Annotated in this window: 45 protein-coding genes and 3 pseudogenes (2 of these 48 running past the window's edge); 23 read left to right on the top strand and 25 right to left on the bottom strand. The window is 68.5% G+C overall.

The genetic code is table 11. The features are described 5' to 3' along the window. The 4 genes in view from B1818_RS10930 to B1818_RS10915 are tightly spaced (at most 10 nt apart) and all read left to right on the top strand, a layout consistent with a single transcriptional unit that may run on beyond the window. Positions 1-804, top strand: partial view of an acetyl-CoA C-acetyltransferase gene (locus B1818_RS10930; RefSeq protein ID WP_078112737.1) — the 3' portion only. The gene continues 435 nt to the left of window position 1, outside the view; the window shows 804 of its 1,239 coding nt (coding positions 436-1,239); its start codon lies beyond the left edge, outside the window; the stop codon is at positions 802-804. After that, positions 801-1,568 (top strand): 3-oxoadipate enol-lactonase, encoded by a 768-nt coding sequence (gene pcaD / locus B1818_RS10925; RefSeq protein ID WP_078112736.1) that lies wholly within the window; start codon positions 801-803, stop codon positions 1,566-1,568. Before B1818_RS10930 ends, pcaD begins: the two co-directional genes overlap by 4 nt. Next, on the top strand, positions 1,565-2,398 hold the full coding sequence (locus B1818_RS10920) for a CoA transferase subunit A (RefSeq protein ID WP_078112735.1): 834 nt from the start codon (positions 1,565-1,567) through the stop codon (positions 2,396-2,398). The genes pcaD and B1818_RS10920 overlap by 4 nt, the downstream gene beginning before the upstream one ends. A gap of 10 nt (positions 2,399-2,408) precedes the next feature. Next, positions 2,409-3,068 (top strand): 3-oxoacid CoA-transferase subunit B, encoded by a 660-nt coding sequence (locus B1818_RS10915; RefSeq protein ID WP_078112734.1) that lies wholly within the window; start codon positions 2,409-2,411, stop codon positions 3,066-3,068. A 52-nt stretch (positions 3,069-3,120) separates the two neighbouring features. On the opposite strand, the gene B1818_RS10910 is transcribed toward B1818_RS10915, so the two are convergent. From B1818_RS10910 to benA, 4 genes and pseudogenes are all read right to left on the bottom strand, one after another. After that, a complete protein-coding gene (locus B1818_RS10910; RefSeq protein ID WP_078112733.1) occupies positions 3,121-5,853 on the bottom strand; it encodes a LuxR family transcriptional regulator in 2,733 nt (910 codons plus the stop codon). A 21-nt stretch (positions 5,854-5,874) separates the two neighbouring features. Then, a complete protein-coding gene (gene benC / locus B1818_RS10905; RefSeq protein ID WP_078112732.1) occupies positions 5,875-8,697 on the bottom strand; it encodes a benzoate 1,2-dioxygenase electron transfer component BenC in 2,823 nt (940 codons plus the stop codon). Between the two features lie 9 nt (positions 8,698-8,706). Then, a pseudogene (gene benB, locus B1818_RS10900) lies at positions 8,707-9,213 on the bottom strand (benzoate 1,2-dioxygenase small subunit). 87 nt (positions 9,214-9,300) lie between these two features. Further along, positions 9,301-10,696 (bottom strand): annotated as a pseudogene (gene benA, locus B1818_RS10895) (benzoate 1,2-dioxygenase large subunit). Between the two features lie 216 nt (positions 10,697-10,912). Between benA and B1818_RS10890 the strand changes: the two are divergent. The 4 genes from B1818_RS10890 (at position 10,913) to catC (ending at position 14,214) form a co-directional block, all read left to right on the top strand. Then, positions 10,913-11,893, top strand: coding sequence for a LysR family transcriptional regulator (locus B1818_RS10890; RefSeq protein ID WP_078112762.1), 981 nt, complete (start codon positions 10,913-10,915; stop codon positions 11,891-11,893). Continuing rightward, positions 11,890-12,993 carry a mandelate racemase/muconate lactonizing enzyme family protein gene (locus B1818_RS10885; protein WP_078112731.1) on the top strand — a complete coding sequence of 368 codons (1,104 nt, stop codon included), beginning with the start codon at positions 11,890-11,892 and terminating at the stop codon, positions 12,991-12,993. The genes B1818_RS10890 and B1818_RS10885 overlap by 4 nt, the downstream gene beginning before the upstream one ends. Before the next feature lie 61 nt (positions 12,994-13,054). Next, positions 13,055-13,921 carry a catechol 1,2-dioxygenase gene (gene catA / locus B1818_RS10880; RefSeq protein ID WP_078112730.1) on the top strand — a complete coding sequence of 289 codons (867 nt, stop codon included), beginning with the start codon at positions 13,055-13,057 and terminating at the stop codon, positions 13,919-13,921. Continuing rightward, entirely contained in the window at positions 13,921-14,214 is a 294-nt protein-coding gene (gene catC / locus B1818_RS10875) for a muconolactone Delta-isomerase (RefSeq protein ID WP_065632578.1), read from the top strand. Before catA ends, catC begins: the two co-directional genes overlap by 1 nt. Positions 14,215-14,396: 182 nt before the next feature. On the opposite strand, the gene B1818_RS10870 is transcribed toward catC, so the two are convergent. Beyond that, complete coding sequence (locus tag B1818_RS10870; RefSeq protein WP_078112729.1) at positions 14,397-15,566, bottom strand: metallophosphoesterase; 1,170 nt, start codon at positions 15,564-15,566, stop codon at positions 14,397-14,399. Positions 15,567-15,674: 108 nt separating this feature from the next. Here B1818_RS10870 and B1818_RS10865 point away from each other — a divergent pair, with 108 nt between their 5' ends. Beyond that, a complete protein-coding gene (locus B1818_RS10865) occupies positions 15,675-16,517 on the top strand; it encodes a sulfurtransferase (protein WP_078112728.1) in 843 nt (280 codons plus the stop codon). A gap of 161 nt (positions 16,518-16,678) precedes the next feature. On the opposite strand, the pseudogene B1818_RS10860 reads toward B1818_RS10865, so the two are convergent. After that, positions 16,679-17,608, bottom strand: a pseudogene (locus B1818_RS10860) (TauD/TfdA dioxygenase family protein). Positions 17,609-17,999: 391 nt separating this feature from the next. Here B1818_RS10860 and B1818_RS10855 point away from each other — a divergent pair. Further along, positions 18,000-20,153: an acyl-CoA dehydrogenase gene (locus B1818_RS10855; RefSeq protein WP_058249764.1), complete on the top strand. Its 2,154-nt coding sequence runs from the start codon at positions 18,000-18,002 to the stop codon at positions 20,151-20,153. Between the two features lie 404 nt (positions 20,154-20,557). Here B1818_RS10855 and B1818_RS10850 read toward each other — a convergent pair whose 3' ends face one another. The 3 genes from B1818_RS10850 to B1818_RS10840 form a co-directional block, all read right to left on the bottom strand. Continuing rightward, positions 20,558-20,875, bottom strand: coding sequence for a hypothetical protein (locus B1818_RS10850; RefSeq protein WP_010842754.1), 318 nt, complete (start codon positions 20,873-20,875; stop codon positions 20,558-20,560). 76 nt (positions 20,876-20,951) lie between these two features. Further along, on the bottom strand, positions 20,952-22,853 hold the full coding sequence (locus B1818_RS10845; protein ID WP_078112727.1) for an alkyl/aryl-sulfatase: 1,902 nt from the start codon (positions 22,851-22,853) through the stop codon (positions 20,952-20,954). Positions 22,854-22,964: 111 nt separating this feature from the next. Next, positions 22,965-23,957 carry a TIGR00341 family protein gene (locus B1818_RS10840; RefSeq protein ID WP_078112726.1) on the bottom strand — a complete coding sequence of 331 codons (993 nt, stop codon included), beginning with the start codon at positions 23,955-23,957 and terminating at the stop codon, positions 22,965-22,967. Between the two features lie 119 nt (positions 23,958-24,076). Here B1818_RS10840 and B1818_RS10835 point away from each other — a divergent pair, with 119 nt between their 5' ends. The 4 genes from B1818_RS10835 (at position 24,077) to B1818_RS10820 (ending at position 28,130) form a co-directional block, all read left to right on the top strand. Beyond that, entirely contained in the window at positions 24,077-25,192 is a 1,116-nt protein-coding gene (locus tag B1818_RS10835) for an ADP-ribosylglycohydrolase family protein (protein WP_078112725.1), read from the top strand. 178 nt (positions 25,193-25,370) lie between these two features. Next, positions 25,371-26,636, top strand: coding sequence for an MFS transporter (locus tag B1818_RS10830; protein WP_254859642.1), 1,266 nt, complete (start codon positions 25,371-25,373; stop codon positions 26,634-26,636). A 198-nt stretch (positions 26,637-26,834) separates the two neighbouring features. Next, on the top strand, positions 26,835-27,617 hold the full coding sequence (locus tag B1818_RS10825) for an MFS transporter (RefSeq protein ID WP_078112723.1): 783 nt from the start codon (positions 26,835-26,837) through the stop codon (positions 27,615-27,617). A 27-nt stretch (positions 27,618-27,644) separates the two neighbouring features. Beyond that, the gene (locus tag B1818_RS10820) at positions 27,645-28,130 is read left to right on the top strand and encodes an NAD(P)H-dependent oxidoreductase (RefSeq protein WP_078112722.1); all 486 of its coding nucleotides are present in this window, start codon (positions 27,645-27,647) and stop codon (positions 28,128-28,130) included. Between the two features lie 40 nt (positions 28,131-28,170). On the opposite strand, the gene B1818_RS10815 is transcribed toward B1818_RS10820, so the two are convergent. Beyond that, complete coding sequence (locus tag B1818_RS10815) at positions 28,171-28,923, bottom strand: hypothetical protein (RefSeq protein ID WP_078112721.1); 753 nt, start codon at positions 28,921-28,923, stop codon at positions 28,171-28,173. A 228-nt stretch (positions 28,924-29,151) separates the two neighbouring features. On the opposite strand from B1818_RS10815, the gene B1818_RS10810 reads away from it, so the two are divergent. Next, a complete protein-coding gene (locus B1818_RS10810; protein WP_078112720.1) occupies positions 29,152-29,811 on the top strand; it encodes a TetR/AcrR family transcriptional regulator in 660 nt (219 codons plus the stop codon). Positions 29,812-29,823: 12 nt separating this feature from the next. Here B1818_RS10810 and B1818_RS10805 read toward each other — a convergent pair whose 3' ends face one another. The 9 genes from B1818_RS10805 to B1818_RS10765 all read right to left on the bottom strand — a co-directional run bounded on the left by B1818_RS10805 (position 29,824) and on the right by B1818_RS10765 (position 39,989). Further along, the gene (locus tag B1818_RS10805) at positions 29,824-31,392 is read right to left on the bottom strand and encodes an oxygenase MpaB family protein (protein ID WP_078112719.1); all 1,569 of its coding nucleotides are present in this window, start codon (positions 31,390-31,392) and stop codon (positions 29,824-29,826) included. A gap of 105 nt (positions 31,393-31,497) precedes the next feature. Continuing rightward, positions 31,498-32,883: an amidohydrolase family protein gene (locus B1818_RS10800; protein WP_078112718.1), complete on the bottom strand. Its 1,386-nt coding sequence runs from the start codon at positions 32,881-32,883 to the stop codon at positions 31,498-31,500. Beyond that, positions 32,880-33,491: a pyridoxal 5'-phosphate synthase gene (locus tag B1818_RS10795; protein ID WP_078112717.1), complete on the bottom strand. Its 612-nt coding sequence runs from the start codon at positions 33,489-33,491 to the stop codon at positions 32,880-32,882. Before B1818_RS10795 ends, B1818_RS10800 begins: the two co-directional genes overlap by 4 nt. Continuing rightward, positions 33,488-34,279: a creatininase family protein gene (locus B1818_RS10790; RefSeq protein WP_226514084.1), complete on the bottom strand. Its 792-nt coding sequence runs from the start codon at positions 34,277-34,279 to the stop codon at positions 33,488-33,490. The genes B1818_RS10795 and B1818_RS10790 overlap by 4 nt, the downstream gene beginning before the upstream one ends. A gap of 5 nt (positions 34,280-34,284) precedes the next feature. Continuing rightward, positions 34,285-35,616, bottom strand: a complete 1,332-nt coding sequence (locus tag B1818_RS10785; RefSeq protein WP_078112716.1) for an FAD-binding oxidoreductase — start codon at positions 35,614-35,616, stop codon at positions 34,285-34,287. Next, positions 35,613-36,791, bottom strand: coding sequence for a nitrate ABC transporter substrate-binding protein (locus tag B1818_RS10780; RefSeq protein WP_078112715.1), 1,179 nt, complete (start codon positions 36,789-36,791; stop codon positions 35,613-35,615). The genes B1818_RS10785 and B1818_RS10780 overlap by 4 nt, the downstream gene beginning before the upstream one ends. Positions 36,792-36,982: 191 nt before the next feature. Further along, entirely contained in the window at positions 36,983-37,888 is a 906-nt protein-coding gene (locus B1818_RS10775) for an ABC transporter permease (RefSeq protein WP_078112714.1), read from the bottom strand. Continuing rightward, entirely contained in the window at positions 37,885-38,655 is a 771-nt protein-coding gene (locus B1818_RS10770; protein ID WP_058249775.1) for an ABC transporter ATP-binding protein, read from the bottom strand. The genes B1818_RS10775 and B1818_RS10770 overlap by 4 nt, the downstream gene beginning before the upstream one ends. Continuing rightward, the gene (locus tag B1818_RS10765; RefSeq protein ID WP_078112713.1) at positions 38,655-39,989 is read right to left on the bottom strand and encodes an amidohydrolase family protein; all 1,335 of its coding nucleotides are present in this window, start codon (positions 39,987-39,989) and stop codon (positions 38,655-38,657) included. The genes B1818_RS10770 and B1818_RS10765 overlap by 1 nt, the downstream gene beginning before the upstream one ends. Before the next feature lie 212 nt (positions 39,990-40,201). On the opposite strand from B1818_RS10765, the gene B1818_RS10760 reads away from it, so the two are divergent. From B1818_RS10760 to B1818_RS10750, 3 genes are read left to right on the top strand one after another with little or no spacing between them, the layout of a single operon-like run. Beyond that, the gene (locus tag B1818_RS10760; protein ID WP_065631433.1) at positions 40,202-40,861 is read left to right on the top strand and encodes a helix-turn-helix domain-containing protein; all 660 of its coding nucleotides are present in this window, start codon (positions 40,202-40,204) and stop codon (positions 40,859-40,861) included. Positions 40,862-40,878: 17 nt separating this feature from the next. After that, positions 40,879-41,844 carry a PDR/VanB family oxidoreductase gene (locus B1818_RS10755; RefSeq protein WP_078112712.1) on the top strand — a complete coding sequence of 322 codons (966 nt, stop codon included), beginning with the start codon at positions 40,879-40,881 and terminating at the stop codon, positions 41,842-41,844. Continuing rightward, positions 41,841-43,163, top strand: a complete 1,323-nt coding sequence (locus B1818_RS10750) for an amidohydrolase family protein (protein ID WP_137810394.1) — start codon at positions 41,841-41,843, stop codon at positions 43,161-43,163. The genes B1818_RS10755 and B1818_RS10750 overlap by 4 nt, the downstream gene beginning before the upstream one ends. A gap of 205 nt (positions 43,164-43,368) precedes the next feature. Here B1818_RS10750 and B1818_RS10745 read toward each other — a convergent pair whose 3' ends face one another. Continuing rightward, positions 43,369-43,845 (bottom strand): cupin domain-containing protein, encoded by a 477-nt coding sequence (locus B1818_RS10745; RefSeq protein ID WP_058249779.1) that lies wholly within the window; start codon positions 43,843-43,845, stop codon positions 43,369-43,371. A gap of 164 nt (positions 43,846-44,009) precedes the next feature. Here B1818_RS10745 and B1818_RS10740 point away from each other — a divergent pair, with 164 nt between their 5' ends. From B1818_RS10740 to B1818_RS10730, 3 genes are all read left to right on the top strand, one after another. After that, positions 44,010-45,110, top strand: coding sequence for an alpha/beta hydrolase family protein (locus tag B1818_RS10740; RefSeq protein WP_078112760.1), 1,101 nt, complete (start codon positions 44,010-44,012; stop codon positions 45,108-45,110). 144 nt (positions 45,111-45,254) lie between these two features. After that, positions 45,255-49,538: an AMP-binding protein gene (locus B1818_RS10735; RefSeq protein ID WP_078112710.1), complete on the top strand. Its 4,284-nt coding sequence runs from the start codon at positions 45,255-45,257 to the stop codon at positions 49,536-49,538. After that, positions 49,520-50,956 carry a HAMP domain-containing sensor histidine kinase gene (locus B1818_RS10730; RefSeq protein WP_058249781.1) on the top strand — a complete coding sequence of 479 codons (1,437 nt, stop codon included), beginning with the start codon at positions 49,520-49,522 and terminating at the stop codon, positions 50,954-50,956. The genes B1818_RS10735 and B1818_RS10730 overlap by 19 nt, the downstream gene beginning before the upstream one ends. Here the strand turns inward: B1818_RS10730 and B1818_RS10725 are convergent. The 5 genes from B1818_RS10725 to B1818_RS10705 all read right to left on the bottom strand — a co-directional run bounded on the left by B1818_RS10725 (position 50,917) and on the right by B1818_RS10705 (position 56,102). Continuing rightward, positions 50,917-51,606, bottom strand: coding sequence for a response regulator transcription factor (locus tag B1818_RS10725; protein ID WP_004019147.1), 690 nt, complete (start codon positions 51,604-51,606; stop codon positions 50,917-50,919). The genes B1818_RS10730 and B1818_RS10725 overlap by 40 nt on opposite strands. 57 nt (positions 51,607-51,663) lie before the next feature. Further along, positions 51,664-52,143: a DUF2231 domain-containing protein gene (locus B1818_RS10720; RefSeq protein WP_078112709.1), complete on the bottom strand. Its 480-nt coding sequence runs from the start codon at positions 52,141-52,143 to the stop codon at positions 51,664-51,666. 101 nt (positions 52,144-52,244) lie between these two features. Then, on the bottom strand, positions 52,245-54,470 hold the full coding sequence (gene katG, locus B1818_RS10715) for a catalase/peroxidase HPI (protein WP_078112708.1): 2,226 nt from the start codon (positions 54,468-54,470) through the stop codon (positions 52,245-52,247). Between the two features lie 53 nt (positions 54,471-54,523). Next, entirely contained in the window at positions 54,524-54,955 is a 432-nt protein-coding gene (locus B1818_RS10710; protein ID WP_176455914.1) for a Fur family transcriptional regulator, read from the bottom strand. A gap of 130 nt (positions 54,956-55,085) precedes the next feature. Continuing rightward, complete coding sequence (locus B1818_RS10705; RefSeq protein WP_078112706.1) at positions 55,086-56,102, bottom strand: hypothetical protein; 1,017 nt, start codon at positions 56,100-56,102, stop codon at positions 55,086-55,088. Positions 56,103-56,432: 330 nt separating this feature from the next. Between B1818_RS10705 and B1818_RS24425 the strand changes: the two genes are divergently transcribed. Beyond that, positions 56,433-57,014, top strand: a complete 582-nt coding sequence (locus tag B1818_RS24425) for a Mur ligase domain-containing protein (protein ID WP_254859640.1) — start codon at positions 56,433-56,435, stop codon at positions 57,012-57,014. Next, positions 56,900-57,671 carry the 5' portion of a Mur ligase family protein gene (locus tag B1818_RS24420; protein ID WP_254859639.1) on the top strand. Its footprint extends 17 nt past the window's final position, so only the first 772 of its 789 coding nucleotides appear in the window; it begins with the start codon at positions 56,900-56,902; its stop codon lies beyond the right edge, outside the window. The genes B1818_RS24425 and B1818_RS24420 overlap by 115 nt, the downstream gene beginning before the upstream one ends.

Genomic DNA, 57,671 nt, shown 5'->3' with positions numbered 1-57,671 from the left:
GAACTCCGCGATCGCCTCGACCGCGGGCGTCTGACCGCGGGCGGCGAGTCACACCCGGTTCCGGGCGGGATGATCGAGACCGCCGAGAATCTCCGTGCGCGGTACGGCATCTCGCGGACCGAGCAGGACGAGTTCGCGGCCCGATCCCACGAACGGGCGATCGCGGCGCACGACAGCGGCCGCTTCACCAGCGAGTTGGTGCCCGTCACCATCCCGGGCCGACGCGGCCGTACGGACACCGTTGTCGACCGCGATGAGCACCCGCGAGCGGACGCTACTGCGAAATCGCTTGCAGCGCTGCGTCCCATCAGGCTCAAGATCGACGGCGAGTCGACGGTCACGGCCGGAAACGCCTCGGGCCAGAACGACGGTGCGGCCATGGCTGTGGTCACCACACGCGCCGAGGCGGAGCGCCGCGGACTGGAACCCCTTCTCGCCCTGCGTTCGTGGGCCGTCACCGGTTGCGAGCCCGAGGTCATGGGCATCGGCCCGGTCGGGGCCACCGCCGCCGCCCTCGACCGCGCCGACCTCACGCTCGACGAGATCGACCTCATCGAACTCAACGAAGCCTTCGCCGCCCAGGTGCTCGCCTGCCTGGCGGAGTGGAAGGTCGACCCGACCGATGAACGACTGAACCCCAACGGGTCCGGGATCTCGCTGGGTCATCCCATCGGAGCCACCGGCGCCCGCATCCTCGCCACCGCGGCCTACGAAGCGCGCCGGCGTGACGCCCGATTCGTCCTGGAGACGATGTGCATCGGCGGCGGACAGGGACTCGCCGCTATCTTCGAGGCGACCCGATGAGCGCGCAGGTGCACGCCGTCGTCACCGGACGTCCCGACGGACCGGCGGTCGTACTGTCCAACTCGCTGGGTTCGACGCATCGGATGTGGGATTCGCAGGTCGCCGCGCTCGAAGAGCGATTCCGCGTGGTGCGCTATGACACCCGGGGGCACGGCGATTCGCCGGTGCCACCGGGGCCGTACTCGATCGATGAGTTGGCCGATGACGTCATCGCGCTGCTGGACCGCTTCGACCTCGAACGAGCACACCTCGTCGGGCTGTCGCTCGGCGGGATGACCATGATGCGCGTCGCCGCACGCAATCCCGAACGAGTGGATCGGCTGGCCCTGCTGTGCACGGCGGCGTATCTGCCACCGGCGCAGGGCTGGACGGACCGTGCCGCACTCGTGCGCGCCGACGGCACCTCGGCGGTCGCCGCGGCCGTGGTCCAGCGGTGGTTCACTCCTGGCTACCTCGCCGCGAACACCGAAGCCCGACAGCAGTTCGAGGCCATGGTCGCCGCCACTCCTGCCGAGGGATACGCGGCCTGCTGCGAGGCGATCGCCGCCATGGATCAGCGATCCGACCTGTCGTCGATCATCGCGCCCACACTGGCGATCGCCGGTGCCGATGACCCGGCGACACCGCCGGATCTGTTGCGCGACATCGTCGATGCCGTGCCGAACGGCCGCCTGCTGGTGGTCCCGGACTCGGCCCACCTGGCCAACGCGGAACAAGCCGACACCATCACTCCCGCACTCATCGAACATCTGGAGCAGCAATGAGCACTCGCGACAGTGCCGCCACGGCGACGGTCGTCGGCCGGCCCGGCGGCCCGACCAAACTCGCGGCGTCGGCCGCCGAGGCGGTCGCCGACATCCCCGACGGTGCGAGCATCGCGGTCGGCGGCTTCGGGCTGGCCGGCATCCCCGGCTTCCTGATCGACGCGCTCCTCGAGCAGGGGGCGGCGAACCTGACCATCGTCTCCAACAACTGCGGAGCCGACGGTGCGGGTCTGGGTCTGCTGCTGGAGGCCCGGCGCATCGATCGGGTCGTCGCGTCCTACATCGGTGAGAACAAGGAGTTCGGCCGCCAGTTCCTGTCCGGCGAGGTCACCGTCGAACTCACCCCTCAGGGCACCCTCGCCGAACGCATGCGCGCCGGCGGTAGCGGGATCGGGGGGTTCTTCACCCCCACCGGTGTCGGCACGCTTGTCGCCGAAGGCGGACTGCCCTGGCGCTACCACTCCGACGGCACCATCGCGGAGGCGTCGCCGCCCAAGGAGGTGCGGACCTTTCACGGTCGGGAGATGGTCCTCGAGGAGTCGATCGTCACCGACTACGCACTCATCCGGGCCGCGGTCGTCGACACGGATGGCAACTGCAGATTTCATGCTGCCGCACGCAATTTCAATCCGCCGGCGGCGATGGCCGGGCGCATCACCATCGTCGAGGCGGAGAAGGTGGTCGAGGTCGGCGAGCTCGGACCCGACGAGATCCACCTGCCCGGCATCTTCGTGCAGCGGATCGTCGAACTCGCCCCGGAGCAGGTCGCGCGCAAGGGGATCGAGAAGCGCACCGTCCGTGAACGTCCCACCGCATCGCCGTCAGCCTAGGAGTGCCGACATGACCTGGACCCGTACCGAGATGGCCGCCCGGGCCGCCCGCGAACTCACCCCCGGTGACTACGTCAACCTGGGAATCGGTTTGCCCACCATGATTCCGGACCTCATGCCCGACAACTCCGGCGTCCACCTGCACGCCGAGAACGGCATCCTCGGCGTCGGACCGTTTCCCTACGACGACGAGGTCGACCCCGACCTCATCAACGCCGGCAAACAGACCGTGTCGGTCCTGCCCGGGGCGTCGTACTTCGATTCGGCCACGAGCTTCGCGATGATCCGCGGAGGCCACGTCGACGTCGCGGTCCTCGGCGGCATGCAAGTCGCGATGAACGGCGACCTGGCCAACTGGATGGTGCCGGGTGCCCTCGTCAAGGGCATCGGTGGCGCCATGGACCTCGTCAACGGCGCCGGCCGGGTCATCGTGCTCATGGATCACGTCACCAAGAAGGGTGAGCCCAAGCTGCTCGAGGGCTGCGCGCTCCCGCTGACCGGCCGCGGCGTGGTGAGTCGCGTGATCACCGACCTCGGTGTGTTCGACATCGCCGGAACGGGATTCGACGTCGTCGAGTTCGCCCCGGGCGTGGACCTGGGGATGGTCGAGGACCGGACCGGTGCGCCGGTCACCGACCGCACCGCCGCCTACGCGACGGCCGGAGCATAGATCGCCTGCAGGTACACACGCACGGTCGACGGAGTCTGACGCACGGTCGACGTCACCGGCGGGTGGCTGCGAGTTCGGCGCGGGACCGCACACCGAGCTTCGCGTAGATCCGGGTCAGGTGGTACTGCACCGTCTTCGGTGAGATGTAGAGCTCGGCCGCCACCTCCCGGTTCGACAGGCCGCGCGCGACAAGGGCGGTCACTGCCTCCTCCTGCGGCGTGAGTTCGGCGGCACCCTTTGTGGCGGTGTGGTTCTCACCACGCGACGTCGCGAGACCGCCCGCCTTCAGTTCGCGTTCACAGCGTTCGACGTAGGTGGTCGCGCCGAGTGACAGATACAGGTCGCGGGCAGTCCCGATGACGGCGTCGGCGACCCGGCGCTTGCCCGCACGTCGCAACGTCTGGCCGTAGGCGAAGTTCACCCGCGCCTGGTCGTAGCGCAGGCCGAGACCGTCGAGGAGTTCGATGCCCTCCTCGAAGGTGCGCCGTGCTCCGTGGATGTCACCGGTTGCGCCGAGGTGGCGGCCGCGCGCGTACTTCATCCGGGCTGCCGACGACCGGTGGCCCCGCTCGGCGGACCGGATCTCGTAGCGTCGCAGCAGATCGTCGGCGGCCTCGTGCCGTCCCTCGAGGACCAGTGCGTTGGCGAGGACGTCGACCCACGGCCACAGGCCCGGCTCGGACAGGGCCGGGACGGACTCGGCCATCGCGACGAGCGGCGTCAGTATCCGCCGGACCTTGCCGTAGTCGGCTGCGGCCTCCGCCAGTTGGGCCCGGGCCAGCAGGTCCGGTATCCGCATGATCTCGTAGTCGCCGATGGAGGTGCTGCTCTGTGCGATACTTCCATGCGCGTCCTCCCAGTTCCCGCGCAGCGAATAAATCTGGCTCGCAGTCCAGTTGAGCAGGGGCGTGGTGAGCGCGATGCCGCTGTTGCGGGCGAGCGCGCGGCCGGCCTCGACGCCGCGCAGCGCATCGTCCCAGTCGCCGGTGAGGAACTGGACCCGGGCGAGCCAGGCCAGCGCCCACAACGTGATCCGGGTGGAGCCACCGAGCTGCGCCATCGACACGGCGGTTTCGAGATCGGTACGCGCAGCGTCGATCTCGTCGAGGCCGAGTTCGAGCCAACCGCGACCCATGATCGCACGCTGCGCCTGCGCGCCGTATCGAACCCGTTCCGACACCGTCTGGTACTCGGCGCGTGCGGCATCCGGGTGTCCCGACCAGGCCAGTCCGAGTCCACGGATGACGGCGGCCTCCACTCGGGCGGCCGATCCGGCGTCGGCCATCGCGTCCGCGCGATCGGCCCAGTCCACCAACTCGGTGCCCTGGCATCGGACCAGGTTGTGCAGGACGAAACGTTGCGCGATCAGGGCGGCGACATCGGGCTTGCGCTCGACGTTGACGATCGCCCACGCCCGGTCGAGACGCAGCTGTGCCTCCGCCGACCGGCCCCGCAGGATGGCGAGGTACGCCAGGGTCGCATTGCGCAGTGGTGTCTCGCGCAGGCTCTCCACGGTCGGTACGAGGGCGCCGGCACCGGTGCAGTCGCCAGCGGCGAGGAGCGAATCGACCGCGAGCGTCACCCGTGTGTCGCGCTGCAACGGATCGGGGGTGAGCCGGCCCGCCTGCCCGTACAGCCCGGCGGCCTCGGCCCACGCACCGTCGGCGCCGCGGGCGCGTGCCAGGTCGGTGAGGGCGTCGGCGAGGGCGGCGTCGACCGTCGAGGTGGCCGCGACGCGGTGATGGAGCTGTCGGGCAGGGTCGTCGACGAGGTCCGCAGCCCGACGGTGGGCGTCGCCCACGGTCTTCATGCCGAGGACCTCGAGGACGGCGGCCCGCACCAGGGGACCCGCGAGACGCGGTTGCGCCTCCGCGGGTGTCAATGCCCTGTCGTCCGTCACCAGACCGGTTGCGCGCGCGTCGTCGATCGCGGCCAGGGGGTCGGTGATCCCGGCGAGCGCAATCGCGGTGGCGAGGGGCTCGGCCGGGTCGAGGATCGCGAGCGCTTCGATGAGCGCGCGAGCCGAGGTGCCGTTGTCCGGCAATCGCTTCCGCACCATCGCGACGACATGGGCCGGCGCGGGCAGTCCCACGCCGGTGCGGGACCAGGTGCCTGGCGGGGCCTCGTCGAGCAGGGCCACGATGTCGCGGGGATTCCCGCCGGTTTGCCGGGCCAGTTCCTCCCGCATCGCCGGGTGCAGCACGATGCCGCGCTGCGCGGCGAGGTCGGCAGTACCCGTTGGGTCCAGGCCGTCGAGTCGTAGCTCGTCGAGTGCGTTGCCGACGAGCCGGGCGCCCGGCCGAGACATGGTGAGGACGACCAGGATTCGGCGATCCCGGTGTTCTCGGGTGAGTGAGACCAACGCCTGCAGTGACTCCTCGTCGGCGAGGTCGGCGTCGTCGACGGCTATGAGTCCGGCGGTGTCGCCGGGCACCTCGGTCGATGACTCTGCAGGAGTGGTGACCGCTGCGAGTAGTGCGTCGAGCAGGTCGTCCGGGGTCGGGTCGGCAGCGGTCGCGGGTGTGGCGTCGGGCCGGTCCTGTACCAGCTGCCGGATGAGTGCGCCGGGCGTGTGCGCTCGCCACGGTGAGACCGCGGCCCACAACGTGGAACCGGTTGTCGGAGCGGACAGCCGCCGCCGGACCAGGTGCCTCAGCAGCGTCGACTTGCCGATTCCGGGATCTCCCGTGACGGCCAGAAAACCCGACTCCGACACGGCGTCGAGCCGCGAGAAGAGCAATTCGATCTCGCGGTCGCGGCCGACGCACCCGCCGGTGACCATCATCGGTCCATACTAGTCAGCAGCTCAACCCTGATCGCCGCCGGCGACGGGCAGCACGGTCCCGGTGATGTACGACGCCTCGTCGGAAGCGAGAAAGCAGATGGCGGCCGCCTGCTCGTCGAGCGTGCCGTACCGGTGCATCGACGACGACGCGATCGTCTGGTCGATGTGGGCCTGATACCACTGTGACTCGATCTCGTTGCGCGGCTCCGGTGTACCGCGTGAGATCCGACGCGGCGGTGCCTCGGTGCCTCCCGGCGCCGTGGCGACCACTCGGATCCCGTCGTCGGCGTACTCCATCGCCAGTGACGCGGTCAACGCGTTCACCGCCCCCTTCGCCGCCGAGTACGGGATCCGGTGAATGCCTCGCGTCGCCGCCGAGGAGACGTTGACGATCACCCCGCCCCCGGCGCGTGTCATCGACGGCAGGACCGCCCGGCACGCGTACAGCGTCGTCATCAGCGACCGGTCGATCTCGGCCCGGATCTGCTCCTCGGTGAACTCGACAAACGGTTTGAAGTTGATGGCGCCGCCCACGTTGTTGATCAGCACATCCACCCGACCGTACGTGGACAACGCCTGCCGGATCACCGACTCGGCGCCGCCGAAACCCTCCAGGTCGGCGATGGCGGCTGCCGCGCCGGGACCGTTCGCGTCGAGATCGCGGGACACCTCGGCGACCAGTTTCGACCGGTCGGCGAGGACGACCCTGCCGCCCTCGGCGCTGATTCGCCGGGCGGTCTGCTCGCCGATCCCCTGTGCGGCACCGGTGATGACGACGACCTTGCCGGCGAACCGGCCCGGGGTGACGAAACGCGGTCGACGCGAAACCGATTCGTCGGCCATCGCTCGGCGCATGGTCTGCTTCGACCGGTCGGCATGCGCGGCGATCAATGCCCGTGCCGCGTCGTGGTCCCCGGCCTCGAACGCCGAGACGATATCGATGTGGTCCTGGGCGCACAACGGGTGACACCAGGTCGCGTTCCGTAGCACCTCACTCATGCGGCCCTTGACGCCGAGCGCCTTGTAGGCCTCGAGCAGGTGATCGTTACCGGTCTGGGCGAAGAGATAGTCGTGGAACGCGGCATTGGTCTCGGTGTACTCCGCGGCATCGACGAAGCGATCACCGTCCACGTACGGCACCGTGGCGTCGGCGAGCAGACGGTAACCGGCCAGCTGTTGCGTGGACAAGCGCCCGAACGTCAGCTCGAGGGCGCCCAGTTCCAGTGCGGCCCGGGCCTCGAACAGGGCATCCGACTCGTGGATCGCCGGATGCTCCTCGCCGATCTGGTAGCCCTGCGAACCGACGACTGCCGGTCCCGCGACGGTGTCCCCGACGGTGGGCGTTTCGGTCGGCACCTCGGGCACCGCTGCGTGCAGCGGTTCCAGGCTCGACGACGCGAACACCTCCTGACCGGCGATCGACCGTGCCGGACCCGCCGGATGCGACGCCGTCGGTCGCAGCAACCCCGCATCGGAGTCCAGTCCGCGGTCATCGGATTCGCTGTGCCACACGACCTGTCCAGCGATCCGGACCAGTGAATCGTCGCCGGCGACCGACGGACGTGCACCCGACCAGGCCGCCATGTCTGCGGCCGGGAGAGTCTGCTGTCCGGCGATCGACCGGGCGTTCGCGGCCACGATGATCGGGTCGTCGGCGTCCGGCGCGGACGAGTCGGACGCCGCGGTAGTCACCCGGGCGGTTTCGTCGGTGAGCACCTCGGTCTCGTCGACTGTGCCGTCGTCGGCACCGGCCTCCGGACGCGCCGCGAGCGCGAACTTCTCGTAGTAGAAGCCCGTCGGCGCGATGCCGGCCTGGGCGACGTGCTTGCGGACCGACTCCACCATCGGCGGCGGACCGCACAGGTAGATCGCGACATCCCCGTCGTAGAGATGGGCCGGCTCGATCAGGCTCATCACGTAGCCCTTGTTGACCGCGGAACTCGCCGGGTCCGAGACACAGTGGTCCCACGTCAGACCGGGCAGCTGCTCGGCGAAGAACTCGATCTCGTCGAGGGCGACCAGATCGGTGTCGGTGGACACCCCGTAGATGAGGTGGACCTTGCGACGGCTGTTGTCGGCGTGCAGCTTCCGCAACATCGACAAGATCGGCGCGAGGCCGGTGCCGCCGGCGAGCAGCAGCACGGGGCGGGTGGCCTCGCGCAGGAAGAACGATCCGTGCGGACCGGTGAACGCGATCTCCTCGCCGCGCGCGGCGCGGTCGGTCAGGTAGGTCGACATCGCGCCGCCGGGACTCAGCTTGATGAGGAAGACGAGACGGTCCTCGTGCGGGCCGTTGGCAAACGAGTACGACCGGGACACCGGGGTGCCCTCGCCGTCGTCGCTGCCGGGGATCTCGATGTTGACGTACTGTCCGGGCAGGAACGCCAGCTCCCCGCGGTTCTCGATCCGGACCTCGAGACGCATGGTCGAGTCCGAGAGTCGATCGAGTTCGACGATGGTGCCGGTGAATCGGGACGCCTGGGTCTTGGCGACATCGGAGGTCGCCGGGATCTGCAGCACGAGATCGGACTTTGGTTTCATGCAACAGGGGAGCGCATAGCCCGCGGCGGACTCGTCGTCGGAGAGCGCGTCCTCGATGTACACCCCGCCGTCGAAATCGCCGGACTCGCAGAACGACTTACACGTTCCACAGGCCCCGTCGCGGCAGTCCAGCGGGATGTTGATCCGCTGACGGTAGGAGGCGTCGGCGACGGTCTGGTCCTCGCGGCACGAGATGAACCGCGTGACACCGTCTTCGAAGGACAGCGCCACCTGATGGATGGTGGCCTCGCCGTCGGGGGTTCGCAGGTCGGCGCCGACGCCGTTGTCGGTGGTGACAGTCATGGACGGGTCCTAGAAGTGGTAGATGTCCACCACGTGGTGGATGTAGTCGTTCTTCAGCACTATCGTCTTGCGCCGGATCAACGGCTGCTCGCCGGAGAAGTCGATCGTGTAGAAGGAGGTCCCGTAGTACGGGTCGACCGTGTTGTACCGGAAATACATGGTGTGCCAGTTGAACCGGACGTCGACGAGATCACCGCGCCGTTCGATGACCTCGACGTTGCCGATGTTGTGGCTCGTCCGGGGTTCGGGCAGTGAGGTCGCCGACGACCGCTCGGTGCGGATGCGGAAGACCCGGTCCTCGAGGCCGCCCTTGTTGCCGTAGTAGATCAGCGAGATCTCGCGGTGCGGGTTCTCGGTGAGTCGATCACGGTCGTCTCAGGCCGGCATCCAGTACACGACGTCGTCGGCGTAGCAGTCGAGCCACTTCTCGAATTCGCGGTCGTCGAGGTAGCGGGCCTCGCGGTACAGGAACTGCTCGATCATGTTCTGGGTGATGAGCTTTCCGCCGGTGGACATGCCCGACCCGGCGGGATCGACAGCGGCGGAATTGGTCTCAGCGGTGGTCATGGTGCTCTCCTTCAGGGCGGTGGGCTGGGCGGCGGTCTACTGGGCTGGGGCCGCTGCTTGTTCGGCCGCCGCCTCTTCCTTCGCGGCAGCTGCGCGCATCCGCTCGAGCCAGTAACCGTGCTGGACCGGGTAGAGCCCCTCGTCCTCGTTCTTGACGCCGGCCGAGATGACCCCGGTCATGCCCAGCGATTCGGCGACGGGATCGGGACCGGTGAGCCAGTGCTCGGCACCGCGGCTCATGTCGTTCCACGGCGCGGCCTGCGCCCGGAACGTGAGCTGGCACGACCGGAACTCCTCGAGGTCGTCGGGAGTCGCCATCCCGGACGCGTTGAAGAAGTCCTCGTACTGGCGTATACGGTGAGCCCGCGCGGAGTCGCTTTCACCCTTGGGTGCGATGCAGTAGATGGTGACCTCGGTCTTGTCCGGCGCGATCGGACGGAAGTGGCGGATCTGCGTCGAGAACTGGTCCATCAGATAGACATTCGGGTACAGGCATAGATTGCGCGAACCCTTCACCCATGAACTCGCCCTTGGCGTCGCCGTGGATCTCCTTGAGCTGCTCCATCGAATCCCACAGCGGACGGTCCTGTGGATTGGCCGCCCAGGTCCACAGGCACAGATGACCGTTGGGGTAGGACCAATAGCCGCCGCCGGACTTTCCCCAACCGCCGGCGTCGAGTGCCTTGGTGTCGTTCTTCGACTCCCCGGTACTGCGACGAGACGTGGTGGCCGCGTAGTTCCAGTGGGTTGCGGTCACGTGGTAGCCGTCGGCGCCGTTCTCCGCCTGCACCTTCCAGTTGCCGTCGTAGGTGTAGGTCGACGCGCCGCGGAGCACCTCGAGGCCGTCCGGCGACTGGTCGACCAGCATGTCGATGATTAGTCGGGTGTCGCCGAGATGCTCCCCTAGCGAGGCGACGTCCTCGTTGAGGCTGCCGAACAGGAAGCCGCGGTAACTGTCGAAGCGGGCGACCTTGGTCAGGTTGTGCGAGCCGTCGACGTCGAAGGTGTCGGGGTAACCGGCCCCATCGGGATCCTTGACCTTCAGAAGGGTCCCGTCGTTGCGGAACGTCCAACCGTGGAACGGGCAGGTCAGTGTCATCCGGTTGTCGGTCTTGCGCCGGCAGATCATCGCGCCGCGGTGCGCACAGGCGTTGATCAGGCAGTGCAACTCGCCGTTCTTGTCGCGGGTGATGACGACGGGCTGCCGGCCGATGTAGGTGGTGAAGTAGTCGCCAGGTTCGGGGACCTGGCTCTCGTGTGCGAGATAGATCCAGTTGCCCTCGAAGATGTGCTTCATCTCCAACTCGAAGATGTCCTCATCGGTGAAGATCCGACGGTTGGCGCGGTAGACACCGGCGTCTCGGTCGTCGACGACCGCGTCGTCGAGGACCGAGTTCACATGATTTAAGTGTTCCGATACGGACGCGGTCATGGTCGTATACCTCCGGGAAGTGGGCTGCTCTCTGCACTGTGGCAGCACGTGGTGGCGATCACACCCGGGTAATTGCCAGTCCTGGCCAAGCAGCCTATTGATCAATGGCCTCAATCAATTGCCGCAATTTGTGTCTTTGTCATGGATCGACGCTCTACCGTGAGACGTGTCCGCGGTCACAACCGCGGTGTCGATCAGTACGAGACGAGGCGGGTCATGGAGCTACGGCACTTGCGGTACTTCGCCGCCGTGGCCGACACCTGTCATTTCGGGCAGGCAGCGGAGTCGTTGCACGTGGCACAGCCCGCGCTGTCGTACGCAATCCGCCAGCTCGAGGCCGAGCTCGACGTCACCCTGTTCACGCGGACCACCCGTCAGGTGTCGCTCACCCCGGCCGGGCAGTACCTCAGGGCCCAGGCCGAGCGAATTCTCGCCGGCGTGGACGAAGCCGTGGACGGCGTGCGTCGGATCGCCGCCGGCCGCAGCGGCCTCGTCCGGGTCGGTATCACCGGTATCGCCGCGTTCTCCCATCTGCCGCGCATCGCGCGGGTCGTCAAGCGGGAGTTGCCCGATGTGGATCTTCGTATCCAGTCCGACATGCTCACGCCGGGCCAGTGCGACGCCCTGCGCGCCGGCACCCTCGACCTCGGGATCCTGCGCCCGCCGGCGATCGGGGAGCACATCGACACGACGGTCATCGATGTCGAGCCGATGGTTCTCGCGGTGTCGGTCGATCACCGACTGGCCGCCGAGCCCGTGGTCTCCGTCGCCGACCTCCGCCACGAGCCGTTCGTGCTGTACGACAGCCGGGACTCGGCCGTCAACGACGCCGCGATACGGACATGTCGCGCAGCGGGTTTCGTTCCCCACCGGGCGCACCAGGCGCCGGGTACCGCGGTGCTGCTGGCCCTGGTCGCCGCCGGGCTGGGGGTCGCCCTGCTCCCGGCCTCGGTGCGGTCACTTCCGCTCGACGGTTTGGTGGTGCGCGACCTCGTCGATGCCGACACCGTCGAGGTGGCACTCGCCTGGCGATCGGGTTCCGACGACCCGGTCGTCACCGCGGTCGCCGACGTCATCGCCGCTGCCTTCGCCGATTCCGCCTTCGCCGATTCCGCCGCAGAGTCGCGCGACACCCAGCTTGCCGACCACCGTTCCGTGAGGACCCGACTGGGTGCTCGATCTGGAGAGAAACCGTGAAAATCACCGCTGTGGAGGCGATTCCGTTCGCCATCCCGTACTTGAAGCCGCTGAGGTTCGCCTCCGGCGAGGTGCACGCCGCGACCCACGTGCTGGTCCGGGTGCACACCGACGCCGGCGTGGTCGGCGTCGCCGAGGCGCCGCCCCGCCCGTTCACCTACGGCGAGACCCAGGACGGCATCATCGCCGTGATCAAGGGCATCTTCGCGCCCGCGGTCGTCGGCCTCACCTTGCTCGAGCGTGAGGTGGTCGCCGCCCGGGTGGCTCGCACGGTCGGCAACCCGGCCGCGAAATCCGCTGTGGACATGGCGATCTGGGATGCGCTGGGCAAGGTCCTGGGGTTGCCCGTGGGGGACATGCTCGGCGGTTACACCGACCGGATGCGCGTCAGTCACATGCTCGGTTTCGCAGAGCCGGCCGCGATGGTCGCCGAAGCCGAGAAGATGGTCGACATCTACGGGATCCGCACCTTCAAGGTGAAGGTCGGACGTCACCCGGCATCCCTCGACACCGCGGTCGTCCGCGCGCTCCGCGAGCGGTTCGGCAGCGACGTCGAACTCTACGTCGACGGCAATCGGGGCTGGACCGCAGCCGAGTCGGCGCGAGCCATGCGGGAGATGGCCGACCTCGATCTGCTGTTCGCCGAAGAGCTCTGCGACGCAGCCGATGTGCTCGGTCGCCGGTGGCTGGTCGAACAGCTGCCGGTGCCGTTCATCGCCGACGAATCGGTGCCCACGCCGGCCGACGTCACCCGCGAGATCCTCGGCCGGTCGGCGACCGCCGTCAGCATCAAGACCGCGCGGTCGGGTTTCACCACCTCACGCCGCACGCATCACCTCGCCGAGGGGTTGGGCGTCCCGGTCGTCATGGGCAACCAGATCGACGGACAGATCGGGACGGCGTGCACGCTCGCCTTCGGCAGCGCCTTCGAGCTGACCTCGCGCTACGCGGGTGAGCTGTCGAACTTCCTGGACATGAGCGACGACCTGCTGACCGAGCCGTTGCAGATCCGCGATGGCCACCTGCACCGTTCGACCGCGCCGGGCATCGGTTTCGAGATCGATCCGGACAAGCTCGACCGCTATCGCACCGACAACTAGACCCGCACGCCCACAACACGTCTCGTGGCAGCCCCGCGAACCCAGTAGCAAGGAGAAGAACATGACCACCACCGAGCATCCCCAGGAAGTCGCCACCGCCGCGGCGTCCGGCGCCTCCGCCACCGAGCGGTTCCACGCGGACAAGTCTCCGTTCGAGGCAGTGAAGGACACTGCGCCGGAACGTGTCTCGGCCCTCATCAACGAGGTCCTCGCGGGCGTGCACGAGGTGATCCGGAAGCACAAGGTGACCTACGACGAGTACAACGCGCTCAAGGCGTGGCTCATCAACGTCGGTGAGGACGGCGAGTGGCCGCTGTTCCTCGACGTCTGGGTGGAGCACGTCGTCGAGGACGTCGCGACCTCGCATCGTCAGGGCAACAAGGGCAGCATCGAAGGCCCGTACTACGTCCCGGACGCTCCGGAACTCGGCGCCAAGGGCACTCTGCCCATGCGGGACAACGAGCCCGGCGATCCGTTGGTGTGGACCGGCCAGGTCCGGTCGTGCGACGGCACCCCCCTCGCCGGCGCCACTGTCGAACTCTGGCACGCCGACGACGACGGCTTCTACTCGCAGTTCGCGCCGGGAATTCCGGAGTGGAATCTGCGCGGCACCTTCACCGCCGATGACGAGGGCCGCTTCGAGATCACCACCATCCGGCCCGCGCCGTACATGATCCCGACCGATGGCTCGTGCGGGAAGATGATCTCCGCGGCCGGTTGGCATCCGTGGCGTCCCGCGCACCTGCACCTCAAGGTCTCGGCACCGGGCCACGAGCAGCTGACCGCACAGCTGTACTTCCCGGGCGACCCGCACAACGATGACGACGTCGCCAGCGCCGTCAAGCCCGAACTGGTGCTGGACCCGAAGGACGACGGCAAGGGCGGCTTCACCATCTCCTACGACTTCGTGCTGGATCCGGCGAAGTAATGCTGTTCCACGTGCGGATGGACGTGTCCATCCCCGACGACCTCGACCCCGACGTCCGGGCCGACACGGTCGCCCGGGAGAAGGCGTACTCGCAGGATCTACAACGCGCCGGCAAGTGGCCGCACATCTGGCGGATCGTCGGGGAGTACTCAAACTACTCGATCTTCGACGTCGAGTCGAACGACGAACTGCACACCCTGCTGTCAGGTCTGCCGCTGTTCCCGTACATGCGGATCAAGGTCACCCCACTGGCGACCCATCCTTCCGATATCAACGGGCCTGCTGCTCCCTGAGGAGGGAGCGAGCCCACCCATCTGCTCCCTGAGGAGGGAGCGAGCCCACCCATCTGCTCCCTGAGGTGCGAGCGAAGCGAGCCTCGAAGGGACGGCGAGTCAACTCACCAGCCCTTCGAGGCTCGTCGCTTTCGCTCCTCGCACCTCAGGGGGCAGGGGGTGTTGCTTTCGCTCCTCGCGCCTCAGGAGGCAGGCGGCGCCGATCGCAGCGTGAGGATCGTGATCTCCGGCGGCGTGAGGACACGGACCGGCGGGCCCCAGGCGCCGGCGCCGCGGGTGGTGTAGATCGTGGTGTTCCCGATCTGGTCGAGCCCGGTGATCGTCGGCTGCTGGGCACGGACGAGGTAGCGGATGGGCCAGAGCTGGCCGCCGTGCGTGTGCCCGGACAGCTGGAGGTCGACACCCAGATCCGATGCCTCGACGGCCTGCTTGGGCTGGTGGGCGAGGAGCAGGGTGAAGTCTTCGGGAGACGTTCCCGCCAACGCCGCCGGGAGGTCGGGCTCGTACGGTTCGGGGGCGGTGGCGTCGTGGACGCCGGAGAGTGTGATGGTCGCGCCGTCGACCTCGATGGGCGCTCGTGCGTTGCGCAGCGTGCGCACGCCGAATTCCTCCCAGACGTCGAGCCACCGACCACCGTCGTCGGCGTAGTACTCGTGGTTGCCGCTCACACCGAAGACCCCGAGAGGCGCATCCAGATCCGCGAGGGGTTCGAGGGTATCGCGGACGTTCGGGATGGTGCCGTCGGTGAGGTCGCCGACGAGGACGACGAGATCCGGCTCCTGCCCGTTGACGTCGTCGACGACGCGCTGGGTGAACGACGCGTCACGGGCCGGGCCGACGTGCAGGTCGGAGATCACCGCGATGCGCGTTCCGTCGAACTGCGGCGGCAGGCTCGCGAACGTGGCGTCGATGTCGACGACCTGGGGGCGAGATGCTTCCCACACCCCGTAGCCGGTGACCCCGAGCGCGACCACCACGACCGCGGCCGTGGCGACCCGGAGCTTGCTGAGCCGACGGGCCGCGAACGAGGGGTTGTCCTGCACTCCGGATCGACGTCGCCGGATCCAGCGGACGATGTGTGCGGCGAACGACACTAGGCCCACCACCGCGAGGCCGAGGAACAGGTAGAAGACGGCGGCGAGCCAGATCAGCCCGATCGTGCCGATGGGCCGCGCCCACGACGGGTCGAGCACCCGTCCGGTGGCGAAGCCGATGAGGGCGAGCGCCCACAGGACGACCAGCGCCACGTCGGCGATGATCGACCAGGGGCGCGGCATCGCGGTCGCGCGGACGATGCGCCGATGCAGCCAGAACGTGATGAGTCCGAAGACGACGGCAGGAAACAACGCCACGGGATGGACTCCTGAGGGTGGTGACGGCAGGGCGACGGAGGGCCAGGTGCCCGGTCATGGGCGGATTGCCCCATTCTGCCATCGGTTCGCGTTGGTACCCTCGCCGCCATGGCCGAGGTCCTCATCACCCCGCTCGAGCTGGCCGAGATGCTGCTGGCGACTCCGCCGATCCTGCTGGACGTGCGCTGGCAGCTGGGCGACTTCGATGGTCGGCACGCCTATCGCGAGGGTCACATCCCCGGTGCGGTCTACGTCGACCTCGACTCCGAACTGGCGGCCCCGCCCTCCGGGCCGGTCGGCGGCAGGCATCCGCTGCCCGACGTCGCCGACCTCCAGGAGGCGGCCCGGCGATGGGGGATCGACGACGCCGTCCCGGCGGTGGTCTACGACGACTCCGGCAACCTCGCGGCCGCGCGCGCCTGGTGGCTGCTGCGGTGGGCGGGTGTCGCCGACGTGCGACTTCTCGACGGCGGCCTCGCGGCGTGGCGTGCCGAAGGCCTGCGCACGACGACGGGCGACGGCGGTCGGCCGCGAGCGGGCAACGTGACCCTGAGCCCCGGACACCTGCCGGTCGCGACCATCGACGACGTCGCGGCCGGGCCGGCACACCTGCTCGACGCCCGGGCCGCCGAACGCTATCGCGGCGACGTCGAACCGGTCGATCCGCGCGCCGGCCACATCCCCGGGGCGATCAGTGTCCCGACGGCGGACAACGTCGACACCTCCGGCCGCTTCCGTCCGGCGGAGGAGCTACGACGCCGGTTCGCAGATGTCGGTATCGACGGCGGGGCCGGCTCCGATGTCGTCGTCTACTGCGGTTCCGGGATCAATGCCGCGCACCAGATCGCGGCGCTCGCCGTCACGGGGATCGACGCCACGCTGTTCCCCGGTTCGTTCTCGCAGTGGTCGTCGGACCCGGAACGGCCGGTCGCCGAGGGCGACCGGCCCTGAGGCGAGAGGAGCGCAAGCCGCACTCTCTGCTCCCTGAGGAGCGCCCGGAGCTTGCGGAGGGCGCGTCACGAAGGGTTTGCCACGCACCTCGCCAGGACCCTTCGAGGCTCGTCGCTTGCGCTCCTCGCAACTCAGGGAGCGGGCGGTGACGCGCGCACGGGTCAGGCCGCGAACACCGACAGTCGGGCGGGTTCTTCGACGACCGAGTAGTGCGTCGCGTCGCCCTGGAGAACCTGGCTCGCCTGACCGTGGACGTCGACGGGCACATCGCCGGCGAGGGTGATGCGGTGCAGTTCACGCTGCTGGTTGCCGAAGTCGGCGATGCCGTAGTGCTGCGTGGCGCGATTGTCCCAGATCGCCACGTCGCCCAGTTTCCAGTTCCACCGGAAGGTGTTCTCCAGCTTCGTGATACGCGCCTGGAGGAGCTGGTAGAGGTCGGCGAACTCGGAACTCAGGAGGCCGCGGAACTCCTTGGCGAAGTGTCCGAGCAGCAGGCTGCGTTCGCCGGTCTCGGGATGGACGCGGACGACGGGGTGCAGCGTCTGGTACTCGGAGCTGGTGAACTCCTTGTAGTGCTCGGCCTTGCGACTGACGTCGACACCGCCGGACGGCTCCTTCTGGCCGACGTAGTCGTACAGATTGGTGTGGGTGGCCCACAGCTCTTCGGTCAACGCGCGCAGCGGTTTCGGCAGCTGCTCGTAGGCGGCCACCGTCGACGCCTAGGTCGTCGCGCCGCCGTAGCTCGGCAGCGTCACCGCCCGGAGGATGGACGCCTTCGGGATGCGATCGACGAACGTAACATCGGAGTGCCAGCTGTTCGCGGCGCCTTCGATGGTCAGCAGCTGTTCGCCGCGTGAGGTCACCGTCGGATGAGGTGCGGTGGGATCGCCCAGGAGTTCGGCGAACGCGTACTGGCTGTCGTCGTCGAGCTGGTCCTGGCCCTCGAAGACGATCGTCTTGTTGATCGCCAGCGCCAGGCGGATCGCCTCCACCTGCTCCGGGGCGAGGTCGCCGCCGAGCCGCACCTGGCCGATGCGTGCCCCGATGTGCTCGCCGAGCTTGTCGACGGTGATCCCCGCGTCGCGGTAGATCTACTGAGCTGCCTGCTCGCGCTCGGTCCGGTCCTCGATGTGCGCCAGGGTCATCTCTCGTCCTCTTCTGAATATCGTTTGATGGCAATCGAATTCATCAGACCACCGCGACGGTGGTGCGATCGAGGGAAACGCTCACGGTGATCGGAACGCTTCAGTCCGCCGAGGCCTCCGCCGCGTCGTCGATCTCGCGACGGACATCGGCCGGAACGCGCACCGTCCTCACCGCCCGAGGACCGGTACACCAGGGACCTCGTCGATGCCGTGCCGTTCCCGGACCCGGTCGTGCACCGGGCGCGTCGGGAACGGATTCGATGAGTTTGTCTCAAGCGTCCACCCCGGGCCGGGTGTAGATGGTGTGATCGGGTGACCGACGATCCCGGGAGTCGCCATGAGTATTGCCCTGACCGATGACCACGTCGAACTCGCCTCGGTGGTGCGCGAATTCGCCGTCGACCGAAAGGTGCGGGCGCAGGCGCGCGACCGACTCGACGCGCCCGAGGAGGCCAGACCCACGTTCTGGGCGGAGATCGCCGAACTCGGTTGGCTGGGTCTGCACGTCGCCGAGGAGTACGGCGGTTCCGGTTTCGGGATCGCCGAGTTGGTCGTCGTGACAGAGGAATTGGGCCGCGCGGTGGCGCCGGGTCCGTTCCTGCCCACCGTGATCGCCTCGGCGATCCTGACTCATGCCGACGACGAGACGCCTGCCCGCTGGCTGCGGCCGCTCGTCGACGGCACGGTCACCGCGGGTGTCGCGGTGGTGCCGGGACTGACCGAGGCCGGTGGGACGGTCTCCGGTCAGGTCGACGCGGTACTCGGCGCACCGCTCGCGGATCTGCTGGTACTCATCGGCGACGACGATGTGCTGGTGGTGGAGTCGTCGGACTCCGGTGTCGAGGTGGGCGCGCACGCCGATCTGGACCCGACCCGATTGTCGGCGAGGGTGTCGCTGTCGAGTGCTGCCGCCGTCCGTCTGCCGAGACTGGCGGCCACCGCGCTGGCGCTCACCCGGACGCTGGTCGCGGCCGAAGCCGTCGGCGGGGCGCGGGACGCGCTGGACGCCGCGGTGGCCTACGCGAAGGTCCGCGAACAGTTCGGCCGGACCATCGGTGCGTTCCAGGCCGTCAAGCACCACTGCGCGAACATGCTCGTCGGCGCGGAGGCCGCCACCGCGGTGGTGTGGGACGCGGCGCGAGCGGCCGACGAGAACGCCGACGCGCTCGGGCTGGTCGCGGCATCGGCGGCCGCGCTGGCACTGCCCACGTACACGACGAACGCCGAGCTGAACATCCAGGTGCACGGTGGGATCGGCTTCACCTGGGAACACGACGCGCACCTGCATCTGCGCCGCGCCACCGTGCTGCAGGCGCTGTTCGGCGGACAACAGCCGGCTCGTGACGTGTACGAGTTCTCCGCAGGCGGCGTCACCCGTGCCAACAGCCTCGACCTCCCACCCGAGGCCGAGGAACTGCGCGCGCGCGTTCGAGCCGACATCGCCGAGATCGCCGGCGTCGACGAGTCCGCGCTGCGCGAGAAGCTCATCGACACCGGTTACGTCATGCCGCATTGGCCCAGGCCGTGGGGACGCGCCGCGGATTCCGTCGAACAACTCGTCATCGAGGAGGAGATGGCGACCGCGGGTGTGAAGCGGCCCGAGTACAGCATCACCGGGTGGGTCATCCTCACCCTCATCCAGCAGGGCACGCAGGACCAGATCGACCGGTTCGTCCGGCCGGCGCTGCTCGGGGACGAGGTGTGGTGTCAGCTGTTCTCCGAGCCCGGCGCCGGGTCGGACGCGGCGGCGGTCAGCACGAGGGCCACGCGCGTCGACGGCGGCTGGCGCATCAACGGCCAGAAGGTCTGGACCAGCGGCGCCCACCTGTGCCGGCGAGGGCTGGCAACGGTGCGGACCGACCCGGAAGCCCCCAAACACAAGGGCATCACCGCCGTGTTGATCGACATGTCGGCGCCCGGTGTCGAGGTACGTCCGCTGCGGCAGATCACCGGCGGGTCCGAGTTCAACGAGGTGTTCTTCACCGACGTCTTCGTTCCTGACGAAGACGTGGTGGGCACACCGAACGACGGCTGGGCCGTGGCCCGCGCGACCCTCGGCAACGAGCGGGTCAGCATCGGCGGCGGTGCGCCGGGTAGCGAGGGTGCGGTCCAGCAGATGGTGGCACTCGTCCAGGGCTACGGGGACCGGGTCGAGGGGGCGGCGACGAAGGTCGGTGAGTTCCTCGCCGTCGAAGATGCGCTGCGACTCCTCAATCTGCGTCGCGCCGCCCGATCGGTCGTCGGCGCCGCTCCCGGACCCGAGGGAAATGTGACGAAACTGCTTCTCGCCGAGCATCTCAGCGACCGCGCGCATCTGGCCGCGGAATTGCTCGGACCCGACGTCGCGTTCTCGTCCGGTCCCGGCAAGCTGGCCGGCCTGCTGATCCTCGGGGCCCGCGGGATGTCGATCGCCGGCGGGACGTCGGAGATCACCCGCAACCAGATCGCCGAACGCATCCTCGGCTTGCCGCGCGACCCGCTCATCCGCTGAGCGCCCAGAGCTTGCGGAGGCCACCCCTCTGCTCCCTGCGCAGGGCCCACCTTCTGCTCCCGGCGGAGGGTCACCCCTCTGCTCCCTGAGGAGCGCCCGGAGCTTGCGGAGGGCGCGTCACGAAGGGTCTCGCAACCCGCCTCACCAGGACCCTTCGTGACGCTCGCAAGCTCGCTCCTCAGGGAGCAGGGGGTGACGCTCGCAAGCTCGCTCCTCAGGGAGCAGGGGGTGACGCTCGCAAGCTCGCTCCTCAGGGAGCAGGGGGTGACGCTCGCAAGCTCGCTCCTCAGGGAGCAGGGGGTGACGCTCGCAAGCTCGCTCCTCAGGGAGCAGGGGGTGACGCTCGCAAGCTCGCTCCTCAGGGAGCAGGGGGTGACGCTCGCAAGCTCGTTCCTCGGGGGCGGTCACCGTCGCCCGGGCGGCCGGTCACCGGCCGGGCGCAACGCCCACGACGGCACCCAGTGCGTGACCTTCTCCTGTCGGTCCTTCGAGGTGATCGTGTAGGTGACCTTGCCGTACCAGGCACCCCATTCGTCGCGCCCCCACTCGGTGAGGACGCCGAGGTGCACCGACCGGATCTGCAAACCGTCGGGGTGGTACTCGCCGCTGAAATGCGGTGCGTTGGGGTAGAGCGCGCCCAGGTCGATGAGCACCGCCTTGTGGCCGACCCGCACGAAGGCGGGCCGGTGTGGTTGGCCGTTGTCCCCGCCAATCCACTTCATGCCCACCCGGACAGTTTCGCACGTGTGTTCGAGCGGTGTCACCCTCGGTCGGGTCGGCCGGGCCGCCCGGCGGGAACTAGGGTGTCCCGATCGCGAAATCGGGATCGGGGTCGTCCAGGTAGCCGGCGAGTTCGCCGAACGCACTCGGATCACCGTCGACGCCGACGTCGCCCGCTTCGACGGCCGTGCCGAGATCCACGAGCTCGAGGAGCAGCGTCAGCAGGGTCTGCTTCGTCAGGGTGAACGTGGCTGCGACGGGGTCGCCAGCGCTTGCCTGATCCACGTCGAAATGAACCAGGAGGCCGTTGCGCAGCTCCGATCGGTGGCGTCGGTCGACATCGGTGATGTGCCAGTCGAGGACGATGTGGGCGTCCCAGGCCGCTGGCCCGTCGACTCGTAGGGCGACGGCGTCGAAGAGCTGATCGACCGACAGGGCGGCGACGATGTCCGTGGCCGCCGTCGTGGTCGGCGTCCCGACGGGTCCGTGGCGCAACTCGTACGCCCCCATGAGGTAGAAGTTGCGCCACGTGCCGTTCTCCGAGCCATAGCCGAGCTGTTCGAGCGTGTCCGCTTGGAGACTCCGCGCCTCCTCGTGCGCCGGGTCGGCGAAGACGACGTAGTTCAGGACCTGTGCGACCCAGCGGAAGTCGCCCGCCTCGAACGACCGGCGGGCCTTCCGTACCACCTCGTCCGCGCCGCCCATGAACTCGACGTGCCGCGTCGCGGATTCCACCGGCGGGTGTTCCCAGAGGTGCGCCGGATTCCCGTCGAACCATCCCATGTAACGCTGGTAGATGGCCTTGACGTTGTGGCTCACCGAGCCGTAGTAGCCATGTGTGTGCCAGGCGTTCTCGAGTGCCGGGGGCAATCGGATGTCCTCGGCGATCTCGAGACCGGTCCGGCCCTTGTTGAGCTGCCGAAGGGTCTGATCGTGGAGGTATCCGTAGAGGTCGCGCTGGAGGGACAGGAACTCCGTGAGCTCCGCGGTGCCCCATGTCGGCCAGTGATGCGACGCGAAGAGCACGTCGGAGCGCGCCGCGAAATCGTTGATCGCCTCGGTCAGGTAGCGCGACCACACGTGCGGATCACGGACCAGGGCACCCCGCAACGTGAGCAGATTGTGCAGGGTGTGGGTGGCGTTCTCGGCCATACAGAGCGCGCGCATCTGCGGAAAGTAGAAGTTCATCTCGGCCGGTGCCTCGGTGCCGGGCGTCAGCTGGAATTCGATGGTGACCCCGTCGATGGTCTCGACCTGTCCGGTGGTGGTGATGTCGAGGGTCGGGGCGATCAGGGTCGCCGTGCCGGTGGACGTGGACTGGCCGAGGCCCGCGCCGATCGCACCGCGCGGGCCCCTCGGCAGCGCGGCCCCGTACATGTACGCCGCGCGCCTGCCCATCGCCGTTCCCGCGTAGACGTTCTCGGCGACCGCGTGCTCGACCATGCCTGCGGGCGCGATGATCTGGCACTCGCCGGCGTCGACGGCCTCCTGGGTGGTGACTCCTTTGACGCCGCCGAAATGATCGATGTGCGAGTGCGTGTAGATGACGGCGGTGACCGGACGATCGCCACGATGCTCCCGATAGAGGCGGAGGCCGGCGGCCGCGGTTTCCTGTGAGATCAGTGGGTCGATGACGATGACGCCGGTGTCGCCCTCGACGACGGTCATGTTCGACAGGTCCAGGCCGCGGATCTGGTAGATCCGATCGGTCACCTCGAAGAGGCCTTGTCGGGCAACGAGACCCGACTGCCGCCACAAGCTGGGGTGGGCGGTGGCAGGCGCCTCGTCGGCGAGGAAGGAGAATTCATCGCAATCCCACACCGACTTCCCGTCCTGGCCGGCGATGGCGGGGGGATCGAGTTCGGCGACGAGTCCGCGCGTGGCGGCGTCCAGGTCGCGGGTGTCCTGGAACGGGAGGTGATCGTGGGCGGACGAATTCGCCTGTGCCACAGCAGGGGATGCGTCTCGAGAGAGAGCCATGTGCTTGACCTCGTCGATTCTCGGTTGAGTGCGTACGGTGACGTTCTCGGTGAGCGATGCGTACGTACCACTCTGTCAGAAGCGCGGATGCCTCGCCGGGGTTCGGCACGCTCAGTTGACACCCGACCGCTCGCCGACCGTGTGGACGACGACGACCTCGGGGTCCCAGGGGACCAACTCGTCGACCGTCGTCTGGAGCTCGTCGATCGGCGGCAGGTCCTGCGGGGCCAGCACACCGACGGTGACCGTGCTGCCGGTCCAGCTGACGCCGGTCACCTCGGACGAGTCGTTCCCGCCCGATCCGAGCCACGACTCCGCCGCGGTCGCGATCTGCCGGGACCACAGTGACGAGAGCGAGTTCGCGACCATCGGGACGGTGACGACGACGAGAGCTACGGCCAGTGCCGCGTAGGCCCGGCGTCGAGGGGCCCTCGGATGTTCCGCACCGGCGAGATCGGCGGCCTCTCGGCCATAGCCTGCGATCGTCAACACGACGAGGCTCGTGATGATCATCGCGACCACGTTCGACGCGAACAGCACGAAGGCGCCCAGTGCGAGCGACGGGGCTCCCGACCCGAGGCAGACGCCGACGACCCCGAGTGGCGGCACCAGGGAGATGGCGATGGCCACGCCGGGCAGCACATCACCGACGTCGCGACGGGTGATGGCGATCGCGCCGACGAGGCCGGTGGCGAGGGCGGCCAGGAGGTCGACGAGCGTCGGTGACGTCCGGCCCAGCACCTGTGAGTTGGAGAGCACGTTCGTCGGGTTGGGTAGCAACTGGGCGAACACGACGCCCAGGATCGTCACCAGGATGACCCCGGCGAGCACGTAACCGACACTCGCGAGCACGAGTCGACCACGGCCGGTGGCGATCCCGAGTCCGATGCCGAGGATCGGTGTCGACAGCGGCGCGACGATCATCGCCCCGATGACGGTCGCCGTGCTGTCGGCGACGACTCCCGAGACCGCGATGATGCCGGACAGCGTGAGCATCAACCAGAAGGCGCTGCGTTTGGCGGTGCGGTCCCCGACGGAGAAGTCGAGGCGTTCGACGATCTCGTCCAGGCTGCGACGCTGTGAACCGGGGATGAGGGAGAGCACGATCGGAGCCCCTTCGTCTCGAGGTCCTCTGAAAGTACCCGTTCGCGGTCCGCTGTCCAGCAGAGTCGGCGCAACCGTGTGACCATGGATGAACGCCGGGGAAAGCACAGGGGGCGAACATGGATCGGTTCACCGGATGTCTGCTCGCCGGTGCTGCCGGCGACGCGCTGGGCGGGGCAGTCGAGTTCTCGACTCGGGACGCGATCCTGGAGAGGTTCGGACCCGCGGGCATCACCTCCTACTCCGAGGCGTACGGCGGCCTCGGCACCATCACCGACGACACCCAGATGACGCTGTTCACTGCGGAGGGTCTGCTGCGCGCCTGGGCCCGCGACTGCGCGGGAGGCATCTCCTGCTACGCGGCCACGACGGCCCGCGCATACCTGCGGTGGTTCATCACGCAGGGCGGCCATCCGCGGCACGGCGTGCTGGCGACGACCGAACGGTCCAGCTGGCTGGCAGGGCACCAGCAGTTGCACAGCCGACGGGCACCCGGCACCACCTGTCTCGAGGCGCTCCGGGTGACCACTCGTCCGGGCGTCCCGGCCGACAACGACAGCAAGGGCTGCGGAGGTGTCATGCGGGTGGCGCCGGTCGGTTTGTTCGCGGCCCGCGTGGACTGGTCTGCCGCAGGCACTTTCGACCTCGCGACCACACTCGCGGCGCTCACCCACGGCCATCCCTCCGGTTCGCTTCCCGCCGGCGTTCTCGCGGTCGCGGTTCGCGAGCTGATCGTCGGGGCCGGCCTGCCGGAGGCGCTGGCGACGGCGAAAGGCATCCTCCGGAATCGTTCCGGTCACGAGGAGACCCTCACCGCCCTCGATGCCGCGGAAAGCCTTGCCGGTTCGGGCCTGTCCCACGAGGCGGCGATCACGCGCCTCGGCGAGGGCTGGGTCGGAGAGGAGGCGCTCGCGATCGCCGTCTACTCCGCGCTGGTGGCCGACGACCTCGAGGACGCGGTGATCATCGCGGTCAATCACGACGGCGACTCGGACTCCACCGGCGCGATCGCAGGCAACCTGCTGGGTGCGCGCGACGGGGTCGAGGCCATCCCACCGCGCTGGCTGGAGCCCCTCGAACTGCGCGACGTCATCGCCGAGATGGCGGGCGATCTACACGAGTTCGTGGACTGGGACATCACCGAGACCGATGAACCGGCCGGGTCGGGCAGTTGGGTCGAGAGGTACTGGGGACCCCGCCCGGGGGCGACTCCGGACCTTCGCCCGGTGGGCTGAGTCTCCGGCGCGACCGGCGCCATCGTCGTCACCCGCCAGAACGTGGCAGGTCAGCGCCTCGGCGTCGTGGCGACGAGGTGCGCAACACGACGGCCACGACGGGGTTGCCCGATGGTCACAGACGTCGGTTTGAGTTCTCCCCATGGCAGTCGCTCTGAGATCCGACCGTGGAATCCGTGTGCTCACAGGCGCTTCCGGGGTCGGGTTCATTCTCGCCATCTGCGGCTCGAATGCGATGACGCCACTGCTCCCGGGATACATGGACACCCATGAGTTCGGGCCCGCCGCGGCGTCGGTGCTGTTCGCCACCTACTTCATCGCCCTGATCATCATCCTGTTGATCTCGGCTCGCGGCCCGCTCATCCGGCACAGCCGCACGGTGTTACCGCTCGCTCTCCTCGCGGCGATCGTCGGCGACCTCCTGCAGATCGTCGGCGCGTCGGTCGAGGTGCTGCTGTTCCCGGGACGGTTCCTCACCGGGGCGTCGGCGGGCCTGAGCACGGGCGCCGCCGCGGCGATCATGGTGGCCGCCCGCGGCGAACGGGGTCGTGCGTTCATCGCCTCCGGTTCGCTCATCGGCGCCGGAAGCGGGCTGGTCGCGGCCATCGCGATAGCCGTGTTCCTGCCCTGGCAGCTGGTCACGGTGTACGCGATCCACGCCGCGGCGACCGCGGTATGCCTGATCGTCTTGCTCGTCGGTCTGCGTCTGGCTCCCGGTTTGCTTGCGTATGGCAATGATTCGTCGACGGACGATGGCTCAGCGCCGCAGTCGACACACGCTCACACCGGCGACCTCGACGTCCACAACGGCGACCTCGACGTTGCGGGTACGCGTCGTCGAGATCCCGGTGCCTATCTGGTCGGCACGCTGGCGTGGGCGATCGGTGCGCTCGCGGTGGGCGCGATGCCCGCCGCGATCCTCGCCACCGGAGCGAGCGACTCGCTCCTCGTGGCCCAATGTGTCGGTGGCGCATGTCTGTTGGTCTCGATGGTCGCGAGTCTCGCCGGCGTGGGGGTGCGGCTCGTGACGACGCTACCGGCGGTCGGGGTGCTCCTGGTCGTCGGATGGTCGACGGCGGTGGTGGGTCTCGTCCTCGGCCGGCTCGACGTGATCGTCCTGGGTACGGTCGTCGGCGGGATCGGTCAGGCCGGCGGGTGCCGAGTGGCGCTCGCCGCTGTCACCCGCGGTCTCGGCGCCGTCGAGCAAGGTCGTGTGGCGTCGCGGTTCTCCGCCTTCGCCTACAGCGGTGCGGGTGTGATGGTGGTGCTCGACGGTGTCGCCGGCCAGGCAGTCGGGACCCTCGGTGGCGCCATCGTCACCGGCGTCGTCTACGCCGCGGTCGCGGCCGTCGCCATCGGTCTGGTCGTTCGACGAGCTTCTCCGCTCCCCGATCCGAAAGTCCGCAGTACCGCAGGTGTGATGGCGGCTCCCCGGAATCGATGACTGGGCCGATACGCGCCGGCGACCGGCAGACTTCAACTCGACCGGCAGACTTCGATCGAGGTCTAGGAGTCGAGTTGAAGTCTGGCGGTCCGCAAGCTCCACGCGCACCTCGGGGAGCCGGGGGTGATCGGGGTGCTTCGCTCCCACCCCAAGCACATTCGCGGCGCAAACCGGACACCTGTGCCTACCTTGGATCACATGACACCCACACGCATCTCCGGTCCGATCACCTGGCTTGCCGTGTTCCTGGCGGTCGCGCAGGTGGTCGCGCCCGTGGTCCCGTTCTCCGGTTTCGGCGCCTCGCCCAACGAGTCGACCACAGATCTGTTGATCACCCCGGCGGGCTACACGTTCTCGATCTGGAGTCTCATCTACCTGCTGTCGATCGTCTTCGCCATTGCCGTGGTGCGGAAAGGTGCCACCGGGACCGACGACCCGCGGCGTCTGCTCATCGACCTCGAAGTCGCGTTCGCCGGCGCTGCGCTGTGGATTCTGGTGTCGGCCGCGGAGTGGACGTGGGTGACACCGATCGTGCTGACGGTCATGACGGTGGTCCTGCTCGACGCCGCCCGCATCGCCGCGAGACCGGCCGACGACGCGGCGCCCCGGTGGCTCATCGTCCTGACCCGCATCCTCGTCGGTGTCTATGCGGCCTGGGCCACCGCGGCGGTCTTCCAGAACTGGGCCGCCGCGATCGGTGCCGACGTCGCCGACCCGCAGTCCCTGGGATGGCAGCTGACCATCCTGCTCGCATGCGCCCTGCTCGGCCTCGCCGTGACCGCAGCCGTCGGGTCGGTGCTCGTCGCGTACCCGCTCACGCTGATCTGGGCGCTCGTCGGGATCATCGTGGCCGCCAAGGGCGAGACAACGGCGGTCGTCGGCGTCGCAATCGGGACGATTGTCGCGCTGGTCGTGACCACCGCGGCATCGACGATACTGCGGCATCGGGCGGGTGTGCCCGCTCCTGCTGCGGCACGATAGGCGGGACCGATACTCGAGAGGCGGACCATGACCACCACTGTTGTCGCCGGGAACCCGAAGCCCGGTTCGCGCACGCTCGACGCCGCCCGGCAGTTGGCGCGGGCACTGACCGGGACCGATCCCGACCACGTCGTCGACGTGATCGAACTCGGGCCGGGTCTGCTCGGATGGGGTGACGCCGCGGTCCAGGCCGCGGTCGACGTAGTCGCCTCGTCGGATCTCGTCGTGGTGGCGAGCCCGACTTTCAAAGCGACCTATACCGGCATCCTCAAACTGTTCCTCGACCAGTTCGCCGCGGCCGACGGCCTGCGCGATGTTGTCGCCGTCCCGCTGATGCTCGGGGCGGGCCCCGCACACGCGATGGCACCCGATCTGCTGCTCAAACCGGTCCTGGTGGAGCTCGGAGCGGTGTGCCCGGCACCCGGTCTGTACCTGATCGACTCGACCTACACCACCGATTCACGGATCGCCGACTACACCGACCGCTGGTCGTCGACGCTCCTCGGGTCCTGAGACCGCCCACCGTGGCGATGTCGCGCCGGCACAGTGCGCCTCAGGACGCGCGGCCCAGCTTCACCTGTGCTTGCCGTAGGACCGCTGGGACCTTCGATGCCGCGAACAGGGTGCGGAACTGCCAACTGTCGTCGCGTGGCAGGATTCTCGAACGCTGGAGCGCATCGAGCGAGTCGTAGAGCGTCTCTCCCTCTTGGAGAAGGCCGTCCTTGTTGAAGTGATAGCGATCCACGGCGGGGCACTGGAGGAACCGGCCGTTGCCGTGGACGACCGCCGCCGTGTCGTCGTAGGGGTAAAGGCGTAGCGATCCGTCGAAATGTCCACTCCCCATGTACCGGATCATGGTGCGGACGGTTCCCTCCGGTGTGACGTCGACGTACACCTGGTCGGGAATCGGGTCATAGCGCCAGTCGGGGATCGCATCGAAGAATGCGAAGTTGTACGTGACGAAGTCGTCGATGCCGACGATCGTCCGGCCGAACGTCGTCACATCGGTGTATGTCATGTCGGCCGCGTACAGTTCGTCGTTCACACTCATGTCGCGGACGAGGAAACTCCACCAGTATTTCTTGGCCCACGTCATCAGCCACGAGAAGTCGCGATCGAAGGCCCTGCTGTACAGATCAAGTTTTGCTTCCCACATCGTGAACCACTCGCGAGTCGTGGCCTGGAGTTCCTCTTCCGAGAAAACACGAACCCGTTCGCCACGGTTCGAATCGAGGTACTCGGGTGCGGGTCGTGCGAGGCGGGGTTTCCGCAACGCCTCCTGGAACATCTCTTCGCTGAAAGTCATCTTCGGTCCTTTCGATTGTGCCGCGGTGGCGGCGATGATCGGCGTGTAGCGGCGCTGGTGGTGAGGTTGTCGAGCTCGTCGCCGTTGTGCGAGAGCCCAACTCGGCGTTCGGTGTCCTCGAGTCGAACGGTGGAGGGGTGGACTCGCAGGCCCGGTGAAGGCGGCGCGTCGATTCTCGAACCAACGTGAATCATATGATTCCTCTTGCGTTGAGTACTGTCAAGGACGATGGTCGAAAGTGTGGAGAGGGGTCGGACGGTGGGTGATTCGTCGCAGAAGCGGTGGCGAGGTCAGACGCTCCAGGATCGTTCCCTGAAGCGGCGCGACCAACTCTTGGACGTCGGTGAGAGGTTGCTCGGAACCTCTGGTGCCGGTGCGGTGACGATGCGGGCGGTCGTGCGAGAGGCGGGCCTCAGTCCACGCTACTTCTACGAGACCTTCTCCGGCCGAGACGATTTCCTTGTGTCGATATACGACAGGGTCGAATCTCGAGTCCTCGAGCGGGTGGCCGGGATCGAGACCGGCGGCGACTTCCGGACGTCGGTCCACGCGGTGTGCCGCGCGTGCGGTGACTTCTTCGAGGAGGATCCGCGCCGTGCTCGCATCCTGCTGCGTGAGCCGCTGAGCGACGACGTCCTGCGTGAGCACAGTGCGAAACGATCGCGGTTGTTCGTCGAGACGATCATGGGACTGTTGGGGGTCGACGACGAGCTCGTTCCGAGTCCGGGCCGTTTGCCGATCATCGCAACCGGCCTGTCGGGTGCACTTGTCGCGCTCTACCTCGACTTCGCCGACGGTCGACTGGCTGTCGATCGCGACGAACTCGCGGACGCCGCGGTCGATATCGTCTGTGCCCTCGCTGAATCGGCGGGATTGCGCGGCGCCTGAGTGAGTCGACGGTCAGTGCACGGAGATCGAGCTCCGTGCGTCGTCGTCCTTTTCGAGTAGGAAGAAGTGTGGGCGGTCCTCTGCACGCGACTGCATGGCGCCCAGCACCACGTTCGGCCCGGCTGACTTGAACAGGTCGATGACCGGTTGCTTGTCGTAGATCATGGCGGCGGTTTGCTCTCCACGGTAGTCCATCATGCGCACGGACGCGGCTGGGCGGTCGGAGGGCATGATCGGGATCGTGGCATCCAGAATCCGACGCAGGATCCGGTCGACCCCCTGCGGAAATTTCGGTGGTCGAAGGAACAGCGGGGTGGGTATCAGGGCCGGGTTCAAGGGGTGAATTCGCCCGGACCGGGTCTGGATCAGGATCGGCAGGGCATTGCCCTCGCCGTCGAAGTGCTTTCCATACCAACCGATCCGCTCCAGGGACCCATCCAGCCGGTGCTTCGTGAGGATCTCGGTACCGCGCCACCGTCCCCGCAACTCGCCGGCTTCGACGGAGGGTAGCTCGTCGAAGACTTGTTGTACCGCGGAGTGTTCACCGGAGGTGCGGCCGTCGGCGTGCCGGGTGAGCTGCGTCGATGCGAACGGGAACGATTGCGGCTCCGTGTGCGACGCAGTGAGTCGCAGAGCGTTGTCAAGGAGCTGGGAGGTCAGCGGGTCGTCGCGACGATACAGATCACGCACCTTCGTGGTGAGCGATGCGCTGCTGCCGAGACGTCGGAAAAGGGGTTGCACGGCAACGTACATGAGCCGGAGAAGCGGATCGGCGATCGTCGGTAAGCCGTTGCCGCGCCGGAACACCTCGGGGACGACCGCCAGGCTCATGAGTTCGGAGAGTCCCAGCATCAGATCGACCGCGACGTGCCGCGGACGACGACCGTTGCCGAGTGTTGTCAGCAGTCGGATGGCACGCAACCGGTCTGCAGACCAGCCCTGCTTGGTCCGGAACTGGTCTGCGACCGAGTCGTAGTAGTCATCGAGTTGGCCCGGGCTGGTCGGGAAGGTGTCGCGGGGTACACCCATGAGAACAGCGATCTGGGCTCCCTCGGAAAGGTATTCGCACATCTCCTCTTCCGTGAGACGCGGAACGCGTCGTCCATCCCGGTAAGCGAAGTTCTCGTACGCGAGAATTGCTGCGTGGACGATCGTGACCGCGGCGAAGAGCATGCTCGACTCGTCGGTGGCGGCATACTTCTCGCTGCTACCGGCAATCGTCCCGCGCATCGGTCGGTGGTAGTTGAACAGTTTGCGAGCGGCCAGGTCGGCCTGGCTCTTCGATCCGAAGAGGATCGGAGCGGGAACGCTGACCGTCCGCTGTACCCGCTCGAAGAAGGTGACCTGGGGTCCGTCGGGGACTCGGGCTGTGCGCGACGGGGCGCCGAACACGGGATCGTGCTCGGCGAGAACGTGCTGGAAGACGATGTGTGGGGATTCCAGTGCGTTGGTGATCTGGGCGATCATGACCTGCGTCGCAGGGTGTAGGAAGACTTTCCACGACCACGAATCGGGGCCGAAATAGCCTACGTCTCCGTCGGCGGACCGCTCCAGCAACTCTGATCGGTCGGGTTCCGACATGGCTGTACCTCGTCTCGACGTCTGACATCGCACGTTACAGGAATCGGGTGATTCCTATGACCGTGGGATGGTGTCACCTGCATGGCGCCGTTGTCAACGGCAGCGTCAGTGGGACACGTCGAAGGGTGGGCGGACCGCATGGATCCCCGACTGCGCCGCTGACGCGATCATCCGCTCGGTGAGTTCGGAATCGGCCTGTGCGCGCAGCGGATCGGCGACGTCGCGGTCCCATACCGTGCGGCCACCCACCACGACCTCGCGTAGGTTGCGCAGTCCGCAACCGAGCACGTAGGTGGCGACGGGGTCCCAGATGGGGCCGAGGTGGGGGGAACGGGGATCGACGACGAGCAGGTCCGCGAACTTCCCGACCTCCAGCGAACCGACCTTGTCGGCCACGCCCATCGCCGATGCCGACCCGAGCGTGTGCAGGGTGAGCATGTCGACGGGGGTGAGAACAGCGGCGTCGCTGTGCTTTCCGCGCTGCAGGAACATACCGGTGCGCATGTTCTCGAACGGGTCCGACACGTCGGTGCACGACTGGTCGTCCACACCGACGCCGACGGTCACCGAATCCCGGAGCAGACGGGGGATGTCGGCGATGCCGGAACCGAGCCGACCGTTCGACATCGGCTGCCACACCACCGCCGACCCCGTGTCGCGCACACGCGCGACCATGTTCTCGGTCGGGTGCACGAAGTGTCCGAAGGCGAAGCCGGGGCCCAGAACGCCTGCGGCGTCGTACCAGTCGAATTTCGACTGCTGGATCTCGATCTGCTCGGCAGTCTCGACGAAGTGCGCCTGATTGGTGATCCCGTACCGGTCCATCAGTGCCCGTTCGCGTTCGGCGGTCGCCTGCGACGACGACCACTGCACCGAGCCGTAGACCGAACCACCCAGATCGAGGTCGCGGTCGACGGTCGTCAGGTGGGTCATCACCTCGTCGAAACCGGCGAACGCGGCGTCCTCGCCGAGTTGCTCGTCGTCGAGTCGCACACTGGTGACGAATCGGATCCCGGTGGCCGCCAAGCCGTCCACCTGGGCGGTGACGAACTCCGGAGAATGCACCCGAGCCGCCTTGAGGACGGACTCCTCGTAGTCGAAGAGTGCCAGGACGCGGGACTGGGTGAAGTTGTACACGGAGGTGATTCCCGAGGACAGGTGATCGAGCCCGCCGGCCAGCGTCATCCAGTACAGGTCCTGCGCTTCGGCGCCGAGCAGCATCGTGCTGTTCAGCGTGACCCATTCATAGAGTGGGCTGTTGGGCGCCACCCCGCGCATCCCGCCGGTGTAGATGTGACTGTGTGCCGAGACGAAACCGGGTGCGAGGAAGGCGCCGTCGAGATCGTGGCGGGGGAGCGGTGCGTCGGCCGGCGGTGAGCCCTCGCCCATCCCGGAGATCCGGCCGTCCTCGCCCACCGACAGCCATCCCCAGAACCAGGGCCTATCGCCGCTGACCGGCAGTACGAGGGCGTTGTGGTAAGTGCCGGTCATCCCGGTAGAACCTCCGAATTCCAATGATTTCCGTTGTCGGTGAACCGTACTCGCTGCGACGGCCCGTCCGGGTCGCCGCGCCAGAAGGTGATCTCCCGCAAGTCGACGGCGTACCCGGTCCAGGTGGGCGGTGCGGTCAGTCGCGGGTGGGCCGAGTCGTAGTCGGACCATCGCCGACGCCGCTCCTCGGGTGGCATTGCGGCGAGGTCGTCGTCGTTCAACCACGCCAGGAGTTGCAGGTACCGGGAACGGCGCGAGTAGGCCTCGGACAGTTCGTCGTCCGACGCTCGCCGGACGTCACCGTGCGCGACGACCTGCCGGCCGACGGCGGGCCAGGCGATCGCGATCGAGGCCCGGGGGTTGTCGGCGAGTTCGGCCACCTTGGCCGACCGGCTGTCGGTGTGGAAGTAGACCGCGGTGTCGTCGGCCTCGGTGATCAGCACGTGTCGGACCCGGGGATAACCGTCGGGGCCGCACGTCGCCAGTGCCATCAACGGCCGTGGCTCGTCCGACGGGGGAAGCCAGCTCCGCAGCAGCGTCATCGGGTGGACCGAGAGCTGATCCGCGGTCGCGCAATCGGTTCCGAATCCGGTACCGCTGGTGATCAACGCCCCACCCGGCCCGGGTCGAAGGTGGCGATCTCCGGCAGCGCGGCGACGAGGTCCTCGACGCGCTCGTCGAAAAGCTTCGCGCCGATCGAGGCGTCGGCTCCAGTGGGGTCGCCGATCACCCCAGACTCGGCGAAATCGGTGGACAGCCAACCGAATCGGACGGTGCCGGCGAAACCGACGTGCCCGGCGTCGGCGACCGCGTCCGCCACCGTCGCGACCGCCTTGTCCATGTGCACGAGATCCGGCCGGAGGTGCAGCATCATCGAGGTCTCCGCCCAGCCCGCGTGGATACCGAGTCCGCGCTCGGTGGGACCGGGGTGACCCGGGCCGGAGGAGAAGAAGGTCTGCAGGTCGAACCGTCGTCGGAGTTCGCGCGCGGCGACCTCGATCAGTGCGGAGTTGCCGCCGTGCGCGTTGAGGAACAGCACACGACGCGCCGGGGTCTGTGCGAGCGACGCCCCGATGTCGACGATCGTCTCGAACAGGGTGCTCGCCCGCAGCCAGATCGTGCCCGGGAGCCGCGAGTGCTCGTCGGATTTGGTGTAACCCAGCGCCGGCAGGAGCCAGACATCGTGCCCCGCGGCGGCACCGCGGTCCACGACGGCCTCGGCGACCGACTCCGCGACGATGAGATCGGTGGCCAACGGCAGGTGCGGGCCGTGCGGTTCGATTGCGCCCGTGGGTAGTACGAGAATCGAGTCCCGCGACAGGGTGGTGCCGATCTGTTCGGTGGTCAGCTCGGCATAACGCCGGTGCGCGGCCGGGCGCGTCGTCCTGGTGGTCACCGTGTTCACATCCACCTTCCGGGATTGAGCAGACCCTTCGGGTCGGTCTGGTGCGCCAGCGCGCGGACGCGCTCGGCATCGAGATCGACGTACCACTGGTGCGGGGAGTGGACGCCGACCCCGAGATCCTCGAGTGCGGCGACGCCGTCGATGACCTGCTGCGGACTGCGGTAGATCCCGTTGAGCATCCCGAACATCATCTCGTGGCCGACCTCGAGATGCAGCATGCCGCCCTCGTACACCTTCTCCACCTCCTCGAGCCGGGTGACGAGTGCGTCCCCGCGTACCTCCATGTGGAACCACCTGTCCGGCTGCGACTTCTGTAACCACCACGTCGGGTGGTTGTAGGACAGCGTCGACAGCTTGACCGTCTCGGCGATGCCCTCGCGGACCGCTTCGACGCGGCCGCCGGCGGCGACGACCAGGTCGGTGGTCTCCGCCAATGCCCGGGCGTCGATGATCCCGCGCACGCTGGCGCGACCGCGGACGAGCGCGGGGTCGTCGGGCAGCGCGCCCGTGATGACGGGGCCGTCCGCGGACAGCAGACGCGGCTTCGGTTCGACCGCCGCCAGTCGGAGCGCCGCGTCGAACGCCTCGCGTGTGGAGCCGAAACTCGCGTACACGCAGCGCCATTCCTGCAGCGGTTCCACCCGGATGGTGGCGCCGACAATGATGCCGGCGACCCCGTAGGTGTGCACGAACGGGGTTGCGTCGTCGCCCTCGAGATGGACCACCTCGGCCTCGCCGGTCGCATGGACGACATCCAGTGCGTCGACGAACCCCTGATGGTTGCGGCCGTGCGCGATCGTGCCGGTACCAGCCGAACCTCCCGCCAGGAACCCGCCGAGCGTCGACTGGACGGTCGACGGGTACATCCACAGCTGGCTGCCGTGCGACCATGCGGTCTGTTCCAGGTTGATCATCCGCGCGCCCGCCTGGGCGGTGACCGAACGGTCGGTGACGTCCCCGATCGCGGTCAGCGACGTCATGTCGAGGACGAGTCCGCCGAAGCGCGGGATGACCTGGCCGTAGTTCCCGGTTCCCTTGCCGCGCGTGGTGATCGGTACGCCGCGGGCGACCGCCGCGCGGACGATGTGGGGCACCGCGTCGGCCGTGCGTGGGTAGCACACGAGATCGGGTCGGCCGAGATCCTGCGCCGACAGGATCGGACTCATCCCCGAGCCGTCGCGGGCCGCGCGTTCGAGCGCGCGGGGAAGTGAGCTGATGCCGCGCGGGCCGACGATCGCGAGCAGGTCGTCGGCCAGCGCATCGACGTCCTCGGGGCCGAAGTCGGGGCGTCCCTCGTCGGTACCGACCGCGACCACCGGAGCGGTCATGACGGCAGGCCCACCGAGGTGTCGATGAAGCGGTTGGTCGCGATCGCCTCGGGCGTCAGGCCGTCGGCTGCGGGCGTGCCCTGCTCGGTGAAGATCGGCCCGGTCACCTCCATCACCCGGGCGACGCGCGCGGTGTCGAAGTTGCCGATCGTCGTGTCGGTGCCGTTGCTCACCAGGTTGAGGTCGGCCATCGTCTCCCGTGCGTAGTCGGCGTTCCGCTGGGAGTACACCCACCCCGTGTCGTACTGCTCGACGGCGTCGAGGATGACCGCGTCGGCCGCCTGCGGCGACGCCAGATAATCGACCGAACCGCGCTGCAACACCGGCACCAGCTGCTCGAGGCAGGCGGCGTTCTCTTCCAGTGCGTCCGAGCGAACCGCCACCGACGACTTGTAGGACGGGAAGCCGACGTCGTGGATCAGCTGGTACTTCACCGGCTTCTGCCAGCCCTCGACCTCTTCCTGGTAGACCTGCGGCTCGGAGCTGGCGAACCCCTGCTGGGCGGTCTTGCCGCCGTCGGAGACGAAGTTGGCCGGCGACCCGTCGTAGCTGCCGTCGACCTGCGCGGGGGAGAGGACGCCCGACCCGGTCAGGTAGTCCATGTAGGTGGCCCCCTCGAAGTACAGGACGCGCGCGTTCGCCGCCTTGAGGTCGGCGATCCCCTGGACCTGCGGGTAGGTGGCGGGATCCCACATGATCATCTGCGGACTGATGTCGAGCGGTGCCATGACCGCCGTCGTCGGGTTGTCCTTCGAGTTCTGGATGGCCTGATCGGTGTCGACGTAGCCGAGGAGGATCTCCGGGTCGGAGTACATCTGCGAGGTCACCGACTGGAAGCCGATGGCGGGTCCGCCGGCCCGGATCTCGATGTCGACGCCGGTGTATTCGCCGCGGTCGAAGAGCGGACCGACGACGCGCTTGTTGCCGGCATTGATCGTGGGGTCGGGGCCGAGGAGTTGGTAGAGGTGGCCGTGTTCGGCCTCAGGGTTCCAGTCGGTCTGGATGACGACCTTGTCGGGACAGTTGGCGCTCAGGTCGACAGGGCCGACCGCCCCCGTGTAACCGGAGGATTCGGTGCTCTCCCCGGAACTGCACGCGGCGGTGAAGGCGAGGGCGGCGGCGACGACGGCGACACCGGTGGTCTTGGACAGGCGACGCCAGACGGGTGTGTTCATGAGATGAGTTCCTTTTCGGGCTGAGAGATTCCGGAAGTTGAATGGAGGATCAAGGGGTGTCGACGACAGGAGACCCACTCGCTGGTTGAGCCGGCACCGAGCGAAGCGAGGAGCCGGTACCCCCGCTGGTTGAGCCGGCACCGAGCGAAGCGAGGAGCCGAGTCGAAACCACCCGGCGAGAGAAGATCAGGTCAGCGCTGGTACCAGCGTCCGACGATGCGGTTGCCCAGCCAGCCGAAGAACCAGAAGACGGCCACGCCGAGAAGTGAGGCGAGCACGATCGAGGCGAACAGTTCCTCGGCTTGCAGTCGCGACCGGTAGTTGTCGATCAGGATGCCGATGCCGGGATTGCCCTGCTTGAAGAAGAAGTCGCCCACGATGGCGCCGACCACCGACAGGCCCGCCGAGATGCGGAGACCGGCGAAGATGGCCGGCATGGCGGCGGGGAACTCCAGCTTGCGCAGGATGGTGACGCGGCTCGGACGGTGCAGGGCGAAGAGATCCCGCATCTGCCGGTCGACCGATCGAAGGCCGAACAGGGTGTTGGAGACGATCGGGAACAGTGAGATCAGTACACAGACGAAAACCCGTGCACTGAAGCCGAATCCGAACCAGAATCCGACCAGGGGGACGAGCGCCAGGATCGGGACGCACTGCAGCACCACGGCATACGGGAAGAGGGCGTTCTCCATCAGCCGTGACTGCGACATGATCACCGCCCACGTGATGCCGATGATCGCGGCGATCGTCAGGCCGGTCAACGCGACGGTGGCCGTGCGGCTCAGAGCCTCCCACATCGCCTGGGCGGAGTCGCCCAGCAGTCCGTCGGTGACGACCTGGTGCGGGGGCGGCATCAGGAATCGACGGCCGGGATCGAGCACCGCGTAGCTGACGAGGTACCACGCGCCGATGACCAGGCCCAGGACGACGAGCGGCGCGGCGATCCCGACCATCTTCGATCGGGAGCGGCCGCGTCGGCCCGTGCGTGCGGCCACGGCGAGTTCGGTGGTGGAGCCGGGGTCGGGTGTACCGGCCTTGCCGGTTTTCGGGGTTCGCACGCCCGGGGCGGTCTCGGTGCCGGTGTCGGGGGCGCTCATGAATGTGCCTCTCGGAGTGCGCGGGAGATCCGGCCGGCGATCGCGCCGAACTCCGGCTCGAAACGCAGGTCGGGCGACCGGGGATAGTCGAAGGGGACCTCGATCTCGTCGACGATGGATCCCGGCCGTCCCGACATCACCAGGACACGCGTGGACAGGAACGCCGCCTCGGCGACCGAGTGGGTGATGAACAGGCCGGCAAAGCGTTTGACGGCGAACAGCTCGGTCAGGTCGGTACCGAGCCGTTCGCGGGTCAATTCGTCGAGTGCGGCGAACGGTTCGTCGAACAGGAACAGATCGGGATCGAGCGTCAGCGAGCGGGCCAGCGACACCCGCATCCGCATGCCGCCGGACAGCATGTGCGGCAGGTGCTTGTCGAACCCGGTCAGCCCGACCGTCTCCAGCGCGGCGCGGACGCGTTCGCGCCGTTCGGCTTTCGGTGCACCGTCGAGTTCACCGAGCAGTGCGACGTTGTCGGCCACGGTCCGCCACGGGAGCAGGGTGGCGTCCTGGAACACGTAACCGATCCGTTCGGCACCGCTCTGCAGGTAACCGTCGGTGATCGTCTCCAGGCCCGACGACAACCGCAGGAGGGTCGACTTGCCGCAACCCGATGGGCCCACGACGCTCACGAACTCGCCCTCGCGCACGGTGAGGTTCACGTCGCGGAGGGCGTGGGTGCCGTCCGGATAGGTGAGCTCCACGTGTTCGAAGCCGACGAGCGGGTGACCGAGTGCCGGTCTGTGGGTCGTTGCTGGTGAACTCATCATCTCTCCATGCCGACGGGGGACAGGCCCAGCGGTGATGCTGCGGCTGAGGACATTCCGGCCGGTGATGCTCCTGCCGGGGACGGAACCGGGAACGACGGGAACGCCGTCCAGGTGGTGGACTCGGTGCGTGCGACCGCCGTTCCGTTCACGATCACGACCCGGTCGGCCGGCGCGGTGGCGATGACCTCGGTGAGATCGGCGCCGCGGATGGCGACGAGGTCGGCGCGGGCTCCGACGACGGGGCCCGCGGGCTCCAGTCCGAGCACGGCACGCGCCTCGGAGGTGACCAGTTCCGTTGCGGTGTGGGGGTTCTGATGTGCGGCGGTGATCAGCAGGGCGGCGGTCTCGAGCGGGTCGGCCCGGCCCACGGGGTTGAACGGGTCGCGGATGTTGTCCGCACCACCGGCGACGCGGACGCCGTGATCGCGCAGCACGTCGATCGGCGTGATGCCTCGTCGCCCCGCGGACGGTCCGGATCGGCCCTGGAGGTACAGGTTCGTCACCGGCAAGGCGACGACCGAGACACGGGCCCGTGCGAGCGCCCGTGCGACCCGTTGCAGGTCGGCGGCGGCCAGGGTGTCGAGGCGGCAACAGTGGCCGGCCGTGCGGATCCGGTCGTCGGGCCACTCGGCGACGCGGTCGGCGAAGGCCTCGATGGTCAGGTGGTCACCGTCGAGGAATTCATCGACGTGCAGGTCGGCGCCGATACCGCGCGCTTCGGCGAGGTCGAGCAGTCTCGTGAGCTCGGCGATGGGGTCATCGGCGATGTGCGGGGCCCCGCCGACGAGGTCGACGCCGGCGTCGAGCGCGGCCTCGATGTGCGCGGTGGGCGTGAGTGGGCTCGCCAGGACCGCGACCTGGATGTCCATCAGTCCGCGCAGGTGCTCCCGGACCTCGGTGAGCACGCGGACGGCTCGCAGTGGGTCGTCGTGCGAGAGAACGTCGGCGTGGGTGCGCACCGCGGTGATGCCGTTGCGCAGCATGGACGAGGTCGCCCGGAGAGCGCGCGTCCGGAAGGACTGCTCATCGAGGGAGACGCTGCCGGCCCGCCAGGAGGCGATCGCGGCGTTGAGGTCGCCGCTCGGCGGTGACAACTCCGGCCACGACAGGGCCTTGTCCAGGTGGGCGTGGGGTTCGGCGGCGGGTGGGAGCAGCAGGTGGTCACGGAGATCCAGCCAGTCGGCGGGATGTGGGACATCGGGAGAAAACGGTGTGACGGCGCGGACGCGGTGGATACCGTCGGCATCGGCGGACAGCTCGACATCGACCACTGACCCGTCGGCCAGTGATCCGGTGATGCCCGGCACGGGCGCTGTCTGCTGAGTCGGCATTGATGACACTTCCTCGAGAACATCGAAATGGCGTGCGACGGTGCACGACTGGGTCGGTGGTCCCGCTGTGGCTGGGGTCGGCGGGGTTGGGGCGGTTCGTGATACTTGTTGATCACGTCAACACGTCCGAATATAGGAATGCGCTGTTGCCACGACGTTAACCAGCGCTGCGGGCGTGTAACCATCGGTTCTGCAGGAAGGGTGTGAGCCACATGGCGCTCGACGAGCCGGACGTCGCGCAGGTGTCGCTGGGTGCCGAGATCCGCCGACGACGTAAGCAGCATGGCCTCACGTTGACGAATCTGGCTGCGCAGGCCGGTATCTCGCATCCGTTCTTGTCGCAGCTCGAGCGCGGATACGCGCGTCCGAGCATGACGACCCTGGAACGGATCGCCAGGGCGCTGGACACCACCCAGGTCAGTCTGATGCTGGCCGCGGACCCTGCGCACGTGGCGGGGGCACCGTCTCCGGCACCCGTCGGGACGCAACTGGTGCGTGCCGGCGAGGGCGCGATCCTTCCGCAGGCCGGCGACAACGCCGGATACGCCCGGTTGCTCGTTCGAGGAGACGCCGCGTTCTTCCCCCAGGAGCAGTTGTTGAACCGGCGGGACTACGGCGAGTACTTCCAGCACGAGCAGGACGAGTGGTTGCATGTCGTCGACGGCGAGGTCGAGGTCGACCTCGGCGACGGAAGTCTCCTCGAATTGCGAAGGGGCGACAGCCTTTACTACGCTGGCGGCATTCCCCACCGGTGGCGGCTCACCGGTTCCGAGGCCGCTCGGCTCGTCGTTGTCCAGGCGTCAACGCAGGTGTCGGAGATCCGCGACGGTGGGGGTGGTTCCCGTGGCTGGGAATACCGGCGGAGATCGTAGTACCTAGGAGATCTCCGATGTCTGTGTCAGCGAACGACCTTCGAGATGGACTGCGTATCCGCGTGGTGTCACGGCGCCGGCTCGCCCGTCGGGTGGACGAATTCGTCCTCGCGCCGGTCGGTGTCGACGCGCTGCCGTCGTGGACCGCTGGATCGCACGTCGATCTGCACACACCGGCCGGCCCGGTCAGGCAGTATTCGTTGTGTTCCTCCCCTGACGACACGAGTACGTACCGGATCGCCGTCGAACGCCGGATCGACAGCCGGGGCGGTTCGGACTCCGTGCACGACGAGGTTCAGGTGGGCGGTGAGGTGTGGATCAGCCCGCCGCGCAATCACTTCGCGCTGACACGTGCACTCGGTTATGTGTTCGTGGCCGGTGGTATCGGCATCACCCCCGTCCTCGCCCTCGTCGACGAGGCCCGCCGTACCGGGCGGCCGTGGCGGCTCGTTTACGTCGGACGGTCCCGGGCGGAGATGGCCTTCGTCGACGAGATCGAATCCAGGTACCCCGGACTGGTCACGATTCACGAGTCGGCCCACTCGGGCCGCCTGGATCTCGGTGGCGTCCTGGCCGGGCTCGCCCGCGGCACCGCCGTGTACACCTGCGGACCGCCGTCGATGCTGGAAGCCGTTGCGCAAGTGTGTGAGCCGCAACCGGCCGTGGATTCGTTCGCCGAGAAGTTCACCGCCACGACGACGCAGTCCGCGGCTGACGCGGAGTTCGAACTCTCCCTTGCCTTCTCGGGCGTGACGGTGACGGTGCCGCAGGATCGCACCATCCTCGACGTCCTGGACGGACGTGGGGTGGTGGCGCCGTCGTCGTGCCGCGAAGGTGTCTGCGGAACCTGTGAGACGGGGGTGGTCAGCGGCGAGGTGGACCACCGCGACTCGATCCTGTCGCCGGAGGAGCGGTCCGAGAACGAATCGATGATGATCTGCGTGTCGCGGTGTACGAGCGGTCGTCTGGTGCTCGAGCTGTGACGGTCACGGTGCTCACCGGCGCCGTGGCGGTCCTACGTGACGCGTCGATGGTCACGCGCGATCCGGTCGTGGTCGACGACGGGCGGATCGGGGCCGCGGTCGGCGGCCGGGCCGCCGCGGACGAGGTCGTCGACGTCTCGGGGTGCGTCGTCACGCCCGGTCTCGTGAACGCGCACCACCATCTGCTGCAGACCGCGTTCCGGTCGCGTCCGGAGAGCCGGTCGGTACCGATGCCGCAGTGGCTCGGCCTGATGGCGCAACGTTATTCATCGGTCGGTGTCGACCCCGAGCTCGTCGCCGCGGCAGCGGCTGCCGGGCTCGCGGAGTCCCTGCTGTGCGGTGTCACTACGGTCGCTGACCATCATCTGACCTGGCCCGGTGGTCAGGACCCGGTCGCGTTGGCCGGAGGGACCATCGATGCCGCCGCACGGGTCGGTGCGCGATTGGTCTTCGTCCGGGGCACTGCTCGCGACGACCCGCAAGCCGCAGCCGCATCGGTCGAGGACATCCACCGAACACATCTGGGTGCGGGGGCAACCGGCACGAGCGCGGACGGGATGCTGCAGCTGGCCGTCGGCCCGTCCGGCGTGCACAGCGACGGGCCGGAGACCTTCGCGACGCTCGGCGAGGTCGCATCTCGACTCGGCCTGCGTCGTCGTACGCAGGCGAACGAGCAGGTCGATGTGCAGGTCGCCGCGGAACGATATGGGCGGCGCCCCCTCGAGTTGCTCGACGAGTGGGGTTGGCTCGCCGACGACGTCACGCTGGCGCATCTGTGCGAGATCACCGACGACGAAGTGGCTCTGGTCGCGCGATCGGGAGCGTCTGCGACCCACGCGCCCGGGTGCGACGTGCCGATGGGATGGGGCGTCGCGCGGGTTGCGGCGCTCGTGTCCGCGGGTGTGCGGGTGGGACTCGGCACCAGCGGCGGCGGGAGCAACGACGCCGGGCACCTGCTCGCCGATGCCCGCCTGGCCGTTCAGGTCTCGGGATTGATCGGCGAACCCGTCACGGCCCGAGAGGTTCTCGCGATGGCGTCCGAGGGTTCGGCGGCAGGTCTCGGCCGCAGCGAGCTGGGGCACCTCCGGCCCGGTGCCGCCGCCGACCTCTGCGTGTGGGACTGCTCGGACGTCTTCGACGCCGGGGTCACCGACCCGGTCGACGGCCTGCTGTGGGCCGGCCCGGGCCGGCGACCCCGCGACGTCATGGTCGCAGGTCGGTGGGTGGTACGCGACGGAGAACTCGTGACCGCTGATTCACGTTCGCTCGCAGCCGACCTCGGGACACTGCTCGACTGGCGGCAGCGTTCTGCTCCCTGATCCGAGAGAACCACAGAACCGCTGGTCCGTTGGGTGCAGCGACGGCCTCCCTCTGCTCCCTGAGGTGCGAGCGAAGCGAGCCACGAAGGGCTTCGCAACGTGTCTCACCAGGCCCTTCGTGGCTCGTCGCTATCGCTCCTCACTCCTCAGGGAGCAATGGGGTCACTTCTTTCGGATCAGGGAGCAGGGGCTGGCTCGCCCGCCGTCAGGAAGTGGCCGTCGCACACGGCGGTGCGGGTGCGTCCTCGGACAGCGGCTTGTTCAGCGGCATCAGGTACAGGACAACCAGCACGACCGGGGTGGTCCCGAGATTGGTTCCCTCGTGGGTGTTCGCCTTGCCCCCGGGTTCGGCGATGATCTCGCCGGTCCGGTACACGACCGGCTTGCAGTCGGAGCCGGGGTGGGTGAGGGTGCCCTGCCGGACCAGTCCGTAGAGCGGGCCGTCGTGGTAGTGCCACCCGGTGGTTCCGCCGGGGGCGATGGTGATCTCCCGGACCTCCACGTGGACGCCGTCGGGCACGAAGGGGAGGAGGTCGGCCGGGATGTCCGCCTTGGCCAGGCTGACCGCCGAGATTCCGGACGAGGGCGTGGAATTCGCCGTCCCCGACGACATCGCGAGCGGCGTCAGGAGAGCGGCCGCGGCGGCGAGCGTCGCGACGGCGGTGCGCAGGAGTGGTGTCATCGTCCGACCGTACGTCGGGCCGACGCACCTCATACCCGATTCGTCCGATTCTGTTGTGCAACAGTCCTGGACGATTGACCCGAACGGTCCTGGGTACAGAGCGGTGTGCATACGATGACGGGACCGAGTAGGTGATGATTCGGTACGAACTCGAGGAGCCGCGGATGTCTCGCTTGCCGAATGTCGTGGTCGTCGGCGTCGGCGTCGGCGTTGCCGTCCTGTCCATGGTGATGGGCGTGGCGGGTGTGCTCGTGCCCTCCGCGGGATCTGCGTCGGCGGACACCCTCACCGGTGTCCGATACGCCAAGGCGACGGCCGGCGCGCCATACCGGGAGACCTGGGTGTCGCCCCGCAATCTCGTGGTGTCGGTGTGGTCACGGTCGATGCAGACCCAGGTCCCGTCGCTGGTCCAGACGCCCGCGAACCGGAACGAGGCCGCACCGGTGATGTACCTGCTCAGCGGATCGTCCGGTGGCGAGGACAACGACGACTGGACGCACGCCACCGACGCCAACGCGTTCTATGCGAACAAGAACGTGTGGACCGTGGCCCCGATCGGGGGCGCGGCGAGCTACTACGCCGACTGGCGGCGCGTCGACCCGGCCGCGAACTTCCGGTTCGGCGTGAAGACGTCACGGCCCCTGCGGTGGGAGACCTTTCTGACCTCGGAGCTGCCCGCCGCCTTCGAGAACGCGCACGGGGGACGATCCGGCCCGGGACGCTCGCGCGGGGTCGCGGGGATCTCGATGGCGGGTACTGCCGTGCTCCGGATCGCCGAGAACCACCCCGGGTTCTACCGTGCGGTCGGTTCCTATTCGGGATGCGCCGACACCGCGTCGCCCACCGGGCAGTTGCTGTTGCGCAACGTGGCGTTCGTGCCCGGACTCGCCGACGCCAGCAACATGTACGGCCCGCCCGGGGACCCGCAGTGGGCAGCCCAGGATCCGGTGATCAACGCTTACAAGTTCGGGCGTCGCACCCCCGCCCTGTGGATCAGTGCGGCGACCGGATTGCCCGGTGCGCACGACAATCTGTCCGACCGGCGGATCGCCGGCAACGTGGGGGAGCTCGCCGAACAGGTCGCGGCCGGCGGATTCGCCGAAGCGACCGCACGATCGTGCACGGTGACGATGGCAAACCGCCTCGCCGCGCTGCGCATCCCGGCCGTCGTCCGGCTCCCGGCGACCGGTACGCATTCCTGGGGGTACTGGGAGGACCAGATGCATGAGTCCTGGCCGATGTTCGCCCGCGCGCTCGGGGCGTGACGCCGCGGGAGATGCACCGCGGACGGCGGTCGTCGTCGACCGCCGGACCTCGCATTTCAGCGTCCGTTCAACTCGGCGCACCTACGGTCGGGGCGTGATCTCCGGGCACGGCTCCACCCGACGAGGCCCAGGGCGCGATCCGCGATGACCGTGACCCGGCGCGGCCTGTGGCTCTCGCAACTGCTGCATCCCGAGGTCTCGCATGTCGTCGCGTTCGGCCTGACCCTGAGCGGCCGGCTCGACGCCGAACGACTGCATCGCACGGCCGGTGCCGTGCTCGACCACGTCGGCTGGTACGACGTGCGTCTGAGCCCGAATCGGTCGCCGGCCGACGGTCATCCGCACCCCCTGCAGCCAGCCGGTTCCGGACTGGACCCGGTGGAGTGCGTGGACCTGTCCGCGTGTGCCGACCCGGCTGCCGAGAGCGAGGCGCGTGCGCAGCGTTTCCTCGACGACCCCGCAGGCGCCGATCTCGGACTGCCGTTGTTCCGCAGCGAACTGCACGTCCTCGCTCCCGACTCCCACCGGTGGATCGTGCGGGTGCATCACGTGCTCACCGACGGCGCCGGCGTCCTGCGGGTCATGGCGCACATCGCCGCTGTCTACGCGGGTACTGCGCGACCGGACGAGATGCCCCTCGCCGACGACCCCGAACTCGAGGCCGAAGAGGAGAGGTACCGCGGCTCGCGACGCCGAGGGGCCGACGAACAACACTGGGCCCGACGGCTCGACGGCCTCGCGCCGTCCCTGCTGGCCGGTTCCATCCCGCATTTCACGTCGTCGATCACGCGCGTCACCGAAACCCTGAGAAGTCCGCGGACCGCATCGTCGGCCGAGTTCGTCACCGCGTTCGCGGGCCTGTGCGCCCGGCTCCTCGACACCCCCGACGTGGGGCTGAGTCTCCCGGTCGCCGCACGTACCTCGGCGGCACGTCTACGAGCGGTGCAGCCCGTCTCGAACGTCGTGCCGTTGCGCCTCGACGGAATCGGGGACCGCGACGCCGGGCAGGCCCTCGTCGACGTGTCGTCGGCCCTGATCGAGGCACTGCGTCACCAGCGCCACCATCGCGAGGACATGCTGCGAAAGCAGCACGGGCTCAACGGCTTCGGTGCGGTGGTCAACCTCCTGCCGGGCTTCGAACCGCCCGCTGTCGACGGCTTGCACTGGGGACTCGAGGTGATGCGGACCGGACCGATCTCCGACGTCGCGGTGACCCTGCACCCCGCCGATCAGAACGGCCGCCGGGCGGTCACCTGGGAAGCCCCGGCCGCGGTCTTCGACACCGACGCGCTGGCCACTCTCGCCCGACGCTTCGACCGGCATCTGACCGCCACTCTGCGCGAACTGGACGGCGGCCCCCGGATTCCGGACGATTCGGTGTTCGTCGACGGCGAGTGGGAGCGGGTCCGGTGCCGGAGCGGTCCACCGGCACCGGCCTTCATGCCGACCGTGAGTCATCTGGAGGACCACTGGTCGTCGGATCCGGCGGCCGTGGCGATCATCGACGGTGAGGTGTCGGTGTCCCGGCGCGAGTTCGAGCGCCGGGTGACTCGCGGAACCCGCCTGCTCCTGGAAGCCGGGGTCGGGGCCGGCGACCGGGTGGCGGTGTCCATCGAGCGGTCGGCGACCTCCGTCGTCGCGTTCTGGTCGGTGCTGTGTGCGGGCGGCGTATGGGTGCCGGTCGGCGATCCGTTCGCACCGGAGGCGCGAACGAGGGATCTGCTCGATCGCTCCGGCGCCAAGGTCGGATTGTGCGTGCCGGGCGCCCCACGCCCGGGCTCGATCCGGTGGCTGAATCTCGAGCACAGCGACCCTGATTCGCCGGTGGCCGATTCCCCGGAGACCGATTCCCCGGAGGCCGACCGGAGGCCGGGACTGGACTGCGGGCCCGACGACGCGGCCTACCTGTTGTTCACATCGGGGTCGACGGGAACCCCCAAAGGCGTGGTCATGACCCACCGCGGCCTGCCCGCCCTGATCGCGGAGATCCGACAGACGTATGCGCTCACGTCCGGGTCACGCATCCTGCACGCCTCGTCCCCGACCTTCGACACCGGGATCGTCGAGATGCTGTGCGGGGTCGTCTGTGGGGCGACCGTCGTCGTCGCGCCGAACTCGACTCCCGGCGGGGATGGTCTCGCACACCTGATCCGACGCCATCGCGTCACCCATCTCATCGTCACCCCGTCGGTCCTCGACACCCTGCCCGTGGATCTCGCCGACGACCTGGTGCAGGTGATCATCGGCGGCGAACCGCCCTCGCCGCGGTTGGTCGACCGGTGGGCGGGGCGCGTCCGACTACGAAACGCATACGGACCCACCGAGTCTCGATGTAGCATCAACATCTCCGCGCCGCTGTCTCCGGGCGGGGCGATCACGGTGGGCCCGCCGATGGTCGGGGTCGGCGAGGCGGTCCTGGATCGCCTGGGGCGGCCACAGCCTCCTGGTGCGCTCGGCACCCTGCACTGTGTGGGTCCGCAACTGGCCGACGGCTACCTCGACGACCCGGCGGCGACGGCCGAGGTCTTCGCGAAGAGCGCGTTCTCCGACGACGAGATCATGTACCGGACCGGGGACCTTGCCCAGTGGACCGAGGCCGGTGAAGTCCGTGTGCTCGGACGGCGCGACAGCCAGGTGACCCTGCGAGGATTGCGCATCGAACTCGCCGAGATCGATGCCGCGTTGGGGCGATGCACCGGTGTGCGCAGTTCCGCGACGATCCTGCGTGAGTTGCCGTCGGGCCGTACCGCGCTGGTGTCGTTCGTCGTGCCGCGGGACACCGGAACGGACGTCGACGCACCCGGGCTGCGTCGCGCGGTCGCCGGTGTGCTGCCGTCGTACATGGTCCCGGCGCTCGTCGTCGGCATCGACGCGCTGCCCCGTACCGGCAACAACAAGCTCGACGTCGGAAAGCTGGCGGACCACCCGATCCCCGGTCGCCGGTCGGCGCGCGGACCCGTCGGCCCGCACGAGACCTTGCTGGTTCGGGTCGTGGGCGAGGCGCTGGGCACTGATGAGGTCGATCTGTTCGCTGGCTTCCTCGAGCAGGGCGGCGACTCCCTGGCGGTCATGCGGGTCGTCGGATCGCTGATCGCGGCAGGACATTCCGAGATCGGGCCCGACGACGTGCTCACCGCTCCCGACCTGGAGACGCTGGCCGAGCGTATGGTCGAGGCGGTCCGCCCGGACGACACCGTACGGCGACCGGCCGCACCGGACGACGATCGTCCGCTCACGTCCGCAGAACGGACGGTCGAACGCGCGCCGGGGCACCCGCACGGGCAGCTCGTCCGCGTCGCATGGGTTCCCCCTGCAACCGGGCGACCCACCTCGACCGAACTGCGGGAACTGCTCCGCACGTTGGCCGTTCGGCACCTTGCCCTGCGGTCGATCTACCCCGACACCCCCGCCGGGCCGGTCCAGCGGGCGCTGGCGGGGGGCGCCGACGCCGCGATCGATGGTGCCGTGCAGGTGGTTTCGGAGTTGAATCCGACCCCGACACGCGAGCGGCTGAGTGCACTGGCCGAGCAGATGTCGGCGACGCTCGACGTCCGGGTGGCTCCGCCGTTCAGCGTCCGCATCCTGTCGGATGCCGACGGCGATGTGGAGGCCGCGGTCGCGGTGTTCCATCACATCGCGGTCGACGGTCAGTCGCTCGGAACTCTGGCTCGGGAGGCGGACCTGATCGCTCGCGGGGCCGATATCCCGGCCGTGCACTCCATCTCGCCGCCCGCACCCCGCGCCGACCGCGGTGTCGACGGCGCATCGTGGCAGAAGTTGCTCGGCCTGCCGCTCGAGCAATCGTTCACGCTGGACGGGGTGAACCCGGTCTCGCGCACACGGTCAGCGGCGATCCGCCGTCGAGCCCTCGTCGACGCCGATGTCCACACACGATTCCACACCGACGCGTCCGAGCGGGGCATGACGTCGTTCGAGGCGTTCGGTCGATCGGTGTCCGAGGCGTTGGCGAGGCTGACCGGACAAGATCGGGTGATGGCGGCCACCGCGGCGTCGACGCGGCCGGTGGGTGCCGGGGACACCGTGGGGGACTTCGTGATCTCCGCGATGACGCCGCTGGACGCCCGAGAGGATGCGCGCGACTCGGTGGAGCGGACCCGCCGGTGCATCGGCGCGGCGACGGGGCCGATGGAAGACGTGCTGGACGCACTGGGACGCCCGGTCGTCGACGGCCGCCTCTTCCCGGTTCCGGTTCTCCTGGGCTGGGTCCCGACGATCACCCGGCCGAGTGTGGGCGGTCACCTCTACGTGTTCCCACCGCGGATCACGCGATGGATGCTGCAGATCGAGGGCTCGCCGACCGCGCAGGGGGAGCTGCAGATCCTGGTGACCGGTGCGGCCTCCGCCCTCGCGCAATCCCGGGTCGAGCAGGTCCTCGCCGAGGTCGTCGCGTGCGTGCGCCGGGTGTGACACTCGCGGTGCCCGACCGCCGACGGCGATTCCGGGCGGCCAGCGTTCGCATGCGACTGACGGTCGTCGGCGCGGCGATGCTGTTCACCGCACTGCTGATCGCCGGCGCGATCGTGCTGTTCGTCCTGTACCACTCGTTGAACACCGCCGCCGACGGCGCGACCGCCGCACGCAGCGGAGAGATCGTCGACGCGATGTCGCGGTCGGGCGTCGCCGGACTCGATCCGTCGCTGCTGGAACGGACGGAGGCCGTCGACATCGTCCAGATCGTCGGTCGCAACGGCGACGTGCTCGCCGCCACGCCCGGTGTCGAGCAGGACCGGGCGCTCGTCCCGCCCGCGGGCCGGGCCGGTATGAGCCACGTGATCGACGCCGCATTCCCCGGGAGCGACACCGAGTATCGCGCGACCGTCCAGGGTGCCGAGGTGTCCGGTGACCTCGTCACGGTGGTGGTCGGAGCCGGGGAGGGCAGCATCCACGCCACTGTGTGGACGGTGTTCGCCGTGCTGTGCGTGGTGTTCCCGATCATTCTCGCGGCGGCCGTCATCGCGACCGATCAGCTGCTACGGCGAGCGCTGCGTCCGGTCGAGTCCATCCGCGCCGAAGTCGCCGACATCTCCCGTGCGGGCGTCGCCCGTCGGGTGCCCGTCCCCGACACCGGAGATGAGATCGCGACCCTCGCCGAGACGATGAACGAGATGCTGGACCGGCTCGCATTCGCTCGTGACCAGCAGCTCCGTTTCGTCGGTGATTCGTCGCACGAGCTGCGGAGCCCGCTCGTCACCATCATCGGACTGCTCGAACTGGCCGACCGGACCGGCGAGCCCATCGACGACGATTCGGTGTCGACGCTTCTGCTCCCCGAGGCATACCGCCTTCGAGACCTGATCGACGACCTGCTGCTGCTCGCGCGCGCCGATGAGTACGGGCTGCGCCCCGAGTTCGAGGACGTGGATCTCGACGACATCGTCAACGACGAGGTGACCCGGCTCGACCTGACGACCGAACTCGACGTCGACGCCACGGTTCTCCCGGTGCGGGTGACCGGCGACCGGCGACAACTCGCGCGAGCGTTGCGGAACCTCGGCGACAACGCGACCCGGCACGCCCACGGCGCGGTCAGTGTCACGATGGCAGTCGGACCGGAGCGGGTGGCGGTGACCGTCGCCGACGACGGTGTCGGCGTTCCTGACGAGGACCGGGATCGGATCTTCGACCGGTTCGTCCGCCTGGACACAGCTCGTGAACGCGGCGGCGGGACGGGTCTCGGCCTGTCGATAGTGGCCGAGATCGTGCACGCGCACGGCGGGACGGTCGCGGTCGCCGACACCGGGGGCGACGGGTTCGCCATCGAGCTGTCGCTACCGCGCACGACACCTCATGACAGCGGGCCCCCGCCGTCACCGGCGAGGAGATAGCCTGCGCCCCGGACGGTTTCGATGGTTCGACAACCGAACGGGGTGTCGATGCGCCGGCGCAGATAGCCGACGTACACCTCGACGATGTTGTCGTCGCCCCGGTAGTGCGCGTCCCACACCGATTGCAGGATCTCGGTCTTGCTGACGACTGTTCCCTTGTGCCGCATCAGGAACTCGAGCACGGCGAACTCACGGGCGGTGAGGCGGATCGGGGTGTCGCCGCGCCGGACCTCCCGCGTTGCGGGGTCGAGGGTGAGCGAACCAGCACGGAGCACGGCGGGACGCTCGGGCGCACCGCGTCTCACCAGCGCCCGGAGGCGGGCCGACAGCACGACGAAGGAGAACGGTTTGACGAGATAGTCGTCGGCACCGAGGTCGAAGGCGTCCGCCTCGTCGTATTCGCCGTCCTTCGCGGTGAGCATCAGAACCGGCGTCCACACGGCGCGCCTGCGGAGCTCGCGGACGACCTCGTACCCGTTGAGGCGCGGCATCATGATGTCGCTGACGATCACGTCGTAGGTCCGAGTGCAGGCGCACTCGACGCCGTCGACCCCGTTGTCGGCGGTGTCGACCGTCCAGCCCTCGGCCGCCAGGGTGCGGCGGAGGGTCTCGGCGGCCCGCGGGTCGTCCTCGATCACCAGCACGCGCATGCGTCCCAGTATCACCGGCTGGGGTCGCAGCCCGCGGACCCGTCGACCCCGCGCGTCTCATGTCCAGACGGCGCGTGCCCCGCTCTCGCCGATGCGGTACACCATGATCACCGACACCACGCCCACGACGACGAGCAGCGCGCCGAGAGCGATGGCGACGGGTCGGCTCGTCGGGATCGTCGTTCTGGACACCGTCGTGCGGACGGCGGTGAGCAACCGGTCGTCGTGCACAGCCCACCACAGCACGGTCAGGGCGAAGAGAGGTCCGACCCAGTAGATCAGCTGGTCACCGAGGCCTGCATGACGTTCGACCGCCGCACTCGCGGGCACCTGTTCCTCCAGCGATTCGCCCGCGGAGGTGGTCAGCGGGACCGCGACGAGGGTGCCCAGCGCGACGAGCGGGGTGAGGATGCCGAGCCGACGACGCGCGGCCGGCCACACCACACCTGCGATCGCTATCAGTGCGGTCAGGGGAACGAGGACCACGACCAGGTGCACGAGGAGTGGGTGAAGGGGGAGCCCGTTGATGGTGTCCACACCGTGAACCTAGCTCGGCCGAGTTGAAGGGCTGCTGAATGCGGAACACCCCGCGGGCAACGGGCCCGCGGGGTGTTCTGTGTCGTGACGGCCGTGGCTGATCAGGCCAGATCGAACCGATCGTTGTTCGAGACCTTCACCCACGCCTTGACGAAGTCGTTGACGAAGCGCTCCGCCGAGTCGTCCTGCGCGTAGACCTCGGAGAGTGCGCGCAGCTGCGAGTGCGAGCCGAACACGAGGTCGGCAGCCGTTGCCGTCCACTTCTTCTCGCCGGTGGCGCGGTCGGTTCCCTCGTAGACGTTCTCGTCGGAACCGCTCTTCCACTCGGTGTTCATGTCGATGATGTTGCGGAAGAAGTCCGTCGACAGGACGCCGGGCCGGTCGGTGAACACGCCGTGCTTGCTGCCACCGTAATTGGTGTCGAGCACGCGGAGACCACCGACGAGGACGGTCAGCTCCGGCGCGGTGAGGTCCAGCATGTAGGCACGGTCGAGGAGCAGCGACTCCAGCGGAGTCTTCTCGCCGTCCTTGCTGAAGTTGCGGAACCCGTCGGCGCGCGGTTCGAGGACCTCGAACGAGTCGACGTCGGTGCTCTCCTGCGAGGCGTCCGTACGGCCGGGGGTGAACGGCACGGTGACCGGGAAACCGGCTGCCTCGGCGGCCTTCTCGATCGCCGCCGCACCGCCGAGGATGATGATGTCGGCGAGCGAGACCTTCTTGCCGCCCGATGCCGAGTCGTTGAAGTCCTTCTGGACCTGCTCGAGTACCGGCAGCACCTTGGCGAGTTCACCGGGCTCGTTGATCTCCCAGTTCTTCTGCGGCTCGAGACGGATGCGCGCGCCATTGGCACCGCCCCGCTTGTCGGTGCTGCGGAAGCTGGCCGCCGACGCCCACGCGGTCTTGATGAGCTGCGTCGGGGACAGCGCGTCGAGCAACGTGCCCTTGAGAGAGGCAATGTCGTCGGCGTCGATCAGTTCGTGATCGACCGCGGGCACCGGGTCCTGCCAGATCTGCGGCTCGGGAACCCACGGGCCGAGGTAACGGCTGACCGGACCCATGTCGCGGTGCAGCAGCTTGTACCACGCCTTGGCGAAGGCCTCGGCGAGCTCCTCGGGATGGTCGAGCCACCGACGGGTGATGTCGGCGTAGATCGGCGACTCACGCAGCGCGACGTCGGTCACCAGCATCGTGGGGGCGCGACCGGGACCGCCGAACGGATCGGGGATCGTGCCCGCTCCCGCACCGTCTTTCGCGACGTACTGCCAGGCGCCGGCAGGGCTCTTGGTGAGCTCCCACTCGTAACCGTAGAGGTTCTGGAGGAACCCGTTGCCCCACTGGGTCGGGGTGGACGTCCAGACGACCTCGAGACCACTGGTGATCGTGTCCTCGGCCTTGCCCTTGCCGTAACCCGACTTCCAGCCCAGCCCCTGCTGCTCGATCGGGGCGCCCTCGGGCTCGGGCCCGATCAGGTCGGCGTCGCCGGCGCCGTGGGTCTTGCCGAAGCTGTGGCCGCCGATGATGAGTGCGGCCGTCTCCTCGTCGTTCATCGCCATGCGACCGAAGGTCTCGCGGATGTCCTCGGCGGCGGCGATCGGGTCCGGCTTGCCCTCGGGGCCTTCGGGATTGACGTAGATGAGACCCATCGTGGTGGCGCCGAGGGGCTGGGCGAGCTCACGTTCGCCGGAGTAGCGCTTGTCGGTGCCGAGCCAGGCATCCTCCGGGCCCCAGAACACCTCCTCGGGCTCCCAGATGTCCTCGCGGCCGAAGCCGAAGCCGAAGGTCTTGAAGCCCATGGACTCCAGTGCGACGTTGCCCGCGAACACCAGCAGGTCGGCCCAGGACAGCTTGGTGCCGTACTTCTGCTTGATGGGCCAGAGCAGACGACGGGCCTTGTCCAGGTTGGCGTTGTCCGGCCAGCTGTTCAGCGGGGCGAACCGCTGAGCGCCCTGACCGCCGCCACCGCGGCCGTCGAAGATGCGGTAGGTACCGGCGGCGTGCCAGCTCATACGGATGAACAGGCCACCGTAGTGGCCGTAGTCGGCGGGCCACCAGTCCTGCGACGTCGTCATCAGCGAGACCAGGTCGGCCTTCAGGGCCTCGACGTCGAGCTTCTCGAATTCCGTTGCGTAGTCGAAGTCCTCACCGAGCGGGTTGGAGAGCGAGGAGTGTGCGTGCAGGATCGAGAGATCGATCTGCTCGGGCCACCAGTCCTTGTTGGTCAGCGGCGCATGAGCTTTCGGCTCCGGCGACGAGATGACCGGGTTCTCGCTCTCGCTGTTGCTACGGGTCTGCTCGTCGGAATTGGGCGGGCGGCTGTCGGAGGTCACGACATTCCTTTCGAGGGGGAACTGCTGATGGGCTGACTGATCACAGGGTGCGATCAGGTCGGGGCCGTGCTGACGCACTCGGGGCAAAGTCCCCAGAAGATGACCTCGGCCTCGTCGAGCGTGAAACCGTGGTCCTCGGATGGGGTCAGGCATGGGGCTTCCCCGACTGCGCAATCCACGTCGGCGATCGCGCCACAGGCGCGGCAGACGACGTGATGGTGATTGTCTCCGGTACGAAACTCGTAGCGCGACACCGAACCCGACGGTTGGATTCGGCGGATGAGACCGCGCTCGGTCAGGGCGTGCAGCACATCGTAGACGGCCTGACGCGAGACCTTGGGGAGGGTCTCGCGCACCGCGTGGTAGATCGTGTCCGTGTCGGCGTGTGGGTGATCGTCGACGGCATGCATCACCGTCACCCGCGGCTGGGTGACACGAAGATCTGCGGCCCGGAGTTGCTGGGCATAGTCCGATGTCGATGCCACGTGACCCACCATAGGGGCGTCGTCGCGACCGCGCACGGTTTTTCTGGATCTGATCCAAATTCCTTTCCGGTCCGCACGCGACGACGGCCGCCATCAGATGGATGGCGGCCGTCGGGTCGGTGCGGAGCGATCAGCTGTCGATGCCGACCAGGTCCTTGGCGATCTCGGCGAAGCGGATCTCGATCGCGGAGACCACGCGCTGGCGGTTCTTGTGTGCCTCCTCGTAGGCGAGGGTGACCCGCAGGTCGGCCGGCTTGGTCAACTCCTTGACCGCGGCCACCGCGTCGGTGACGTTGAGGTCGACATAACCCTCGATCGGGAGGTCTTCCGCCTCAACGGTTCCGGTGATCTCGCGGAGCTGGTGGAGCGCGTCGGCGGCACCCTCGGCACCGCTGTCGCGGGCACTGTCCTCGACTGCCTCGAGGGCGGCGTCACGGCCGGCAGCCACGGTCTTCGAGACCGCGGCACCGGCGTTGCTGACGGCGTCACCGGCTCGCGAGGCGGTCTCGGTCGCGTCGTCGACTGCTCGTCCGAACCGGCTGCGCAAGGTCTCCACGGGGTCGGGGAGTTGGCGGGCGAACTCGGCGGTGCGGTCGATCGCCCACGATGCGCCGAGCGCAGGGGCGGTCAAGGCGCGCGCGGCGAGGCCGCTCGCCCACTGCGACGGGCCGCGACGCAGGGCGGCCGGGCCGCCGAGAGCCTCTTCGGCGAGGACCGTCGTGAGCCAGTGGACGGTCGCCGTGTGGGCATCGATGAGCTTGTCGGCCAAGCCGACGAGTGCCTGGTCCTCCTGGCCGGTGGCAAGGGCCTTGAGATATGTGGCGCGTGCCACGAGTCGCTGCTCTAGTGCAAGGTCGTCGAGCAGGGCCTCGTCGAGCGGTTGAGTCTGCTCGGCCAATGTCTTGGCCACGGCACCGACACGGCCGAGTACCGGCCGGACGACATCGACGAGTCCGCCGCGGTCACGCAGGGCGTTCTCGATGGTGAGTGCGCGCTCGCGGGCGTTCTCGGCGTTCTGGGCCAGTTCCTTGCGGATCGCATCGGTTCGGGCCTGGGCCTGCCGGGTCTCGGCGATCTGGATCTCGGTGTGCGTCAACGCGAGGATCGCGCGAAGTTGCTGGTGAACGGTGGTGGTGGAAACGGTCATCGGTTCTTGCTCCCCTCTTGAACGGGTTGGATCGGCTACACCCCGAGTGTTGCCACGACGACGGCAGATGTAACACCCCGGTGTGAATCAACCCGGCACGCGGACTCGAACACGTTGAGCCACAGCGGGTTCTACGTATTGTGAGGCGCGTCACAACAGCCGATGGGGGCGTGCGCTCTGACTGTTTGCGGAGATTTGTGTGGTAGTGGGCCTACGTCGGGCCCGGCCGGACCGTACGTCGAGGTTTGGATTCGCCCTCGTCACGGGTACCTCGCGGCGATGGACCCGGAGCGGAGTGTTCGCCAGGCGGACCCCGACCTGGGATCCGGAGTGACGATCGCGCAGATCGCCGACCACCTCGACACCGCCATCCTCGGCGACCTCACAGCCGGGTCGACGGTGGTCCGCGACATCGACGACGATTCCCGCACGATCCGTCCCGGGGACGCGTATCTGGCCATCCCGGGCCGCCGCTGGCACGGACTCGACTTCGAGCGGGACGTGGCCGCGGCCGGTGCCGTCCTCGTGATCAGCGACCGCCCGTCGTCGGTCCTGCCTTCTCTGGTCGTCGACGAACCTCGCCGCATCATGGGGCCGCTGACCTCGTGGTTCCACGGTGAACCGTCACGTGATCTGCGGATCTTCGGTGTCACCGGCACGAACGGCAAGACCAGCACGACCCACTTCGTCGATGCGGCCCTCGCGGCGACGGGGGAGGCGGGCGGGCTCATCTCCGGTGCGCGGATCCGGGCCCCGGGTACGACGTCGTCCCCGCCCGCACGACACCGGAGGCGCCCATGCTGCAGCGGACCCTGGCGACCTTCCGACGCCACGGCGTCACCTGCTGCGCGATGGAGGTCTCCTCGCATGCGATCGATCAGGGAAGGGTCGACGGCATCGCATTCCGCGTGATGGCGTTCACCAACCTGTCCGACGACCATCTCGACTATCACGAGTCGATGGAGGGCTACTTCGCGACCAAGGCCGCGATGTTCACGCCTGAGCGGACGCAGATCGCAGTGGTCGACATCGACGACCACTGGGGTGTGCGTCTGGCTGCCGGGACCACGACGGAGACCTGGACGTGCTCGACTCGCCGCACGGACGCCGACGTCGTCGCCACCGACATCCGGGCCGGGCGTCTCGGCGCCGAGTTCACCGTCCACACGCCACACGGGCGATCCCGCGTCGGGCTGCAGGTGCTGGGGCCTCACCAGGTCGGCAACGCTCTACTGGCGCTCACCGCCGTGGTGGCAGACGGCGTCGACCTCGCCGCTGCGACCGAGGGCGTCTCCTCGGTGACCGGCATCGCCGGACGGTGCGAACCCGTGCATGCCGGACAGCCGTATCGCGCGATCGTGGACTACATGCACAACACGGCGGGACAACACGCGATGTTCCCCGGGACAGGTCGCGGCGCGTTACGCGGACGTCGTGATCGTCACCGACGAGAGCCCCGAGGACGAGGGCCCCGGCGAGATCAGGGCCAGTGTGCTGCGCGGCGCGCACCGGGAAGCGTCGGCGGTCGTCATCGAGAAACCCGACCGGCGGAGCGCATTCTCGACGGCC

The sequence above is a fragment of the Gordonia sp. IITR100 genome (genome assembly GCF_002009645.1).
GTDB classification, from domain to species: domain Bacteria; phylum Actinomycetota; class Actinomycetes; order Mycobacteriales; family Mycobacteriaceae; genus Gordonia; species Gordonia hongkongensis.
This window is presented reverse-complemented; position numbering and strand designations above follow the sequence as displayed.

Coding starts and splice junctions, on each gene's coding strand:
- B1818_RS10755 (WP_078112712.1), top strand. CDS start 40,879: ATGTCTGTGTCAGCGAACGACCTTCGAGATGGACTGCGTATCCGCGTG.
- B1818_RS10850 (WP_010842754.1), bottom strand. CDS start 20,875: ATGAAGTGGATTGGCGGGGACAACGGCCAACCACACCGGCCCGCCTTC.
- B1818_RS10835 (WP_078112725.1), top strand. CDS start 24,077: ATGGATCGGTTCACCGGATGTCTGCTCGCCGGTGCTGCCGGCGACGCG.
- B1818_RS10855 (WP_058249764.1), top strand. CDS start 18,000: ATGAGTATTGCCCTGACCGATGACCACGTCGAACTCGCCTCGGTGGTG.
- benC (WP_078112732.1), bottom strand. CDS start 8,697: ATGACTGTCACCACCGACAACGGCGTCGGCGCCGACCTGCGAACCCCC.
- pcaD (WP_078112736.1), top strand. CDS start 801: ATGAGCGCGCAGGTGCACGCCGTCGTCACCGGACGTCCCGACGGACCG.
- B1818_RS10765 (WP_078112713.1), bottom strand. CDS start 39,989: ATGCCGACTCAGCAGACAGCGCCCGTGCCGGGCATCACCGGATCACTG.
- B1818_RS10725 (WP_004019147.1), bottom strand. CDS start 51,606: ATGCGCGTGCTGGTGATCGAGGACGACCCGCGGGCCGCCGAGACCCTC.
- catA (WP_078112730.1), top strand. CDS start 13,055: ATGACCACCACCGAGCATCCCCAGGAAGTCGCCACCGCCGCGGCGTCC.
- B1818_RS10825 (WP_078112723.1), top strand. CDS start 26,835: ATGACACCCACACGCATCTCCGGTCCGATCACCTGGCTTGCCGTGTTC.
- B1818_RS10760 (WP_065631433.1), top strand. CDS start 40,202: ATGGCGCTCGACGAGCCGGACGTCGCGCAGGTGTCGCTGGGTGCCGAG.
- B1818_RS10820 (WP_078112722.1), top strand. CDS start 27,645: ATGACCACCACTGTTGTCGCCGGGAACCCGAAGCCCGGTTCGCGCACG.
- B1818_RS10815 (WP_078112721.1), bottom strand. CDS start 28,923: ATGACTTTCAGCGAAGAGATGTTCCAGGAGGCGTTGCGGAAACCCCGC.
- B1818_RS10890 (WP_078112762.1), top strand. CDS start 10,913: ATGGAGCTACGGCACTTGCGGTACTTCGCCGCCGTGGCCGACACCTGT.
- B1818_RS10910 (WP_078112733.1), bottom strand. CDS start 5,853: ATGATGGTCACCGGCGGGTGCGTCGGCCGCGACCGCGAGATCGAATTG.
- B1818_RS10745 (WP_058249779.1), bottom strand. CDS start 43,845: ATGACACCACTCCTGCGCACCGCCGTCGCGACGCTCGCCGCCGCGGCC.
- B1818_RS10780 (WP_078112715.1), bottom strand. CDS start 36,791: ATGAACACACCCGTCTGGCGTCGCCTGTCCAAGACCACCGGTGTCGCC.
- B1818_RS10705 (WP_078112706.1), bottom strand. CDS start 56,102: ATGACCGTTTCCACCACCACCGTTCACCAGCAACTTCGCGCGATCCTC.
- B1818_RS10810 (WP_078112720.1), top strand. CDS start 29,152: ATGGTCGAAAGTGTGGAGAGGGGTCGGACGGTGGGTGATTCGTCGCAG.
- B1818_RS10805 (WP_078112719.1), bottom strand. CDS start 31,392: ATGTCGGAACCCGACCGATCAGAGTTGCTGGAGCGGTCCGCCGACGGA.
- B1818_RS10845 (WP_078112727.1), bottom strand. CDS start 22,853: ATGGCTCTCTCTCGAGACGCATCCCCTGCTGTGGCACAGGCGAATTCG.
- B1818_RS10785 (WP_078112716.1), bottom strand. CDS start 35,616: ATGACCGCTCCGGTGGTCGCGGTCGGTACCGACGAGGGACGCCCCGAC.
- B1818_RS10770 (WP_058249775.1), bottom strand. CDS start 38,655: ATGAGTTCACCAGCAACGACCCACAGACCGGCACTCGGTCACCCGCTC.
- B1818_RS10800 (WP_078112718.1), bottom strand. CDS start 32,883: ATGACCGGCACTTACCACAACGCCCTCGTACTGCCGGTCAGCGGCGAT.
- B1818_RS10920 (WP_078112735.1), top strand. CDS start 1,565: ATGAGCACTCGCGACAGTGCCGCCACGGCGACGGTCGTCGGCCGGCCC.
- B1818_RS10915 (WP_078112734.1), top strand. CDS start 2,409: ATGACCTGGACCCGTACCGAGATGGCCGCCCGGGCCGCCCGCGAACTC.
- B1818_RS10740 (WP_078112760.1), top strand. CDS start 44,010: ATGTCTCGCTTGCCGAATGTCGTGGTCGTCGGCGTCGGCGTCGGCGTT.
- B1818_RS10865 (WP_078112728.1), top strand. CDS start 15,675: ATGGCCGAGGTCCTCATCACCCCGCTCGAGCTGGCCGAGATGCTGCTG.
- catC (WP_065632578.1), top strand. CDS start 13,921: ATGCTGTTCCACGTGCGGATGGACGTGTCCATCCCCGACGACCTCGAC.
- B1818_RS10775 (WP_078112714.1), bottom strand. CDS start 37,888: ATGAGCGCCCCCGACACCGGCACCGAGACCGCCCCGGGCGTGCGAACC.
- B1818_RS10735 (WP_078112710.1), top strand. CDS start 45,255: ATGACCGTGACCCGGCGCGGCCTGTGGCTCTCGCAACTGCTGCATCCC.